Raw genomic sequence first — 57,671 nt, forward strand, 5'->3', positions numbered from 1 at the left:
CCTAAGCCGGCAATCACTCCTTCGGTAAGCATATCCACTAAAGGACCCTCAAAGTTCTCCTGAATCAGGCTATTGAGGTTGGCAATGCCAAGATCAATAAGATCCATGGGATAACTTGCCCACGCAAAAATGGCTTGGAAGATAAGGAACAGGATGACAAAGAAGATCAGGTACCCAAATACCTTATGCGTCAGCACCTGGTCCAGCCGGTTACTGAACTTCTCATCTTTTACTGCCTTCTCTACACGCACCACATCCAACAGCAGTTCGTTGATGCGAACATACCTGGCTATGGTTTCATTAGCCTGTAAAGTATTTGATTTGAAGCCCTCTGAATCCAGCTGCTCATCCAGCCAGACACCATCCTCTTCCGGCAAAAATCTTAGATTCTTGTACTGATGGGCATAGTGCAGCGCCAGGTACTCTGTGCTAAGGCCAAAGCGGGCCTTTATATTTTGCAGCAACGGCACCAGCCCCTCCGGTATCTCATAGAAAGAAACAGGGGTGGGCTCCAATTGCTGCGTCATAACTATCTTAAGCGCTGCAACACCGACACCCTTACGTGCATTCATGGGTATTACGGGTACCCCTAGCTCACGCTGAAGAGCATCCACATCTATTTTAACGCCTTCCTGTTCAGCTACGTCCACCATGTTAAGTGCCAGCACCGCCGGAATACGCAAGTCGGCCAGCTGCGTGAACAGCAGCAGGTTACGCTTCAGGTTAGAAGCGTCAGCAGTAACAATAACCAGGTCAGGGTAATGTTTGGAAGCGGGATCATAAAGCAGGTCTATAATTACCCGCTCATCCAGGGACTTAGGGTATAGGCTGTAAGTACCGGGTAAATCTATGATTTCCGCTCTTAACGCAGGGGTAAGCTGGCTGTAGCCTATTTTCTTATCTACTGTAACACCCGGAAAGTTGCCGACCTTCTGGTTTAGCCCGGTAAGCTGATTAAAAAGAGAAGTTTTTCCTGAATTTGGATTACCTATTAAAGCAATTCTTGCCTCTGTCTTGCGTACAAGGGGCTGCTCTACTTTAACTTTTTCAGGCTGGGTAACTACAGTCATGCAAATGAATTACTATTTAAGCAAAATAGTCTCGGCTTCGTCTAATCGTAAAGAGAGGGTGTAATCATTCACGATGATGGTGATGGGATCTCCAAAGGGGGCACGGCTGTTTAGCTTAACCTCTGTGCCTGGAATGCATCCCATCTCAAGCAGCTTTAATCCCATTTCTGGATCCTGAAGGCAACAAATTACGCCGCTCTCCCCTATATTCAGGTCACGTACACTCTTGCGCCCCTGCTGCTCTTCTGTCGTATTTCGCACCTCTGTTTGTTTTTATTTAGACTGTTTATAAACAACTGCAAGTTACAAGGTGTTCAACACTAAAGCAAAAGATTTATAGATTTGGAGCTTACTCTGAATAAAATACCCGCTTCACCCGGGAGCTAACGTTAGTCAGCAGTTCATAAGGAATAGTGCCAATGCTCTTTGCCAGCTCTACGAGCGTTAAAGCCGGCCCGAACAAGATAGCTTCATCTCCTGCAGTAACAGGCAAACCAGTAACATCAATCATACACATATCCATGCAGACGTTGCCGATAACAGGACATCTTCTGCCATGTATAATTGCATGCCCCACACCATTGCTGAAGCGGCGGTCGTAACCGTCAGCATACCCAATAGCAATGGTGGCAATCTTCTTGTCCTGATCTGCTGTTCCCTTGCGGCTATACCCCACCGTCTGCCCTTTCTTGATAGCTTTAACCTGGGAAACAGTGGTCTTTAAAACACTAACAGGCCTGAGTGCCTCCTGTTCTACCCCTGTGGCCTCCACCCCATACAGGCCTATTCCCAACCGTACCATGTCCATCTGGTGCTCCGGGAAACGCACGATACCTGCAGAATTCAGGATGTGCTTCGTGACCTGGTAACCAAGCCTTGCCTCCACCTCAGCGGCCATACTTTTGAAATTAGCGATCTGCAGCTGCGAATAATCGTTATGCAAGGCTTCGTCAGCACCGGCCAGGTGGCTAAAAGCGCTTACGACCTGCACCTGTGGATACTGTTGCAGTAAACTAAAGAGCGCATCAAAGTCTTCTGGTAAAAAGCCGAGCCGGTGCATACCTGTATCTAGTTTCAGGTGAATTCTATAAGAAGAGGTAGCCACTACAGATTTCAGTAAAGCTTCCAGCAGCTCCAGCGAGTATATCTCCGGCTCCAGGTTATAGTGCTTAATCTTAGAAAAACTATCTGTAGAAGGATTCATAACCATGATCGGCAAGGTTATACCATGCTCCCGCAGCAGCACGCCCTCATCGGCGTAGGCCACGGTAAGGTAATCCACCCTGTGAAACTGTAGCAGGTTAGCCACTTCAAAACTTCCACTTCCATAGGCAAAGGCTTTAACCATTACCATCAGCTTTGTGTCCGGGGCGAGCTTGGAGCGGTAGTAGTTCAGGTTATGCACCAGAGCGTCCAGGTTTACCTCCAGTACCGTACCGTGTACTTTCTGCTGAAAAGCGTGCACAATCCTTTCAAAACCAAAAACCCGCGCACCCTTCACCAGGATCACCTCATCCCGGAAGCTGCCTGCATCAAACTGAGAAAGAAAACTTTCAGTGGCTGTGTAAAATTCAGCAGGCACTTTGAACAGGCTTCTGTACTTACTGATAGTGGGCCCTATAGCTATCAACCGTTCTACCCCCCGTGCCTGCACCAGTTCTGCTACTTTTGTATAAAGCTTTTCCTCTGCCAACCCTGACTCCAGCAGGTCAGACAGTATAACGCTATGTTTACCCCGCTGCGGCTGATTTACCAACAGGTCCAGTGCAATGGCCAGTCCTGCTAAGTCATTGTTGTATGTATCATCAATGAGGTAGCAGCCGTTGATAGCCTCCTTCATCTCAAGGCGCATTGCTACAGGTTGCAACCGGTCAAGCCGGTCCTGTATCTCAGAAATAGAGAGATTGCGGTATAACAGCACAGCCAGACAATGAAGAACATTTTCAATGGAAGCTTCATCAGTGAACGGTACAGCCAGCCGCTGCTTCTCACCATGGTAACTGAAGACGATGATGGTTCGGTGCCCTGCAGTAGTAACTGCTTTTATTGAAAGGTCTGCCTCCTCCTTTCTTGACCAGGTAAACGAGTGGATCTGTCGGGCCTGCACAGCCTGGTGTAAATCTTCGTAGTCAGCGCAATAGAAAAGCAGTTCAACATTCTTAAACAACTTGAGCTTCTCCTCAATCTTTTGCTGCCGGGAAGAAAAGCCTTCATCGTGGGCGCTGCCAACATTGGTAAAGATGCCCATGGTGGGCTGAATGATATGCTGCAGCTTCTCCATCTCGCCGGGCTGCGATATGCCTGCTTCGAAGATGCCTACCGTGTGATTTGGCTCCAGTTGCCACACACTCAGCGGCACTCCCAGCTGTGAATTGTAACTGCGTGGGCTTTTCACAACCAGTTCATCCGGACTAAGCAGCTGTGCCAGCCACTCCTTTACGATGGTTTTGCCATTGCTACCGGTTATGCCAATTACGGGAATGTGAAACTGCGCCCGATGCCATGTCGCAAGCTCCTGCAGTGCTTCCAGGCTGTTCTCCACCTGAAGGATGTTTGCTTCAGGGTATAGCCGCGACAGCTCCCTTTGCTCCCCCTGTTCTACCACAAAAGCCCGAACTCCCTGGCTATAAAGCTGCTGCAGGTATTTATGCCCGTCATTAAACTTGCCTTTGATTGCGAAAAAGACTGACCCTGCAGGCTGGGATAGTTTGCGGCTATCTGTAAGAAGATGCGCGACAGGAGACTGTTGTACATGTTGCACAACCTTACCACCAACAATAGAAGTGATCTGCTGAAAAGTGAGCATAGGATTGGGTATTACGTACATCAAAGATACGTTTTAGTAGTTAAGAGACGAAAGCGAAGCCCTATGAGTTAAAGAAAACCTCCGCGGCTACGTTTGGTTGACCACACCCAGTCTGGTGACAACAACAAAAACAGTGTAGCAACACATAAACAGAATTGGCTTTGATTACCTTTGCAAAATTTCATTCCCAGAGATTACTTGGATACTTCGAATAAAAAACCATATTATGCAGCAGGGCTTGCTGCTTTTATAATTTGGGGATTCATCCCTTTTCCGCTCAAGGCCTTGGCAGCTTACCCAAGCGGACAAATATTATATTTCAGAGTAGCTTTGTCAGTTGCTCTGCTGTTGGTGATTTCAGGTCTGTTCCGACGAAAGCGCATAAAAGAAACGTTTAGGCAAGTAAAGCAAAGCCTCCCTCAGGAGAAGCGGAAGTTTATACTTTTCACCACCCTTGGGGCGATCTTACTTACTGTAAACTGGCTGCTGTTTATATATGTAATAAATCATATTAATATTCAGACCGGGTCATTCTCTTACCTGCTTTGCCCGATCATTACAGCAGTACTGGGCTTCCTGCTTTTAAAAGAAGAGTTGCGATCAAACCAGTGGGTTGCCATTGGGTTAAGTGCCATTAGCTGTGCGCTTATAGGTTCCGGCGAAATAAAAAGCTTACTATTCAGCCTGATGATCGCCCTGACTTACGCCTTTTACCTGATCTCGCAGCGCATTCTGAAAGAGTATGATAAGATTGTGCTACTGACGCTCCAACTCCTGCTCTCTTTTGCACTAATAGGTCCCTTCTACAGCTTCTTTAATGAAGGCCCTGCAACGGATCTGACCACACACTTCTTCCTGAATGTTGCTGTTCTGAGCGCTGTGTTTACAGTGCTGCCCTTGTTCCTGAACCTTTATGCACTGAAAGAGCTTACCTCGGGTACAATTGGCATTCTGATGTACATCAACCCAATCCTGAACTTCCTGATGGCGTTTCTGTACTTCAACGAGAAAGCCTCTTTGCTACAGGTCCTTGCTTACCTGATCATTTTTGTCTCTGTGATCATCTACAATATTAACCTGAAAGGCCGGAAAAAGAGAGGAGATGGCCTGGTGATACCACCTGTTGGCACCACCGCTGTGGTAAAATAAAAATTGCCCCACCAGTAGCTCTTACTGGTGGGGCAATTCAGTTAAAGGTCAACTTATTGGTTTTGTCGTCTCTTCCGCTCGTCAAGTTTTTCCATGGCTCTGGCGGCAGAATCCTGGTTAGGACTCATTTCTCCAAATCTGTTAGCCTGCTGAGCTGTTTCAGACGTATCTCCTATTGGAGCAGGACGCGGTTCATTCAGGTTAGCCGCTGCTGGATTACCTTCAACTATAGCTTCGGCTGTGCCGGTGTCTTCGTCAATGTCGGTATCCTGCTGGCCGCAGCCAAAGCTTACAACAGCAAGAAAAGCTATTGCAGTACTTGTTTTAAATATATTCTTTAAGGTCTTCATGTCGGTTCTGATAATTAGTTCTTAAGGTATTTTTAACGTCTGCAACGGTAATAAGTTATCTGACAGCCTTCTATGGCGGTCACAGCAGAAGCAAGACTCCATATTAAAAGCCACGCCAGCAGGGTTATTAAAATCCTAATCCAACTGTTATTCCTGTCTTCGCTTTATTCCCCTCCTGAAAAGAAGTGACAAAGTCTACCCGTAGCACTTTAAAGATGTGTTCAATGCCAAGGCCAAGCTCCAGGTAATGTTTTGATTCGCGGGTATTCAGGTAGTTTAGGCTAAACACCTCCTGCCATTTAAGTCTACGGAAAAGGGGTATCTTGTTAAACAGAAAGCCATTGAAATGATGCTCGTAATGCGCCTCCAGGTACCTGTTGTTAGTACTGTAGCGGTAGTAGTCCAGCAGTTGAAAACCGGAATAAACACCTGCCAGGAGTGTCCTGTTACCATTAAAATGCTTGTAATCCAGCAGGCGCATGTCTTCTTTTCCCCAGAAAATGGCTCCCAATACGCTATACTCACTCGTCCCAAACAGGCCCATACCCACATTATCGCTGATGTGTAGGCCTGCCGTATTATACTGCACATCTCCTCCCAATGCCTTTAGTCCGCCACGGTAGCTCAGTGTAAACCTCGGGTACTTAGAACCCAGGTTTATTTTGTCATCCGGACGGGTGATGTATTTCTGCCCTGGCTTATAGCTGATGCCAATCATCAGTGTTAGTGCTTCGTGCGGAGCAAAAGAAGCATCTGCAAGCTCTGCATTCACAGGCACATTTGAAGTAAACTGGCTTTCCTGATCATCTTTACCCCTGAACGTAAAATCTGCCGTATTCTGCAGCGGCATACGGTGAGCATAGTTGATAAAGGTGTTAACTCCCACACCGTTCCATATCTCACTGCGATACGCGATTTGGGCAAAGTCCCGCTGGTACAGCTTCATGTAATTACGCTCCGCAAACAAAGTATACAGTGTGTTCACAAAAGGGGAAATGGGCTCTAGGCTATTGATCTGGTTAACATAGCGCCCACCCTCCAACGAAATGGTGCTGTTCTTAAACTGATCATACCTATAGCTTAAGAGCAGCTTCGCGTTTAGCTTTTCATTTGAGAACCCATAACGCACTGCAGGCTCAATGGTATAAAAGCGCCGGTCCTCAAAAGTTTTCCGGTACTCAAGGCGGACATCAGCTACTATACCCTCTACTGTATTGTATTGCAATAAACTCGGGCCGCCCAACAAATCTACAAGGGGAGTAAAGCGATAATACTTTTTCTGGTAGGTGTTGGAGTAAGTGTAGCCCCCTAAGAAGAAGTTGCCTATTGAAGGGACATTCCTGATACGGTCAACAGAATCCTGGTAAGCCTGGGAGTTTTTAATTACCTCCATGCTATCCTTCTTCACATAATCCTGCACCTCCTCCTGCGTCAGGGGCACTGGCCTTACAGAAGCCCAATAAGCTGAGTCACGCACATTAGCATCCTCTTCCACCAGTAACACTTCCTTACTAAACAACTCCTCATCCTGCAGAGGTTGCTGTTCCTCAGGTGCAATCTCTTCGGGCTTAATGAGTTTTACTTTTGGCTTCTTTGCTGGTCTTGCTTCCGCAACAATAACCTCTTCTTCAGGCTCTACTTCTTTGAGCACTGGTGGCTTACTGTAAGCAGGCTTTACCTTATACTTTGAATAAACTCCTGTTGCATATCCTCCCCCCTTAAAACCAAGCCCTGCGGCCTCAAAGCTGAACTTCTGAGAAACTGGCATCCATACCTGCTCAGCCACAGGAGCATACACCTGCCGCACACGGATGAAGTCAACGAACTCTATTCCGGCATTTTTAGTGAGCTTGAGATCGGTACTGTGTATGCGCCAACTGCCATCTACAATGTAGATATTACCTGAGAAAACCGGGTCATTTTTCCGGCGCGGGATTACTTTAATTTTATTGATTGTGCGGCCATTTTCCTGAAAAGCACCGAGGTACTCAAAGCGGTAGAAGAACAGTGCATTGTTGGCCAGGGGCGAGACAAAACCCCGTTCACTTAACCCCTGCACCTTCAACAGCGGATCATAAAAGCTGATGTTCATCTCGGAGGCCTGGTTAAAGCTAAAGCCTTTCTTCTGGCCACTAACTTTGCTCGAGATCATCCGCTCATGGATCTTGTTCGGCTTCTTAAAGTTCAGGATAGAGACAGACTCCGAAAGGTATACTATACCCGTATCCACATCCACTACTTTTATACCCAAAACCTTCGGTGGCACTTTGTCCAGCCTGTAAACACCTTTCATGTATACCTGTGCCTGCCAGGCATTCACTTCATTCTGATGATATTTGCGCAGCCGGATAGCGTTGCGCATGATGCCATAAGCAGGGTCTTCATCTGCTGCCCGCACCACAACCTCCTTCAGATTCAGCACTTCCGGCAACAATTGCACATTTAACTCCTGTGTGCCTTCCCCTATTGTTACTGTTTCACTCTTTGCCCGATACCCTACATACTTAAACTCCAGTGTATAGGTGCCGGCTGGCAGCTGCAACTGGTAAAAGCCTTGGTCATTAGACGCAGTGCCACTGGCTGTCTCTTTTATGTAAATACTGGCAAAGGGCAGGCCTTGCCCGTTCTCATCAGTGATACGTCCGCGCAGGGTACCGGCATAGGTTAAAACCGGCAACAACAAGATAAATAGAAAAAGCTGTAGGCAGAAAGGGCGCATGCATTATGTGGTTTAGGCAAGTACTATACGAACACGAAGTAGCAGCTTCACTATAAAGAATAAGCAATTTACAGTTACTGCCTTTACTCTACGATACAGATGCGAATAAGTGATGTATAGGTTGCCTGCAGAAGGCAACAACTTTATACGATGCAGATCTATTTTATTTAAACGAAGAAAAGTCTGTTAATATTTCACCTGACCTGGCACCTGAGCTTCTGCTTAAGAGCTCTACCTATTAATCTTTTCTGACGGCATCGTTGCCAGAGCCTCTTGTTTCGTAATGCGGCTCTTGTAGCGGATATTCAGAACCACCCCTACCAGTACCAGTGCCATTCCAACATAAGACCAAACACTGAAAAGCTCACCAAAGAACACAAAGCCGAAGATCAAAGCATAGATGATACCAATATAGTTAAGGTTTGCCACCTTCGATAGCTCTTCCGATTGGTAAGACATCGTCATGTAATATTGTGCCAACTGCGTGAGCACCCCTATCGCAATAAGCATAACCCAATCCCAGCCAACAGGCTGCACCCAGTTGAAGAGCGAATACAAACCAGTGACAGGCAAGGCTACCAACGGGAAGTAAAAGACGATCACCAACGGGTGCTCCCGTGTATTCAGCCTTCTGATCATGTTATAAGCTATTCCTGCAAAAAGGGCACTCCCCAGGCCCAACGCCAGGTAGAGGGGTGAAATGCGGGCATCTACGCCTTCTATAACCAGAATCCCGCTAAACGATATCAGGAAAAAGACCCATTGCCACGGCTTCACCTTTTCCTTCACAATGAATACACCCAGAATAGTGGTGAAAATCGGAGATAGGTATTGAATAGTGACGGCTGTGGCTAGTGGTATATTCTGAAGTGTGATAAAGAACAGAATTAGCGCCATTGCCCCTGTAACGCCACGTGTAATCAACAAACCATGATGGGTACCCCAAACACTCACATTTTGCCGCTTCAGCATTACCCAACTCATCACCAATGACACTCCTGACCTGAAAAGAATAACCTCCACGGCCGGTATATGCGATACCTGCTTGACAAGCACATTCATCATTGAAAAGAAGAACGTGGCCAGCAGCATGTATCGGACTCCTTTTGATAGCATACCTCAACTTTTATCACTACAAAAGTCCGGGATTTAATCTTTGAATGCTAATAGTTGACTACTGAATGATTAAATTGCTACCTCCCCTGACAGTTGTAACAGGACAAAGTCTCCACAGCGAACCATGAACAGCAGCTGCATGTTTTAGAATTACAACTTATAACACCATTTTGGAGCGACAGAAGAAACAGAAAACCTACACCCCAAAGGAAGCCCTTATCAAGGCAGCAGCCTACTGTGCCTACCAGGACCGTACCCAGCAGGAAGTGCGTGACAAGCTGTACTCTTATGGTTTAGAGCCAGACGATGTGGAGGAATTGATCATCAGGCTTAGCCAGGAAAAGATGATTGATGAGGAGCGTTATGCGCAAAGCTATGTGCGTGGCAAGTATGGCCTGAAGAGATGGGGCCGTCGCAAAATTATGCAGGGCCTGAAGAGCAAGGGCATCTCTGACTATTGTATCAAGCAAGGTATGAAAGAAATAGATCCGGAGATATATGAGCAGAACCTGCTGCACTTACTGGAGAAGAAGAATGCCACTGAAAAAGAGAAGAACCCTTTCCAGCGCCGACAGAAACTTACTTATTTTTTAGTGAGCAAAGGATATGAAAACGACCTGGTGCAGGATGCTATAAAAGGGCTGGAAGACTAGCCTTACCAATCACTATCTCTTAGGCGGCAATTTTGGATTTTGTATCCTGCGTTGCGGCACCAGTACCACTTGACGACCGGTTACTTCCTCCAGTATCGGTTTCAAGATTTTTTCTGCGTTTACCTTCGTCTGGCGGAGTATGCCTGAGTTCAGTGCTGCCTTCTTTACGTTCTGCTCTGCATACTTATAGCTTTCCTGAACCAGGTCCGCATCCTGAAAATAAGTGTTTTCCTTGCTAAACACTTTCGATTTGCTGTGGTCTACTTTATAATAGCAGATTTCAGGCTCAGGTATGGCAATTTGCACCAGTGTGTCACCCTGGAACTGAATATCAGCCTGCGTTATTTTCGTAAAATCAACACAGCCAACAGCCTCTCCGGATACAATCAAGACTACTTTTGAATTGGGCACCCATCGCGATACATTCTTCTCATATTCCACCACATCCTTAAAATTATAGCGCACCAGCTCCATCTTTCCCAGGTCTTCCACAGAAGTAAGCACGGTATTGAAGTTTACCACAACTTCAGGTTCTTTCTTCTCTTCAGATTCAGAGAAGTACTCTTTTACCATACGCCACAAGAAGATGCCGGCTACGAGTACAATGATCCAGGGGATAAGCTTGATAAGAAGACGGAGTAAAGGCATGGGTGCTGTTATGTGCCGTTGACAGAGAATTTACTTATATGACTACAAAACTGCTAACCTCCCTAATAAGTTGCACAAACAGCGGTACCGGCCTTTTCTCCAGGAATCTTACAGCTCCAGCTACACTACAATACCCAAACGCTCTCTAAAGCCAGCGTTACCCTGCAACCCTCCTGTGTGCACTGCTACTATCCTGCTGCCCCTCGGAAAATAGTTCTGCCTGATCAGGTCAAACACGCCATACATCATTTTGCCGGTATAAATCGGCTCCAGCGGCACCTGGTGCTGCTCCTGAAAAGCCTTAATAAAGTCCACCAGCTCCGGCTTTACCTTGGCATAGCCTCCAAAGTGATAATCGGTGATGAGCTGCCAATTCCTGTACATCTGTCCGTTGTAGCTTGTAATTAGCTGTTCTATCTCCTGCTGCAGAAACTCACCTCCTTTCAGCGCTGGAAACCCTAATATTTTTTTATTTCCGGCTAAGCCTGCTATGATACCTGCCGTAGTACCCCCTGTTCCTGAGGCGCAGCAGACATAGTCGTAATCAATGGCAATGTCCTCTATAATCTCAGTACATCCTTTTACAGCCAATGCATTTGTGCCTCCTTCGGGAATGATGTAAGGCTGTCCGAATTGCTCTTTCAGTTCCTGCAGGAAAGCAGGTTCTTGCTTTTTTCTGTATTCTTCCCGTGAGATATAGTGCAGTTCCATTCCACAAGAGGCTGCAAAGCTAAGAGTAGGATTAAGCGGCAGATGTTCTTCTCCGCGTATGATACCAGTAGTGCTAAAGCCATACTCCTTGCCGGCTGCTGCCGTGGCAGCAATGTGGTTAGAGTAAGCACCTCCAAAAGTAAGCAGCGCTGTCTTCTGCTGCTCTCGGGCAACCTGCAAGTTGTACTTCAGCTTACGCCACTTATTACCCGATATGTGAGGGTGCAACAAATCCTCCCGCTTTACCCAAAGCGACAACTGATGCTCCTCCAGAAGCGGATCTTTTATTTGTTGAAGGGGTGCCTCCATAAGTTAAAAAGAAGCCCCAGCAGTTAGCTGAGGCTCCTAAAAAAGCATTATTCTAGATTAGAACTGGGCTCAGCACTCGCTTTCGCTTTTATACTTTAGCTACAATCGGCTCTTCGGTTGGTTTCTTTCTGACACCATAGGCTATTGCTCCAACCACAACAATAAGTAGCAGGATAGAGGAAATGAGCGATATAGTATTACCAAGAGTATAAGCTTTAGGAGCAAACCTGAACTCAATAGTGTGTTTTCCGGCTGGCACCTGCATCGCGCGCAATATATAATTGGCACGGATGTGATCCACAGGCTCTCCATCCAGATAAGCCTGCCATCCGTCGGCATAGTATACTTCAGAAAACACCACTAGCCCCTCCTGCTCTGCCTGGTATTCATATTTCAGGTAATTTGGCTGATATGCGACCAGCTCAATGTTCGCATTATCTGCTGTGTATTCCTTTTTCTCAACCGGGAATTTGGTAACATCTATAACTGCCGTTGTTCCAGCATCGAACATTGTCAGGGCCTCCAGTTCTTCATCCGGTGATTGTACTGGCTTAACCTCCTCCACAAACCAGGCGTTGCCCAATGCACCAGGCACACGCTGCACCGGCTGCTGCGGATTGCCTGTAATCGCGTAGCGGGTATTCAGCATGCGGTACACCTCCAGGTTATTCTGGGAAATATGACGATCAATTACGTCCTGGTAACGGCGAAGCTTTGCTCCGTGGTATCCGCCAATAGACTTGTGGAAGTAAGAAGTACGGGCGTCGTTAAAAGGGTTTGGCAAATAAATAACCCTGTAGCTTAAGTCTTTGTCCTGAAGGATAATCTGATCTGCCTGCGTAGGCTGGAAGTATGTAGTTAATACATCACGCTTAAAATCAGACTCGCTCAGGTAACGCTTGTCCACAGCCCAAAGATCAACCAGCATCAAAACACCCACTCCGGCAATAGCTACTGTCGCAGAGACTTTATTCTTCACATACACATACAGCAGACCACCTGCTAACAATATAAACACCAGCGAACGGAAAGCATCAGAGCGCATCATGCTCTCACGGTCAGCACGAATGGCATCTATTGGGAACTGCGCCTGGATCAACTGCTGATCGGTGCCAGAAGCGAAACTGAAGGTACCCGCAAAGAGCCACACCAGCAAGCAAATGCCGCCCGTGATACCTCCGGACAGGAGCAGCTTCTTATCAAGATCTTTAATCAGTTCACGCTCTCGCAGTAGTTTCCAAAGGGCCAGTATTGCCAGGAATGGCATCGTAATCTGAGCAATAACCAAAGCAGAAGACACTGCACGGAACTTGTTGTAAAGCGGGAAGTAGTCGAACATGAAGTAGTTGAAAGCTTCAAAGTTCTTACCCCACGCCAGCACAATAGATAGAATGGTACCCGCCACCAACCAGCTTGTCCAACGGCGATCTACAATAAATAGCCCAAGCACAAACAGAAAAACGACAATGGCACCTACATAAACAGGTCCGCTCGTCATTGGCTGTGGGCCCCAGTACATTGGCAGTCCCTGCTTTACCAGTTGCTCCGCCTGCACAGGAGGCGCTCCCATTTTAATAAAAGCATTGTACGTCTCAGAATCTGTATCCAGCGGGGCGCTGCTGCTTCCACCATAGAAGTCAGGTATGAGCAAAGTCAGGGTTTCACTTACGCCGTAGCTCCAGTTAAAGGCATACTCTCTGTCCAAGCCGCTGCCAACATCATCGCCACTGTTTGGTTGCGTTAGCTCAGACTTGCCACGAATGCTGTGCTCACTGTACTCTGCTGTTGTATACAGTCTTCCAAAGTTTACGCCCACAGCCAGAACGGCAGCTACGCCTAACAGCAGCCCTCGCTTCAAAAGCTCTCCGATCGTACCATGCTTCACAGCGTAAAAAATCTCCACTACTGCAAATATCAGTACCAGCAAAAGCATGTAGTATGTCATTTGCAGGTGATTGAAGTGCAGGTTCAGGGTTAAGCCTACAGCAAACAGCGCGGCACCAATCCAGAAATTCTTACGCAGCGCATAAATAAGCCCAGCCAGTACCATCGGTATATAGGCTATAGTAAGGGACTTTGTGTTATGCCCCGCCTCCAGTATAATAAGGTTATAGGAGGTAAAAGAAAAAGCAACTGCGCCTACTATGGAAAGCCAGGAACTCATGCCCATCGCCACAAAAAGTATGTAGCCGCAGAGCAGGGTAATAAATATGTTGCCTGCCAATGGAGGCAGGTTTAAGGTAAGTACTTTATGAAGGTAGATAGACCAGTCGCCAGGAAACTGTGTCTGGATAAGGTAAGCAGGCATCCCGCTGAACATAGAGTTTGTCCAGAGCGCCTCTTCTCCGGTTGTTTCACGGAAATCAAGCACCTCCTGGGCACCGCCTCTGAACTGCAGCATGTCATGCTGGGCAAGACCTTTATCGTCAAATAAAACCGGCGAGAAATATGCTGCCGTCAGGATAAGAAAAACTAGTACAGCAATGATGTGAGGAAGCACATCACGCTTGAAGTTGAAGGGTGTTGTCATATCTTTCAAAAACCTCAGAATAGAGGTTGAAAGATAATAGTTTTATTTCACTTCTTCATAATCCACATACTCGCCGCCTTTGAAATCCTTCCGGTCAGGTTGGTCTGGCACGTAGTCTATCTTCACGTTGCCTTTCGCCTTACCGTTGCTCTGGCTGTTGTTCTGATGAAAATCCTGGTACTGACGCTGTTGCTGCTTCATGTTGCTGTAGAAGAACGTGCCATTGCGTATGCTCTTCTTTACAAAAAATGCCAACAGCCACCTGAACAGAACAGGAGCCACCATACGGATAAAGAAAATAATAAGTAGGGTAACGAATATGAATTTGATCATGACAATGCTTTCTTAAAAGGAAGTACTTTCTAAACAGTACCTTTTCTTTTATACAATTCCTTTGCCAAAACTATTTACAACTGTCGTTTTGACTTGCTGCTGCAAAGATAAGAAGTATACTTGTTTAATGCTTTGAAGTATAGCTTAGTTCCTTTGGAATTTTATACCCTGAACAAAGGCAGTCTTTCATTTAGATTAAGCTCTCGGCCTCTGCGTTCATAAGTTCATCAAAGCCGTAGCTCACCCACCGGCATTAAAACATTTTACAGGACAAGGTGCTCATTTAAGAGCAAAAGCCCTCTCCAAATATCCAGAGAGGGCTTAAGTAAATCGTATCGTCTTTTATTTTCCTTTCCCGAAGCTTGCCTGAAGGCCAATAGACGGAATAAGCGTGAGACCTGAATAGCTGTAAACGGCCTTGTTCAGAAGTTTATAATCGCCGTAGTTCTGGTAGTAAACAGTTAAAGCAGGTACAATGTACACATACTTAAAGCCGAACCTGGCATTAACAAAGAGACCATAAGAACCGAAATCGTTCTTTTCCATAAGCGGGTTGATTTCTTCTACCTCGCTTCCATACTTTTTAAACAGCTTACCCGGCTCAAAACCATACTTTATGAACGTGTGGTTATAAACGGCACCAAAGGCTATACTTCCCTTCTCTTCTTCCGGGCCAAAGGACTTACTGAAGATAATTGGAATTGTAACATCTTTTCGCTTGGCGGTAAACTGTAATACCGGCTGTAGTTTATCAAGGAAAAGCCTGTCAACCCATTCGGAACTCTGCCCTGCATATTGTAAACCAATGCTGCCGTACCAATCACCCTGGCCCGGAGCCTCAGGTGTGCCAGTAGGGCCTAAGAATTGGTACTGGGTATCGAATACGTGTACTCCAGAAGCATACTTATAGCCCACATCCACGCGAGGGGCAACCCCGTAGCGTATATAAAAATCAAAGGTGGGCCCAACAGGATCAAGAGCATAAGCAACAAGAGCCTTTGTAGCCGCCTCTACTTCGGCATCATAAAAAACAGTGTCTTTCTTAGCAATAGCATCAACAGCAGCCTTGGTGATATCATCTAACTGACTGATTGGCTCTGAAGCAATGTTGCCACCAAAGTTAACTCCAGCTTTAAATTTACCATGAGGCGTTACCTTGCCAGAGTTAATGACTGCACGCGGAGCAGTACAGCCCGCCAAAACGACAATTACCAGAACAAAAAGCCATGTAGCTTTTTGAGTTGCAGCTATTTTCCTGCGCATACTATTCTCCTTTAGAATGTGGATTAACAAATAAAAAGCAAAGACTACCTTTAGGCTAAAAGCAACTGGGGCACAAGACACAAAGCTAATTAAAGAGCCTCAGACTGCACAAGCTGTTCACATAAATCAGCTACATTTTTTATACCAGCCTCAATAATCAATCGATAAAAGTCAGTACAAAAAAGGAGCGGCCCCTTCTATCCTAAGAAGGGGCCGCTCCTTTTTTGTACTGTCACCTTACTTACTCAAGTATAAATTACGCTCTGAGTAAATTTTAGTAAAGTAGTCATCCTGTAAGTCATCAATGAAGTAAATTGCCTCACCAGTAGACTTCATCTCCGGACCAAGCTCCTTGTTCACTTCAGGAAACTTATTATAAGAGAATACCGGCACCTTGATGGCATATCCATGCTTGTATGGATTAAAGGTAAAGTCCTTCACCTTCTTCTCGCCTAACATGATCTTAGTAGCATAGTTGATGTATGGCTCACGGTAAGCTTTAGCGATGAACGGGAAGGTACGAGATGCTCTTGGGTTCGCCTCAATTATATAAACCGTTTCATTCTTGATCGCAAACTGTATATTGATCACACCAACTGTTCGGAGAGCCACTGCAATCTTTTTGGTATGCTCCTCAATCTGCCTCATTACATTTTCACTCAGGTCGAATGGAGGGAGTACAGCGTAAGAGTCACCGGAGTGGATACCTGCCGGCTCAATGTGCTCCATAATACCACAGATATGCACATCTTCCCCATCACATATTGCATCTGCTTCAGCTTCGATGGCATTGTCCAGGAAATGGTCCAGAAGCACCTTGTTACCCGGGTGGTCTTTTAACAGATCAATTACGTGAGCCTCCAGCTCTTTTTCATTGATCACGATCTTCATATTCTGACCACCCAACACGTAACTAGGACGTACCAAAAGCGGGAATTTAAGCTCCTTGCTTAGTTCCAGCGCCTCTTCTGCCGTTTCGATAACAGCAAATGGAGGATACGGGATGCTCAGGTCTCGAAGCAGCGATGAGAAAGAGCCACGGTCCTCGGCAAGGTCAAGCGCCTGGTAGCTTGTACCAAAGATCTTTATTCCGTAACGGTCAAGCTTCTCGGCTAATTTAAGAGCTGTCTGGCCGCCAAGCTGCACTATCACGCCCTCTGGCTTCTCGTGCAGAATGATCTCATAAATATGCTCCCAAAACACCGGTTCAAAGTATAGTTTGTCCGAGATGTCGAAGTCTGTAGATACAGTCTCAGGGTTACAGTTGATCATGATGGTTTCAAAGCCACACTCTCGTGCAGCTAGCACCCCATGCACGCAGCTGTAATCAAATTCGATACCCTGACCAATACGGTTAGGACCAGAACCCAGCACTACCACTTTCCTTTTGTCTGTAACTATGCTTTCGTTCTCCCCATCAAATGTACTGTAGTAATACGGTGTGGTCGCCTCAAATTCGGCCGCGCAGGTATCTACCATTTTGTACACACGCTTTATACCCAGCTCCTGGCGTACGTTAAACACCTCGCTCTCCAGGCAGCGCAGCAGGTGCGCGATCTGGCGGTCAGCGTAGCCTTTTATTTTGGCCTCACGCAGCAGCTCCGTCGGAATGGTAGATAAGCTATACTTCTCGATCTCCTTCTCCATTCCATCCAGCTCTTCTATCTGAGCCAGGAACCAAGGGTCGATCTTAGTCAGTTTCTGAATGGTACTAGTTGGGATACCAATACGCATGGCGTCTTTAATGCTGAACAGGCGGTTCCAGCTAGGATTAGACAAGCTGTGAATCAGCTTATCGTAGTCAGTCATCTCCTTGCCATCTGCCCCTATTCCGTTGCGCTTGATCTCAAGACTTTGACAGGCTTTCTGCAATGCCTCCTGGAAGGTACGGCCAATACCCATTACCTCACCCACTGATTTCATCTGCAGCCCCAGCGTACGGTTTACTCCCGGGAACTTGTCAAAGTTCCAGCGAGGTATTTTCACGATCACGTAGTCCAGCGCCGGTTCAAAATATGCTGATGTTGTTTTCGTGATGGCATTTTTCAGTTCATCCAGGTTATAGCCAATGGCAAGCTTGGCCGCAACTTTGGCTATAGGGTAGCCCGTTGCCTTAGAAGCCAGTGCCGAAGAACGGGAGACACGAGGATTGATTTCAATGGCGATGATCATATCATCTTCCGGGTTAACAGAGAACTGTACATTACAGCCGCCTGCAAACTGACCAATGCCATTCATCATCTTAATAGCCAGGTCACGCATTTGCTGATAAATTGTATCGGGCAAGGTCATGGCTGGCGCTACTGTAATGGAGTCGCCGGTGTGCACTCCCATCGGGTCAAAGTTTTCTATGGAGCAAATGATGATGATGTTGCCCGCATTATCCCGGAGCAGCTCCAGTTCATATTCTTTCCAGCCCACTATACTTTGCTCTACCAACACCTCGTGTGTTGGCGAAGCGTGTAAACCTCTGGTTAGGGCTGCGTCAAATTCCTCAGGGGTATTAACAAAACCGCCCCCCGTACCACCAAGAGTAAACGAAGGGCGAATCACCAATGGGAAGCCTATTTCCTGGGCTATCTCCTTACCTTCCAGGAAGGAAGTGGCTGTCTCACCCTTACAGACATTAATACCGAGTTCGATCATTTTTAGCCGGAACTCCTCCCGGTCTTCTGTCGTCTCGATAGCTTTAATATCTACCCCGATCATACGAACACCGTATTTTTTCCAGATCCCTGCCTTGTCGCAATCGATAGCCAGGTTAAGAGCAGTCTGGCCACCCATGGTTGGCAATACGGCGTCGATCTGGTGCTTTTCTAGAATTTCTATAATATACTTTTTCTCAAGCGGCTTCAGGTACACATGATCTGCCGTTACAGGGTCAGTCATGATAGTAGCCGGATTAGAGTTGATAAGAATTACCTCAATCCCCTCTTCTCGTAACGAGCGGGCGGCCTGAGAGCCGGAGTAATCAAATTCGCAGGCCTGGCCAATGACAATGGGACCGGAGCCGATGATCAGAACAGATTTAATACTGGTATCTTTAGGCATGGTGTGGTATGTATAAATTGCCCAAAGTTAAGGCAAAATATTGGGGCAGGCAAAAGTAAAAGCTACAACTTCTAAAACTTATTGAGTAAAATGTGCTTTAAACCACAGATTTGCCTAAAATATTTTCCAATAAGTTCCACTCAGATTTTCCTCAGTTACCTTTCATACTAGAGCAAACATTCAAGCTAGCTTGCGTAAACTATAAGTGTAGACTAATGAATAAAAGACATGGAAACACCTAAAGATGATGACTTCATCACCAATGCTGATGAGAGTAAGCGCTTGCCTGATGAAAATCCTGAGCCACTTACCGGAGTTAAGAAAAAAGAAGTTGATATAATGGACAGTGAGTATGAGGGGAAAGAGGAGGCTGGAAATGTAGCCGCTAAAAAAGAAGAAGACACCCGCAAGCTGGATGGCAGCAACGCGAATAACCTCCGTACTAAATAGGACTAATTTATCTCTTATAAAACAAAAACTTACTGCCCTATCTGCATTATGGCTCTGCAGGTGGGGCAGCTTTATTAGAGCACCTGTATAACCTGCTTTATTCCAAATGTTGCTCTCCGGCACATACCTCCTATGTTAATTAGCCCTACGGCTAAAACGTAATTTTACTTAGTTAAAACTTTGATTCTTAATGAAATAATTTTTATCATTACTAAATGTAAGCAGTACCCAAAACCGACCCTTTTATGATATGTTTCGACTCCGAGTACTTACATGTTGAACTTTATGAGGAACCTAATGTGCTGGTAACACAATGGTATGGCAAATGCACCAGCGACCAATACCGTGAGGCGCTTATCAGGTTCAATTCACTTGTAAGGTTGTATGATGTGCATTTTGCCATTGCAGACCGGCGTTTACTACCGGCTCTTTCTAAAGAAGATCTGATCTGGACAGTAAAAGAGTTTTTGCCTTTGTTCTGTAATCTTCCCCTTAAACGCTTTGCAGTTCTTAACTCTTTCGATGAGATTGCCGAAGAACTTTTACCACAATTCCTTAAAAACACCAACTATCCTATTCCTTTCGAAAGTCAGGCTTTTGATGACTTAACCTCTGCCTATGACTGGCTTACTTCTGTGAAGGCAGAATAATTACTTACTACTCTCCACTAGCTTTAGCCCGGAAGACTAACATATAGGTGCTTCTGTAGCTTTGTTGTCTTTTACACTAATCTCTAACCATAACCGCTCCAAACAGCTTTCTCCCAAAGCACGGGTTCTACCAGATAAACTCTTACACCAAAAGTGGTATATTGGCTTTTTCTTCAACCATAAATCGCTTTTACTAAGTGCTCATGCTTTACGCACTGCTTAAGTTCATATACAAGGCTGGCCTGTGGGTGTTCTTCAGGAAATTTGAGGTTAGTAATCGCCACCTGATTCCTGATCAGGGGCCCTTGCTGGTGGTGTCTAATCACCCAAACACTTTTATGGATCCTATTGTAACAGCTTCGCTATTACGACAACCTGTTTTTTTCATTGCCAAGAGTACCGTGTTCGGGTCAAGCTTTCAGAACTGGATGCTCCGCCAGATGCACCTCATCCCCATACACCGAAAAGAAGACAAGCCCGATCAGGTTGTTAGCAATGAAGAGGCTTTTGCCGCCAGCTTTCAGGCGTTGGAACAGGGCAGAACGCTACTTATTTTTCCGGAAGGGAACAGCTTTAACCAAAGAAGATTACGGAAGATTAAAACAGGCACCGCACGAATAGCATTAGGTGCAGAGGCCGCACAACCACAGCCAATTGGAGTTAAGATCTTACCCGTAGGATTAAATTATTCTGATGCCACTCGCTTCCGAAGCGATATTTTAGTAAACATAGGTGAGCCCATTGCAGTTGCTGATTACCTTAATGCTTATAAGCAGGATAACCAAGAGGCAGTAATTGCACTGACGGAAGAGATCAGGAGCCGAATGGAGCGCCTGATCATACATACCCTCACCGACGAAGAAGACACGCTGGCACGGCAGGTAGAAACGCTATACAAAGGCAAACTGGCCGCAGTTGCCCCGGCAAGCGCTTCTGCACACGAGCATGACTTTATACTCACCAAAGCAATTGTAAAAAGCATCACCCACTTCAGCCAGACAGCACCGGACCGTGTAGCCACATTAAAAAGAGCCATCAGTGATTACATGCTACAGCTAGAGCGCCTTCGGCTGCAGGATGCTGTTTTAGGCAAAAGCCGCGACACTATAGTCAGGAAGAGCGTACTAGGCCTGCTTTACCTGGTGCTGGGAATGCCGGTTTACTTGTATGGCCTCATTCATAATTACATTCCGTACATCATCCCATCTAAGGTAGCCAGAGCTGTTACTAAAGAAGAGGAGTGGTATGCCCCCATCATGCTGACAGTTGGCATTTTTTCTTTCCCGCTGTTTTATGCGCTGGAGGGCTGGCTGGTATGGAAACTATTTACTCCGGATTTCCTTTTATTCATGCTATACTTGCTTAGCCTGCCTGTCAGTGGCTTTTTCACGCTACGGTATTGGATCAAAGCACTACATACACAAGAGCATTGGCTCCTTCTGAAGCTGTTTTTCAAAAGACAAGACGTAGTAGAGCAGTTACAACAAAAAAGGGAGTTGATCATTGCAGAGCTAGAGCAGGCCAGACAGGATTATTTGCATGAACGAGAGCAAACCCCTCAGTAAGAGCATGAAAAACATTATCTAATTTCGGGTAGGTTCGTAAAAAAGTATTTAACAACAAAGTTGATTATTATGAAAAGAACATATGCATTTCTCTTATCAGGAGCTTTACTTCTAAGTGTGGGTTTGTACAGCTGCGGTACTGAAAACACTACAGGTGTAGACACTGAGACAACCGAGAACGAAGTTGATGGCCGTTTGAACGATACTGAAGATGATGGGATGATGAGAGAAGAAGACGAAAATTTAACAAAAGACAATATCAGTCCTTTAGATACAGCTGACAGCCCTGGTGCTACGGAAGAAGAGGATGTTCCGGGTGGTACTGGAGGAGGAAACCAATAACCATAAAAAGCAGCAGGGGCGGGTAGATATCTATCCGCCCCTGCTGCTTTTTATGGTTACCTATTGGTCTTCATCATCTGACAAAGCATAACCGACCGCAGCAGCCACTAAGCCGCCCAGTAAATAATATCCCACTGTCATGGCCTGCGTCTTTGTTGTTTTATTACTTGGTTCCTCTCCCAATCCCAAAGGCCCTGGCAACAATACGGCTCCGGCCCCTGCTGCTGCACCAAGAAGCGCCCCGCGCCACCAGGCATCTTTACCACTACCAGCCAGGCTGTAGTACAAAGAATTAGACACCACGTCACCCGCCAGTGCCCAGTTGTGAAGTTCTTCTTTGTCTCTTGGTGGCTCCTCTCCTGCCTTCTGCATCAGCGTGGAGATGGATCGCATACCTAGCACATCCATTCGTGGCGCATCAGGCACAAACCGTCTAACGGTTTCATGTACTAAGGTTAAAACACAGGCGCCTGCAAAGCCACCTGCCATTGCTTTTATCATGTCATTCATAGTTCTATCTTTTGGTGTTCTGTTGTATCTGTCAGTCCTTTTAACCTAACCCTTCAGCTAAGGTTACAGCACAAGCTATTCCACCACCTTTACAACATCTGCCTGCACTGCGTCCTCACCTATTTTTCTCTTATCTGTCGGGCTGTCAAAAACTACCAGCACGTGCTTCTCATCATATACAGCAAGGCCTTCAGCTTTATCTTTACCGGACTCTTCTCCATACCCATGCGGTACCTCACGCACCCTGTCCAGTTCATTATTATGCACTATCTGCTCTCCCCCCTGTTTCATAGCATCTCGCCACCGGTAGATCGCAATAACGCCGTCCAGATCCATGGTCGGGCCGGCCAGAATGTAAATATCATTGCCAAAAACGCGTAGCTCCCGGATGCCTTTTCCGCGCAGGTTCAGGAAATGCTTTTTGTAGGAACGGTTGTTCTCAAGTGTTTTCAGGTGCAGTTTTCCGGATTTATCCTCCTGTGGCTCTACCTCCAGCACAATCGCCCATCCTCTCAGTACTGGTCCGCGCAACCCGATAAACAGACGATTACCATGTACAGCCAAACCTTCTATATCAAACCCATTGTCCTTACCCGGAATGTTCATAAATGGCCCTATGTGCTCATCCTCTAACAGCGCATCCGTCAGGATGCTGCTGGTCTTGTTGCCATGCAGTTGTGCCGCCCTTAGCTTATGTTCCTCTTTTTCCGGGTCCTCTACTTCTTTATAAAGGTTATAATGGCCTGTATCCTCATCCAACAGCACGGGCACTCTTGCCAGTACATACCGGTTTGGATCGTTTTCCACATTCGCCAGTCGTTTAATTTGCTTTTCAACACTCTGATGCCGCTTCGGCTTCTTGCGCTTCAGACTATGTGAGCCTATCAGCCACAGATACCCATTCGCCATTCCCATGCCTTCTATGTCTATTTCACTTTTGTCTTTCGATGGCAAATCCAGGTAATCACCCAACTCAAATGAAGCGTGTTCTCCAAAGGACCCGTCTTCCTGTAATGTTATTCGTTCTATGGTCGTGCGTTCATCACAGCTCAGCCACAAATCTTTTCCGGTAAGGAAAGCCGTGGAGAGGCCATCGCGGACATGCTTGCCACCAGGGCTCAAACTTAACTCACGATCAAACTGAAGTATGACTTTCTTTTCCATTCTGTTTCTACGAGGGGTATATGAAAATTACATGTAAATTAGGTACGGGTATACAGGGTAAGGAGGCTAACAGAAATGTCAGGTAGCTGCAAATAAAAAGCCGGACATTGCTGCCCGGCTTTTATACAATATAGCTGCTCTAGCTTATTTTACTCGTGCATCTATTCTTGAAGATCCTGAGTTACTCTTGCTTGAGTTTGAAGAGCTAGGATTATTCTGCTTAGACTGCATTTGATTCTTCACAGTGGAAGCTGCAGAGCTTAATTCACTTTTAATTTTGTTCTTGTTCCGCTGGCTAAGAGCCATCCAACCGGCACCCAACGCCAGAACTGCACCACCCACCATTGCTTTCTGCTTCGTGGTCATGTGGTTAAACTTGTCGGCTGCTGTGCTACCGTACTGCATCAGTTTACCCTGAAAATCTTTCAGCCCTCCTTTACCAGAAGTACCCTGTTGGTTGCTACGGCCTTGCGTATTCTTATCAGCAGAGCTGCTGCTTTGCATGTTAGAATTCTGCTTGTTTGAATTGCTCGAAGAATTTTGTGAGCTAGAACTATTACTGTTAGAACTATTTGAACTAGAAGAATTCTGCGGATTTGAATTAGTATTACCTTGTGATTGTGAGTTTCTATTATTCTGATTATTTTCCATAGTTTATATACGTTTATATGTTTAAATCTTAACCTCTCGCAATTGATTTAATATATTCACTTGCAAAAGGTACTAGGTTTATTTTATCGAGAAAAGGGAGTGCAGGGTTGCGATTAATCTACTATTTCTAAGAATAAAGCACACTAAATTTTGTTATATTTATATATAGCACAAGATTCATTTACATATATTCCTGCTTCACTGCAGAAAAAAATAGTGCAAAACTTAGAAGTACGTCTCCTACAGCTGCAGTGCCTTCAACTTATCAAGAGCCTCCTTTTCTTTCTTTTGCTCCCCCTCATCAATTTCCTTGTCATAGATTGCGGATCTGCCATCTGTGTAAAACTGAAGAAGATTTTGCCGCAGGTCAGGCAACACATGTTTAAAATCAGAGTCAGCCAGCTTGATTACCAGTTTTGCATAGGCTTCATCTGTTAGCTTATACTCCCCTGAAGCAGTAGGCTTCCCTGTGTCGAGTTGCAGGTTCTTAAGGTTTTTCTGTCCGTTACCACGCAACCGTTTTATATCACTTTGGTAATGATTTACAGTTTCGTTGAAGCTTTCCATAAACACCTTCTCCGCCTCAGGTGTGGGAGGAACAAAAGCCAAAGGCCTTAAAGGACCAATCTTTGGCAGCAGCCTTATGAGCCCGGCAGTAAAGCGGGCAAAGACATTCGGTTTATCTAAACAAGTACCCCATTTCTTTTTATACTCAGCTTTGCTCATGTGGTAGACAAACTTTCGCTGTGTAATTCCAGGTCTCTCCTTCATAATATCCTTTTTCTTTGCCTGCCAGGCAGCTTTTGTCAGGTCAGGCATCAGTCCTCTGATGGTATAGCGGTAAGTACCGATGGCCAGTGGCAGACTTATAAATACATCTTTCAGTTCCAGCCCGTATGTCTTCAGAAAGGCTCTCTCCAGCACTTCCGGCGCCACTTCAAAGCCGATGAAGTCTCTGTAAGCCTCCGGCGCGTAATTTCCACGGGCTATCTGCAGCACATCAAAGCCAAACTCAGTTTTAATATGCGACACCGGATCATCAGCATAGGTTACCATGTTTCCATGCTCCTGTTTTACCTTGGGATATACCAGCGGCACAGCACGGTTAGTACCTAAGGGATGGCCATAAACATCGGCATTATAATGCGCTAAGGCACCCAATGCAAAGGCAAATTCATCCATTGTTTCCGAAGAGGCAATGAGGTTCTCCACAAAGTCCCCGCTCCGTACATAGTGCAGCAAGTCTGTGAAGAAGACGCTGCCAAACGGAAAATAGCCCATGTCCTGCACAATAGAGCCCCCATAGGCATAAGCGTGTGCTTTCTGAAGCTCCTCTTTAGTAGCATTAGGAAAGCGCTTTCTTAACAGAGGCTGCAGGCCTTCTTCCCATGCGGCATCTACTACCGCCTGATGAGAAAGTACACCATAGCCGGCGGCCGGGAGGGTAGCAATCAGCCAAACAAAGAACACAAGGCTAAGGCTGCAAAAGAAACGGTGGGGTTTTATATACATAACACAGGAAATACGAAATGAAACTTAAAAAGTAGATTTACTTCCCATTATTAAAGGGCTGCTTGTTTTTTCGGAACATCATCACTTCCACCAGGCTCACGCCAACTAACAGCCACAACAGCCCCAACAGGTAGCCTGCTAGTACATCAGACAAGAAGTGAACGCCCAGGTAAATTCTACTGAAGCCTATTAAAAGGATGAGTACAGCGGCTATCCACACTGCCAAGCTTTGGTATTGGCTTCTTCTATGGTAGTGCCTGTACAGAAAGTAAGCCAGTAAACCGTAAAGTGCCAGAGAGGTGGTAGCATGCCCGCTCGGGAAGGAAAAATGCTCAACCTCATAATAGGCTACATCTGAAGGCCGGGCGCGGCTAATAAAAGTTTTACCGTACCTCACAGAGGCACCTACGCCTGCCATGGCAAGCCAGAAGGCAGTGAGAGCAAGGTACCGCTTACGAAACAGAAAGATAACAGACACAAAAGCCCCAACTATAAACACTGCCTGCTGATCTGCTAATTGGGTAACAGCAAAAAGAAACTTACTTAGCCAAGGCGACCTGATATTGTATAATGAAGTCGTAAACTCCTTATCTGCCATCACAATCCAGGCAGCATCCATCACACTTTCTGTAAGTTCTGATAGTAAGGCTACGTTTATGGTGGCCACTACCACTACCAATGTAAGTGGTAAACCCACAAACGCCTTGGGGTGAAATCTATCGCTTATGAAGGATGCCACATGGGGAAACCTTTGCTGAAAGCGTTGCACAGCCGAATGGTTTAGAAACCAGCGCTTTGATTTTCGTACGTGATGTGAGAGCAGGTTTTTCATAGCAGGTCTTACTGATGCAAGTATACGCAGGCAATGGTGTTTGTTTACTGTGTTGCCCTCTTGCCTGTTTTATTCCCCCTTTACACCCTGAAAACCACCCTATAGCACAACAAACCTTATCTAACTAAAGTACATTATTAGTATGAAGGGTACAGATCATGTGTTTGATAAGATAATGCTTGCGATAGGGGTACTTTTGCTTACGCTTTTCTGGATGCAGTTTCCTGCTGCACCTTTAGCAGACCAACAGCACTACGCCTCCTATGCATCCCCTTATGAAGAGACAAACTCCACTTCTAAATGGACTTATTTAAAGCCTGACAAAACACTTAACCCTCGTGAAGTGATTAGAATACAGTTAAAAGCATTGCAACAAAATGACCGCCGTGACAGCGGAATCATTACTGTATTCAATTTCTCCTCTCCGAGAAACAGGATGCACATCGGGCCTATAAACCACTTTAGAATTTTGGTGCGAAACCCTGCCTATAGTCCTATGCTAAACTTTAAAAGTTACAAAATGGGACAACTTGTTGTAACAGGTAACACAGCATACCAGTTAGCAGTTATTACTGGTAACGATGGCCGCGAAGAAGTATACTTGTTTATACTGGCAAAGCAGCGCAAAGGCAAATACAAAGGTTGCTGGATGACAGAGGGAATTGCACGCATGGAGTCTGTCAGGCAAACGAGCCTGACGTAGTCAGATTAAGAGCATTATCTCCAATTGACATGCTATAAAACAGCATGAACATCATAATTGCGTCCATGCTTATCTGCCTCTATACATTCATCTCCATTTTTATATCTGCTCTCTGATAAATGCTTGGTGGCATAGGCACCTCTTCAAATCCTAAGCGGCGATAAAGATTTAAAGCTGTTTCGAGGCGTCTGTTAGATACCAGGTATACCTTTTTTGCCCCAATACGGCGTGCTCTTTCAATGGCAGCCTCACCAAGCATTTTACCAATTTTCATCCCCTGCATCTTAGGGGCAACAGCCATTTTAGCTAACTCAAAAACATCTTCCTCCTCCTTTAACAAAGCACAGGTGCCTACTGGCTCTCCATTGAACAATGCTATCAGGATATGTCCACCTTTATTGAGGATGTATCCTTGCGGGTCGCTTAGTGATTTTATGTCGGCATCTTCCATTATAAAGTATTTTGAAATCCACTCGTGATTGAGGTCATAAAAAGCTTTTGCGTAGAAGAGGTTGAAATCTACAATTTGTATTGCAGAAGGAGTATTGAAATGTTGTGCCATGTAATGACTAAGAATTGAATGGCTGCAAATTTATAACACAATTTCATTCCTAAAAAAGTATTGTGCTTTCAACTTATGTCCGAATATAAGTCACTTGTATTCCACTATACTGTATCTATAATATTGCTTTCAGAGTATGCTCCCTTAAACGATAACACCATGGACTCCGTAGTTCCGCTCTGGCTCCCGGTAGCTTACACCCTGTTTTTACTTGTGCTTATACCTGTTTACTGGAAGCATTATGGGCCCGCCAACTTTCTTTGGTTCTCAGACATAGCACTCTTTGCAATTGGAATTGCGCTTTGGACAGGAAGTCAGTTGTTGGTAAGTATGATTGCAGTGGGAGTATTGGGACTGGAACTTGTATGGAACATTGACTACTTCGGAAGGCTTATCAGGGGTAAACCTCTTTTAGGTCTGAGCGACTATATGTTTGATAAGAGAAAAACGCTCTTCCTGCGTGGGCTCTCGCTTTTTCATGTTTTTTTGCCAGTTATGGTTTTGTGGTTGCTTGTAGAATGGGGGTATGATTCGGATGCGGTTTACTGGCAAACCCTTTTAACCTGGATTGTGCTACCACTTGTTTATCTTTTTACAGATCCAAAGGAGAACATAAACTGGGTATTTGGCCCCGGGAACGAACCTCAACAGCGCATACCAAAGATTCAGTATTTTTGGTTGATGATGTTATTCTTCCCAGCTTGCATCTTCCTGCCTTCTCATTTCTTGTTAAAGTGGCTTTTTAACTGAGCGCCTTCAGGTCAAACATGCTATTCCGTAGTCAAACTCCAGTAGCCCTTTAGCTATGCGTCCGAACTGGTAGGCGTAGTAATAAAAAACAAAAAGGCAGGCTCTCACCCACCTTTTTGCTCCATCTTTAATTTTTTAGATTTGAGCTATTGTAGCATCTGGCACTTTTATCTTTTCCTTTTTATTTAGCCCGGAAATTATTTCAATATTTATACCATCCGAAAGGCCGGTCTTTACCAGGCGCTTCTCAAATACCTGAGGAGACTTCTCAACTTCCACATAAGGTTGTTCCTTCTCAAACTTTAACATGCTCTCCTTTATCGCCAGCACATTCTCCCGCTTATCCAGCACTATATCAGCATTGGCGCTGTAGCCAGCCCTGATAAAGTCTTTATCATCTAACAGTACCTGCGCACGAATAGGGAACTTGATAGAGCCCTCTTCCAGCACTCCCTTTGGTGCAATGTACTCCAGTTTGGCGCTAAATACTTTACCTTCGATGGCACCAATAGTCAGGAGTAGATCCATATTTTCTTTCAGCTTACCTACTTCCGACTCATCAATCTTCCCTTCGAATATCAGGCTACGCATGTCTGCCACTGTGGCTATGGTAGTGCCCTCGTTAAAGTTATTGCGCTCTATGATAGAAGTACCCACTTTTACCGGCACATCCAGCAACATGCCATCTATGGTAGAATATACCAGGTTAGAGGACTGCCCACTTTTACGGGAGGCTCCCTCTCGTACCAGCAACAGGTTGCTTTCTGCTGCCTGCAAGGCTTCACGCTTCAGGTCATAATCTGATTTATACTTTCGATATTCCTGCTCCGGTATTACCTTCTGCTCATACAATTGCTCGTAGCGAGCCAGTTCACGCTTCGCCTCATTAAAATTGATCCTGGCAGTTTGCAATTGCGTTTCTGCATTATTCACACTTACCATATTAGGTACAATCCTGATTTTCGCCAGCAACTGTCCTTTCTTTACAACCTGACCGGCTTCTACATGCAGCTCCTCAACAATTCCCGACACCTGCGATTTCACCTGCACTTCTTTACGCGGTACAATAGAACCAGTGGCTACCGTCTTTTTCACAATATCAGCCTCAAAGGGAGCCTCTGTATTATACACCACAGGATCAGTGTTCGATTTCTTGTAAAAATAGTAGCCCAGCCAGGCAGAAAGTCCCAGAAAAACCACAATGAACAAGCCTAATAAAACCTTTTTCATGATTGAAGTATAGTTTAAGTCTTTTGTATTTTCGTTCTGTATTATTCGTCCCGTAAGGCTACTACCGGATTCACCCGCGCTGCCTTTGTGGCAGGTATGAGCCCGGCCAGGGCTCCGGTTAACACTAGTAAAATTGTGGCAGAAAGTGCGATTCCCAGGTTTACTTCAGGAATACCAAAGTATCCGGCCTGCACATCAAATTTGCGCATAAAGTATTCTATGGTAGCAATTATGCCCGTACCTGCCAGTAAACCTGTGTAGCCGGCCAGGCCAGTTATTACAACAGACTCCTGAATGATCAGGCTGATAATAGACCAGGGGGTAGCGCCTAATGCTTTTCGTACACCAATCTCTTTCGTCCGTTCCTTTACCACGATCAGCATAATATTACCCACCCCAATGATGCCTGCGAAAATGGTACCTATGCTAACCAGCCAACTAAAGCCGGCAATACCAGTGAACAGCCCTTGAATGTCCTGAAACTCCTGCTCAATATTTGCAGACCCAAAAGCCTTGATGTCCTCTGGCGCCACATGATGCCGCTTCATTAATAAGGTCTTAACTTTATCTTCAATAACCGCGGCAGGGACACCTGCGCTGGGTGTTAATGCAAGGGAACCCACTTTGTTAACCTGGTTAAAGGTTTGCTGTAGTGCCGTAATTGGCAGGTATATAATTTTTGAATCTTCTACGATGTCCTCGCCTTTACCTATAGGTTCAAAAGCACCAACCACCAAAAAGTAGCTGCCCTTGATATTTATGTACTTACCAATGGGATCTATATCTTTAAAAAGCAACTCAAGCGTCCGTGGCCCCACGATGGCAACCTTTCTGCGCTCCATAATATCTTTTTGATTGATGAACCTGCCTGAGCTAATTTTGATTGGCCTTACCTGCAACATTTCCGGTGTTTCGCCACGCACTGTAAAAGCCGCGCTCTTGGTTTCGTGATGTACCGCAAAGTCACCGTTTAACTGATTGTTTGGAGCAATAACCGCTACCTCAGGCACATTGGCACGAATTGCCGCCACATCATCATTCGTTAGTTGAATGAAACGTCCGGCCTTCAGACCCATGTATGGTACACTGGTGCGCTGGGTCCAAACAAAGACGGCATTTTTAGCGATATTGAACTCACCCACTATACCATTTTCCAGCCCCTTACCGGCACCTAACAATACCACCAGCATAAATATGCCCCAGAAAACTCCAAAAGCCGTAAGCGCTGTACGGAGCTTATGCTTCTTTACAGTATTGTAGATTTCGGTCCATTTATCTATATCTATCATAGCTTTCAGGGTTAATCAGCGCGTAAAGCTTCTATAGGTTTAATGCGGGCCGCCTTAAGAGCTGGCATTAAACCGGCAAGGGCCCCAGAAACTACCAGCACCAGCGTTGCAGACAAAGCTACTCCGGGGTCTACCTCCGGATTGGCAAAGAAAGGCATCTCCGCCCCCGACGACTCCATCAGATACTCCAGCAGCGCCAGCAGGCCTGTACCGGCCAGCAGACCCATATAGCCGGACAAAGCTGTAATCACCACCGATTCCTGAAGGATTAGACTTACAATAGAGAAAGGTGTAGCACCCAAAGCTTTTCGAACACCAATCTCACGGGTCCGCTCTTTCACGATAATGAGCATGATATTACTTACACCCACTATACCCGCTATCAATGTTCCAATCCCGACAATCCAGACGAAGATGCGGATACCACTAAACAGCCCCATCACCTTGTTAAATTCTGCTTCAGTGTTTTCTATGCCCAGTGCCATATCATCATCTTCGGCGAACTTGTGGCGCTGTGCCAGCAGGACGCGAAGCTTGTCTTCCATCTCTTTTGCAGGCACACCATTCTGCGCTGTCAGGATCATCATCTGCACCTGGTTTGGCTGATTAAATGTGCTCTGTATAGTAGCGAAAGGTATGTAGGCGCGTTCTTCCCGGCGGGCGCCATTATTACCTCCCACCTTAAAAGTCCCCACCACTTTAAAATGGATGCCTCTGATATTTACGTATTCCCCTATAGGATCCTGCTCACCAAAAAGCACTTTCGCTGCCTGTTCTCCAATAACCACTACCTTCCGTTTCTCTGCTTCATCATTCTCATTCAACAGACGCCCGCGAAAGGCTATTTCACCGTTCATCACCATAAAGTCCGGCTCAGCGCCAAAGACCTGGAAGGAACCATTTTGCTTCTTATAATTAATCGTATACTCACCCATTACCCGGTTTCGCGGGGCCATCATGTTCAGGTTTTCAACTTCTCTGTCAATAGCTTTTAAGTCTTCGTTCGTTAGCTTGACCTCCCGGCCAGGACTCATTCCTTTATGTGCCAGCGCGGTTTTACCACTCCATATGTAAATGCTGTTCTTGGCCCCATGGCCAAAACGGTTTATCACACCATTTTCCAGCCCTTTACCCGCACCCAGTAGCAAGACCAGCATGAAGATACCCCAAAACACGCCAAAGGCGGTCAGGAACGTGCGCAGTTTGTTCTTCTGCATCGTTGCCAGTATCTCCTGCCACTTATCTAGGTCAAACATCTATTTGCTGATTATTAAGTTGTGGTTCTGTAGATTGATGTAACTATCGTACTGTTAAGGATGATGTTCCTGCAACAGCCGCTTCGGGTACGTTATGATCATCATTCATGATCAGGCCATCCTTTAGCCGGATAATGCGGTGTGTCTGGTCGGCTATATCATTTTCGTGCGTTACAATCACTACTGTCATGCCTTTGTTGTTCACCTCCTTAAAGATGTCCATCACTTCATAAGAAGTCTGCGTATCCAGGGCTCCCGTTGGCTCATCGGCAAGTATGAGCTTAGGCTGGGAGATGAGCGCGCGGGCTATGGCTACACGTTGCTTTTGCCCACCAGACATTTCGTTAGGAGAATGCTCTGCCCAATCCTTCAGGCCTACCATATCCAGATACTCCAGGGCCAGTTTGTTTCGCTCCTTGCGGCCCACCTTCTGGTAATAAAGCGGCAGGGCTACGTTTTCCATGGCGTTTTTAAACGACAACAGGTTGAACGACTGAAAAACAAATCCTAAAAACTTATTCCGGTAGTAAGCAGCTTTGGTAGCTGATAAATTTTTGATGGAGGTACCTGCCAAAGTATACTCTCCTTTATCATAGTCATCGAGAATACCCAGTATGTTCAGCAGCGTAGATTTACCAGAGCCTGATGAGCCCATAATCGATACAAACTCCCCTTCGCGCACGTGCATGTCTATGCCCTTCAGCACATGAAGCTTATTCTGCCCCATTGCATAGTATTTGTGGATATTAGTTAGCTTTATCATAGTTTCTGCTTTGCCGGGACTGTAACTGTAATACTATTTACGGTAGTTTGCTATGCAAGGTACTGTACACAAACAAATTTAGCCATAACTTTATACTTACAACGTCTTTCTATCGACCTACATTACCTGTCCGTCTACCAATCAGGTTAACAACAGGACTACTTAGTTAATGGATATGCAGCGCAAGTGAGACGGAAGCTGCTCCTGCCTGGCCCAAGTAACTGTTCATACCAAAGATGTGAAATGCGTGGGTAGGGTTGCCTGAGATGAAATAAATAGCTGCAAAAGCACATATCTTCAAAACAAATTAACCAAAACACCCCACCTGAACCTTAAGTAAAAGCAAGTAAGTTGAAAGGACACTAAGTATGTTTTCATCAGAACTACCCAAACCTATTCTCTTCCATCCGCTGAAGCACCACTTGGGCTATATAATACAATATATCAGGCGCAATACTAAAAGTACGGCCAGTGAGATCAGAAAAGATCTGCTTACACTGGGCACATCGCAACTGGACCTTTATTGTGGTGCGCTCTCGCCGCAGCAGGTAGCGCAGGAGGTGAGTACGCACCTAAAGGAACAAGAACTGCTTCAGCCTGAGATATTCAGAGATTATTTAAAAGAGGCAGAAAAGGACTATCGCTGTATTACCCTTTCTGATACTACCGATTGGGTATTGAGGTGGGGAGTGATAGAGGGAAGATACGTACACTTACACCCCGCGCGATATGCAGTGTATACCATAAGAGTAAAGGCCGCAGCTCTGAAAACAGCTATAGCTGTAGTTATAGCCACACAGCGCTACATGGCATCGGAAACAGATCTGAGTCTGATTAATAAGGTTCGGAAGGAGTGGCTTGATCTGGCACCTGTGAAGTCTTTCAGAAGCACAGAGGGGGCTGGCAAAATGCTTGAGTTACTGCTAAAACATAACTAAAAAAGCAGCACCACCAGATGGGTGATGCTGCTCTCTGCGTGGGTGCTTTATATTTTAACGGTTCATCTCCTGCAGGCTTGAAAGAGACACCTGCTTGTTATTAAGCTTAGTATACTTAAAGTCGTTTCCACCTTTGAAATTAGCTCCTTTTATATTGAAGTTATCGGATATCTTGGCGTATTTAAAATTCGCCGTACCATCAAATGTAGCTTTCTGAAAATTAACCCCTTCCTGGAATTGAGCATACTTAAAGTTCGCCTCCTCGTTGAAAGTGGCACCTGTAAAGCTAACTTTCACCGGGAATTTAACATACTTAAAATTAGCTTCTTCTCTGAAGTTTGCGCTGCTGAAGTTTGCCGCATCCTTAAATTTACTGTACTTAAACAGCGCCTCTTCCTCAAAGCGGCTGTTGATAAACGAAGCTCCCTCACTAAACACAGAGTACTTAAAAGCACTAGCCTCCTTAAAGATGCAACCCTCGAATCGTACCTCCTTCTCAAAGTTTGTATTATATACCTCGTTGCTGGAATTTTTAGTAATGTTCACTCCATTGTCAGGATTGAAATAAGCAAGCACATCACCTTCGAAGGTACAGTTAACAAAGGTTAGAGGTACGGTAACAGTACTGATATATTCCTTTGAGTCATATTTATTTTTGTTTTCTTCTTTCAGCTTCATGTTCTGCAGCTTAGTCATGTCAAGATCACCAACAATCCTCGCATTTTTGTAAGACACAGCCTCACCACGGTTTATTTTTGAAATGATTTCTGAAGCATTTACCTGGGTTTGAGCCCAGGTTAAAAGTGGAAGCATCAATAGAATCAATAGTACCTGTACTTTTCTCATCATAGTTATTTCTTTAAATGAACGGTTTTCTTTCTTACTGTATATACCAAAGATGCAGTACCTATGCTAAAGGTTGCCTGTTGCGAATTTTTTAAAAGAAAAGCCCACACCTGCAGGTGTGGGCTTTTCTTTTAAAAAATTCTACTCTGATACGTTAGGGGCCTCCGGTGCCGGTGGAGGAGCCACTACCTCCGTTTTTTCCCCTCCCGGCTCAGCGTACATTTTAGCAACTCCTAGTAAAACAGTTATGCTTGCCAGGACTAGGATCAGAAGGCCTAGCAAAAGTTTATTACTTATTTTCATGTTAATGCGCTTAAACGGTGATAATTAATTAACACTTGGATCTGAGTACTTTGCAGCGTAAGCCTTCAAGTCTTCTAGCGAGAGCCCCAGAAGCTGCATTGTTCTGAAGAAAACAGGTAGCTCCTCTTCCAGAAACTGCTCTTTTTTAAGAGCAATAGTTCTCTCAAATCCGTCGTCGGCCAAAAAGTAGCCCACACCGCGCTTGTTATAGATAACTCCTTTGTCCTGTAGGTAATTAAAGGTGCGCATAGTGGTGTTCGGATTTACTTCAAACTCTACTGCCATATCTCTGATAGATGGTATTTTGTCTCCGGCAGCCCACTCTTTTTTGAGGATGTTCTCGAAAAAGCGGTTTGCGATCTGTAGATATATTGCTTGATTCTCTTTAAACTCCATCGTTACACCTGCCTTTCTTTAAGTTTGAAATATGATACTACCAGCAAAAACGGTCCCAGCACATACCAGAACAGAAACGGTACTACATCTTTGAAAATAAATTCAGCCGTATCTTTAAACTCACTGGCTGTGCCTGCTCCCATATTAAATTCTCCTCCTCCGAACAACAGATATCCTAATCCTGCACTGTATCCTCCTATGACAATTGCAATCACAAAAAGGGCTAGCAGCGTCTTCAGGAAATTGTTACCTCTGAAAGCAACAGCACCCAGAAAGAAGAATGTCTGTGTTACAAGAAAAACCCCGATAGGATAAATAAATTCTGTGCTTGTCAGACCCGGTATCAACATAGGTTGCCCAGCCACTAAGCCACTGGTAAAGGATAATATAAGTATGCCTGCTAAAGCTATTATTAAGTAAACAGGCACCACAATAAGCAATGCTCCTATCAACTTTTCCGCTGTGGATACAGGCAGCGTCAGGAAAGCATAAGATTTCTGGGGAGAGTGCATTTCGCTAAAGATTTTGCTGGTAAAAATATACCCCCCTACATATAGCACTAACAGGTACAGCGGCACCAGGTTTTGAATTTTAGTTGGGCTGTTAACAGCTGTCAGGCCAGATATGACCAGCAGCACCCCCACAATTGCCACGATAGCAATCCACATTGTGCTAACGTTCATGTAAAGCTGCCGCTTTATGAAATAGCCAATTCTTGTTATATTTAATTCAGTACTCATAGTTTTATCTTGTACAAATGGTCATCAATAATGGCGTTATCAGCAATAACACCTTTTAAAAAAACTTCAAGTGGATAAGTGAAATTCACCTCCTCCGTCTCCATCAGGTAGGCACATCCAAAAGCTGCCAGGCCAACCCAGAAGGAATGAAGGCTTATCTGCATCTGCTGCTTTATTGTGCTACCTCTCGCTTTCTTTTTGAGATCAATATTCATACTTCATACTTGTAAAGCTTTCATTGATTGTTGTTGCATTTTTCACGATTCCGTTAAACAGCAACTCCAGATCCACGCGGCTGTCTACGCCGGCAATGTTCTTCACAATGCCCGCTTTTCTTCCATGAAGTTCTTCTGCATACAGAATTTCTCCTTCTGGTATGCCAACCAGGTTATATTCAAAGGCAAGGCGTTCTGAGATATCTGCTATGCTCTGGTTAAAGACAATAGTACCTTTCTCCAGCACTACAATATTGTCTATTAGGTTCTCCAGGTCGCGCACCTGGTGAGTAGAAATGATGATGATTTTATCTTCATCCAGCGCCGCCGCCATTATTTTCCTGAACTGGCTTTTAGAAGGAATGTCCAATCCGTTTGTTGGCTCATCCAGAATAAGCACACGAGCATTTGTCGCAAGTCCAAAAGCGATCAGAAACTTCTTCTTCTGCCCATAAGACAAGGTAGAGAGTTTTGCATCGTCAGACAGTTCAAATTCTGCCATATAGGCATTAAACTGGTTCTGGCTAAACTTAGGATAGAAAACCGCATGAACCTTTACGAATGAGGAAAGGCTGATAGGCGGAAGGTTGAACTCCTCTGGTATCAGGTAAATATCCTGCAGCATTTCAGGCTTTCGAGCCGAAGCATCTAAGCCAAACACGCTGCTATTACCCCTGTCAGCGTAGAGCAAGCCGGAGATAAGCTTCAGCAGCGAAGATTTACCGGCACCGTTTTTACCTAGTAAGCCATAAATAAAACCAGGCTGCAAGGTAAGGTTCAGGTTCTCGAAGAGCGGTTTCTTCTTTTTATACCTGAAGTTAATGTCTGAAAGTTTTATCATAGTTTTATTGGTATAGTGCATTAGACAACTAGTACACTACAAAGGTAAAGAAGGTTTTATGATTTGCAAATGAATTATAAAATATTTTTTTGAGCAGAATGTATTGTAGCAAAATAAGGTCTGTACCAGCTCTTCTTCCTTCTTTTGTGCCCCAACACCCGCATACTTTATTTAACCCAGCCACCTGATTACACGAAGCAGCTGTAATGTTTTACAGTCCGTGTCGTCTCTGTTTATGTATCAGCCTACCTTTTCCAACTTTACTGTAAAGCTATCAGCCATTACCACTATGAAAAATGTAAGTATTATCCGGTGCACAGCTGCTTTTATCCTGATGCTGCCAATTGTGCTCTGTGCCTTGCCGGCCCAATCGCAAGCTTTAACGACAGAGCAATGGAGAAATGACCTTGCTTTCCTGGCAAAGGAACTGCCAAAGCAACACAGGGCACCTTTCCACAAAATATCTCCGCAAGCCTTCGACAGTGCAGTGGCAGCATTAAACTCCCGCATCCCCACGTTAAAGGACTATGAGGTGGTAGTTGGCCTGACAAAGCTTGTTGCCATGATTGGTGATGGGCACACGAGACTGACACTGCCCCAGGACCAGACCATTGCCTACAGTCGCGCTCATACAACCACACCACCTCCATCGGACTCCAGTCTTTTTCTGAATCATTTACCTGTTAAGCTTGCACTCTTTGACGATGGCCTTTTTATACAGGCCACCACGCCAGCGTTCAAGCACTTGATAGGTGCACAGGTACTTCAGATAGGTGCCGCCTCTGCTGCCGATGCTGCTATAGAGAAAGTACGCCCTGTAGTGCATTATGACAATGAGATGGGGTTTAAACTACTTGCCCCTACATTTCTGGTAGTGCCGGAGTTTTTAGCTGCACTGGGCCTCACGGATAATGCACAGCAGGCTTTCCTAAAAGTAAAGACGCAACAGGGGGCTGTTCAGGAGGTTGTGCTGGCACCTGTACCACTGTTTAAGGCTCCCGATTTTGTAGATGCTTATGAAGTTTTAGGCACGAAAGCACCATTGAGTCAGCGTAACCGAAAGGAGAAGTACTGGATGGAATTCTTGCCTGAGACAAAGACACTTTATGTACAGGTAAATGAAGTTTATAATAAAGAAGATGAGTCAATAGCTGCTTTCTCCGCCAGGATAGAAAAATTTATAGCTGCGCATCCTACTTCCCGCCTTGTGCTGGACCTGCGCTACAATCCTGGTGGAAACAACAGACTTTCCCGTCCTCTTTTGCTCGCATTAATCCGAAACGAACAGGTAAACCAGTTTGGTCGCTTATATATGCTAATAGGGCGAGAGACATTTTCTGCCGCCCAAATGCTGGCTAACGAGATGGAGTACTACACCAACACAATTTTTGCAGGAGAACCTTCTGGCTCTTCTCCAAGTGCATATGGAGACTCCCGAAAACTTTACCTGCCCAACAGCAATCTTACCATCAGAGCTTCTACTATTTACTGGAGGGACTGGCACATAAATGAAAAGAGGCCTTGGACAGAGCCAGACATAATTGTTGGCTACACCTCTGAAGACTACCTGAAAGGCCGGGATCCTGCATTAGAGGCTGTACTAAAGCTACCTGCGGACAGCGATATTTCCACTATTATGCAGCAGATATATGATCAGAACGGGATTATGTCGGCAGCCTGGGCTTATTCGCGTTTCATTTTAGACGCGCGCACCAGTCAGCCCCAAATAGAAAAAGCGGAAAAGGACTTCGGGCAATATCTTCTCCAGAAAGAGAAGGGCAAAGATGCGGCTATCTGGTACGGTGAAATGAGCAGCCTGCGAAAGGGAACTATATGGCCCCTGCACGGCCTGGCCCAGGCACACCTGCTTAATAAAGAGACACAAAAAGCCGAAGCTGTACTCGAAAAAATCCTGACACTGGACCCAAATAACAAGCAGGCAAAGAACTTGCTCAGCTCCATTAGGAAAAAGAAGGCGCAGGGATAAAGAGAATTACTTATAAATTTTGATACTTTCCTGTAATGTTTTCACAACCTGATCGTCTCTCTTATTGAATGGATCTACAAGAGTTTAAAAGCAAGGTTCTTCCTGCAAAGCACAAGCTGTACCGGCTGGCAGTCTTTATGCTTCGAGATAAAGAGGAAGCGGAAGACCTGTTGCAGGACGTGTTCCTTAAGCTCTGGACCAATAAGCATAAGCTGCACGCTTACACTAGCGTAGAAGCTTTTGCCATGACTGTTACAAAAAACCTGTGCCTGGACAGGCTGAAGACAAGTAAGCGAAAGCGGCAGGTAGATATTACCGGGATGGAGCTAGGTTCTGAGGACGCAACACCTTACCAACATTCTGAACTAAAGGACAGTGCGGGTAAGATAAAGGGCCTGCTGGCAGAGCTGCCTGAGCAGCAAAAGCTTGTCCTGCATCTGCGTGATGTAGAAGGCTGCTCTTTCGAGGAGATCGAGCAGATAACAAACCTGACAGTAAACAATATCCGGGTCATACTTTCAAGGGCCCGCAAAAGTGTACGAGACGGTTTTCTAAAACTGGAGAATTATGAAGTGGGATAACATAGCCATAGAAGAACTACTGCAAAAGTATTACGAGGGAGAAACGTCGGTAGCCGAAGAAAAACAGCTACAGGAGTTCTTTAACAGCACACACCTGCTACCAGATAGCCTGAAACCCCATGCTGCACAGTTCCAATTTTACACCAAGCAGCAGGAGGAGGGGTTGAGCAAGTTCTTAGCAGATGACTGGCTGTTTGAAAAAGTGGAAGAACAGACAGCATTAGTCCAGGGGAAGCAGCTTTCCTTTCCGGTACAAAAGGCCGTTTCCTTCTGGTACGTGGCAGCAAGTGTGTTACTGATTATCGGTGCATTCTGGGCGGGTAGCCAGTACAGGCAGGAACCTGCCACAGTACAGCATCCCGAAATAGCAGCGTTGCAGCAGGAAGTACAGGAGATGAAAGAGATACTGACCTCTGGAGCATCAGCAGGGTATACAGCCAGTGACCGCATTCAGGTGGTGAGCCAGGAGTTTAAAGCTGCGTCTGCCGGTGGTGAGGTAATCAACCTGCTCGTTAATACCATGAATACGGATCCCAATGTGAATGTGCGGATTGCCGCCTGTGAAGCCCTCTACCAATACAAGGACAAAGAGCAGGTGCGGATTGCTTACATAAAATCACTTCCCGCTCAGACAGACCCACTCATGCAGCTCACCCTTATTGATGTTCTGGTAAGCCTTCAGGAGAAGAAAGCTGTGGAACAACTTCAGAAGCTTGCTGAAAAGAAGGACCTATTACCAATAGTTAAAAATAAAGCTGAGGAAGGAATCGGCATCTTGATATAAAATCAATTTCATCAAATGAGTAAATCGAATAACATGAAAAAAATAATGTTACTGGCATCGGTATGCCTGATGCTAAACAGTTTCCCTTTGCTTGCCCAGACTTCCAGGAGTGGGGTCAAAGTCAGAACCGAGACAGAAAAGAAGGAGCCGCGCGTTTACAAGGCCAAGCTGGATAACAGCAAGAACAGTCGCATTATTATTACCATGTATAACAGCGGGGTACAGGTAGTAGGGCATAACGCGGATGAAGTGGTTGTGGAAAGCAGTTCTTATACCCAGCCCCCTGCCCGCGCTGCAGGCCTTAAGCCGCTGTACAACCAAGCCGTTGATAATACAGGCTTAGGACTGGCAATCACGAAAGAAAATAATACTATGAAGATAGATAAAGCTTCACGACAAGATGGTAACTATATTATACGGGTGCCAAAGAATGCCTCTGTGGTGTACACAGAAACAAACTGGACTGGTGATGATGTTTCTATGTCTGACCTAAACGGGGAAATAGAGTTAAAGCTTAACAACTCCAATGCTAACCTGACAAACATTACCGGACCACTGGTAGCTAACACCACCAGCAGCGACATGGTTATTAAGTTTGCTAATCTCAACCAGTCTAAACCTAGTGCCATTTCCTCCGTGGCTGGCACAGTCGATATTACCCTTCCTGCTAACACCAAAGCTGATTTTAAGCTCAAATCTATTCAGGGTGAGATCTATTCAGATTTTGACTTGAACACGAAAAATAATTCGAAGAATGGGTTAACCAAAGTTGCTGGAGGTAACACGATTGAAGGCGCCATAAATGGCGGCGGAGCAGAGATGACCTTGTACACCATCAGTGGTGACATGTTTATCCGCAAGAACAAATAAAGCAAATCTCATTAACCACATATAGAACATGAAAAAGACATTTTTAGCAGCCATACTTTGGCTCATTATTGCTACAAACATCCAGGCTCAAACTAAAACAGTAGAGAAGACACTGATCCTACCAGCCAATAAGAAAATTGATCTGCAACTGAAGTTTGGCAACAACATCAAGATTACGGCTTGGGATAAAAAGGAAGCCTCTGTTAAGGTAACTTATGAGATTAACAACGGAAAATTAAATGATGCGCTACTATTAGATTTTACCTCTGATAATGAAAGTGCACGTGTAAATGTGGACCTGGACAAGGAACTGATGAAAACCGGCAGGGCCGAAGACTGCCCAGAAAGTAACCGGGGCCACACTGTAATTAACAATGGCGAAAGCAGCTTTACCTGCACTAACATCGATTATGAAATATTTGTACCCCGCGACGCTGATTTGAAAGTGGAAACGATCAATGGCGACATAGAATTACGTGGATTAGCCGGACCTGTTGATGCCAAATCCATCAGCGGTTTTGTGGACATGAACTGGTCTAAAAAAAAAGGGGCGGTAGTATCTTTGAAAACGATAACTGGTGAGGTATACTCTGACCTGAATATTGATTATACTAATAAGAAAGATACTGCGCCTATGGTAGGGTATGAGCTTAAAGGCAAAGTTAATGGGGGTGGTGCTCCTATTACACTGGAAAGCATTAGCAACGACATCTATCTAAGAGAACAAGACTAACTTCTCTGCTTCTAAAGTCTGTTTTGCAGCTTTAAGGCTTAGCTCTGGTATTGTTGCGATTCAGATGGTTGAAATCAACAAGCGCCACCCCATGGGGTGGCGCTTGTTGATTTCATTCTGGTAATCAGAAAGCTTCTATATGTGAATAGCGCGGTTTTCGGTAGCTGCCAAACAAGCCTCCTTCATCGCCTCCGCGTATGTCGGGTGCGCATGGCTCATACGTGCCACGTCCTCGGCAGAAGCACGGAATTCCATCGCGGTTACGGCCTCAGCAATCAGGTCAGCAATACGCGGACCGATCATGTGCACACCCAAGATCTCGTCTGTTTCCTTGTCAGCCAACACCTTTACAAAACCATCTGTATCACCGGATGCCTTCGCACGGCCGGAAGCTTTGAACGGGAATGAACCTGACTTATAAGCACGTCCCTGCTCTTTCAGTTGCTCCTCGGTGAAGCCTACACCTGCCACCTCTGGCCAGGTATACACCACACCCGGAATCAGGTTATAGTTGATATGCGGCTTCTGACCAACAATTTGCTCAGCTACCAATACGCCTTCTTCCTCGGCTTTGTGTGCCAGCATCGCGCCACGCACCACATCGCCAATGGCATAAATACCTGGCACGTTTGTCTCCAGGTGGTCGTTCACGGCGATCATGCCACGCTCACCCATCTGCACACCAGCATTCTCCAGACCAAGACCTTCTGTGTAAGGCTTACGGCCAACAGATACCAACACGTAATCGCCTTCAAAGGTAACCTCCTCTCCTTTCGGATTCTCAGCAGTTACTTTAACGGTTTTTCCTTTAGTAGTAGCGCCGGTTACCTTGTGGCTCATGAAGAACTCAAAGCCAAGCGTTTTCTTCAGTACGCGCTGCAGCTCTTTACCTAGTGAGCGGTCCATGGTCGGGATAATAGCATCCATGTACTCGATCACCTGCACTTTAGCACCAAGGCGCGCATACACAGAACCAAGCTCCAGGCCGATTACACCACCACCGATGATGATTAGGTTCTTTGGCACTTCCTTCAGCTCTAAAGCCTCGGTAGACGTAATTACACGCTTCTTATCGATTGGCAGGAACGGCAAAGTAGTCGGCTTAGAACCAGTCGCGATGATGGTTTTATCCGTCTCGATCTGCTGCTCTTTACCTTCTGCGTCTGTAATTTTGATAGTGTTCTTGTTTACAAAAGAGCCAAGGCCGAAGTACGTATCGATCTTGTTCTTCTTCATCAGATAGGTGATACCGTCGTTATTTGCCTTTACCACACCTGCCTTGCGCTTGATCATCTGCTGCAGGTTCACCTTCAGGTTATCCAGCTCAATACCATGCTCTTCGAACGCGTGTGCCGCGTTATGGTAATGCTCAGAAGAGTCAAGTAAGGCTTTTGAAGGGATACAGCCTACGTTAAGGCAAGTACCACCTAACACGTTATATTTCTCTATGATCGCGGTTTTCAGACCAACCTGCGCGCAACGGATCGCCGCCACGTACCCGCCAGGACCTGAACCGATAACTACTACGTCGTATTGCATCTTTTAAATTAGAAATTAAAAATTAGAAATTATAAGTTTGATTTCATCGTGATGAGGATCTTGCTGATGATCTTTCGCAACTGCATGCAATCCTCATGAATAGAATCAAACGCCTTTTCAGGAATGTACTGGCTGTCCTTTAGCAGGCGCAGCCAGTATGAAGTTTCCCGTGCCTCCTTTGCGGCAATATTTAGCTTATGAATGAAATCAGCTTTAGAACTTGCAGCGATCGCCTCCTCTACATTTGCTCCGACAGAGGTGCCACTCCGTAACAACTGCTTTGCTAGCACAAACTCCTTTTGCTCTCCTGTTAAGAATTTATAGAGTTTTATTATCCGAAGCGCAAAAGCGTAGCTCTTGTCGCAAATGACATTCTCTTTCTTTTCCTCCCCCACAATTTCTAATTTCTAATTTCTAATTCATAATTGCTGCCTATACTCCTAAAAGAAGTCTCATCGGATCTTCCAGCAGCTCCTTTACGCGTACCAGGAAGCTTACAGACTCACGGCCGTCGATGATGCGGTGATCGTAAGAAAGCGCCAGGTACATCATTGGGCGAATTTCTACCTGCCCATCTATAGCCACAGGGCGCTGCACGATGTTGTGCATACCAAGTATAGCCGACTGTGGCGCATTGATAATCGGTGTGGACATCATGGAACCGAACACACCACCGTTGGTGATGGTAAAGGTACCACCTGTCATTTCCTCAATTGAAAGTTTGCCATCGCGGGCTTTCTTTGCCAGACGAATAACTTCTTTCTCGATGCCATCCAGCGTCAGGTTATCCGCGTTACGGATAACCGGCACCACAAGACCTTTAGGAGAAGAAACAGCGATCGAAACATCCACGAAATCACTGAATACCATCTCGTTGCCATCAATTTGGGCATTTACCGCAGGCCACTCCTTCAGGGCAACCGTACAAGCCTTCGTGAAGAACGACATGAAGCCCAAGCCTACCTCGTGCACTTCTTTGAACTTGTCTTTATACTTGGCACGGATGTCCATGATCGGCTTCATGTCTACTTCATTGAAAGTAGTCAGCATGGCCGTTTCATTTTTCACCTGCACCAGGCGGCGAGCAACCGTTTTACGCAGTGAGCTCATTTTCTCACGACGCTGGTTACGGTCACCGCTTGCAGCCGGAGCCTCCGTAGCAGCAGTAGCCTCTTGCTTTGGAGCAGGAGCAGCGGCTGGCTTAGTAGCAGCCTGCTGTGCATTTTGTGCATCCTCTTTTGTAATACGGCCATCACGACCAGAACCCTGTACATCTGCCGGATTGATGCCTTTCTCGGAAAGAATTTTTCCGGCAGCCGGAGATGGCGTGCCAGAAGCATATGTTTGTGCGCCAGAAGGAGCGGCAGCCGCTGGTTGTGCAGATACCTTTTTATCTGCTTCTTCCTGTTTGGTTGTAGCCTGTGCATTCGCCTTAGCAGCACCAGCACCAGGCACAATGCGGCAAAGCAAACCACCGATCTCTACTGTATCACCTTCTTTTGCCACAATTTCTAATGTACCTGCAGCCTCAGCTGGCAGTTCAAAAGTCGCTTTATCAGATTCCAGCTCAGCGATAACCTCGTCCATCTCCACATGGTCACCATCGTTTTTCAGCCAGCTGGCAATAGTTACCTCAGAAATAGATTCGCCTACAGTTGGCACTTTCATTTCTACAGCCTCTCCGGCACCACCAGTTGTAGCCGGTGCAGATTCCTGTGAAGCAGGAGCAGCTTTTTCTTCAGCAGCAGGTGCTGATGGAGCAGATGCAGCTGCACCATCCTGATCAATCTTACAGATAACGGCTCCTACATCTATTGTGTCGCCCTCTTGTGCTACAATGCGTAAAATGCCTGCGGCTTCGGCTGGCAATTCGAATGTGGCCTTGTCAGATTCCAGCTCAGCAATCACCTCATCCATTTCCACACGGTCGCCATCTTTCTTAAGCCACTGGGCTATGGTTACCTCAGTGATTGACTCACCTACGGCAGGCACTTTAACTTCTAAGCTCATATTATTCTTCTTATTATGAATTACGAATTTTGACTTACGAATGAAATATGGTTAATGACCACAAGTTGTTTTAAATAAAACCTCATGGTCATTAACCTACTTCAGTTATTAGATTGAAAAGGCACGGTCTACCAGGTCCTGCTGCTCTTTTACGTGCACCTTCATATAACCTGTAGCAGGCGACGCACTAGCTTTACGAGCAACCACATCCTCTACCTGGCTACGCATGATGCGCAGGATATACGTCCAGGCACCCATGTTCTCAGGCTCTTCCTGTACCCAGTAAAGTTTAGCGTTTTTATACTTCTTAAGCTCAGCCTCCAACTGCACTTTCGGGAACGGTGCCAGCTGCTCCATACGGATAATGGCTACATCCTTACGCTTGTTCTTCTGCTGCTCTTCCAGCAGGTCGAAGTACACTTTACCAGAGCAAAGAAGTACTTTCTTCACCGACTTGGCTGTAGCATATGTATCGCCGATAACCTCTCTGAAGCTGCCAGACGTGAAGTCCTCAACAGGAGAAACTACCATCGGGTGACGCAGCAACGACTTAGGCGACATGTTTACAGCCGGCTTGCGGAATGGCAATGCCAACTGGCGGCGCATGAAGTGGAACAGGTTAGCAGGCGTGGTAATATAGGTAACGAACATGTTATTCTCAGCAGACAGCTGCAGGAAACGTTCCGGACGAGCATTAGAGTGCTCTGGTCCCTGCCCCTCGTAACCGTGCGGCAGCAGCATCACCAGACCGTTCATACGTTGCCACTTAGACTCAGTGGAAGAAATAAACTGGTCGATCATTACCTGTGCACCGTTTGCAAAGTCACCAAACTGAGCCTCCCAGATTACCAGTGCATTCGGGTTAGCCATGGCGTAACCAAACTCAAAGCCGAGAACACCATACTCCGAAAGAAGCGAGTTGTAGATCTCGAAAGAGCCCTGCTTCTCGGCCATGTGGTTCAGGTTGTTGTATGGTGCGCTGGTTACCGCGTCATGCAATACGGCGTGGCGGTGCGAGAAAGTACCCCGCTGCACATCCTGACCAGAAAAACGAACAATGCGACCATCTAACAGGATAGAGCCGTAAGCCAACAATTCACCTGCCGCCCAGTTCAGCTGCTTTGTTTCAAAGAACATCTCTTTACGCTCCTTGATCAGCTTCTCGATCTGCTTCAGCGGCTTAAAGCCCTGCGGCAAAGTAGTAAGTGCTTTTCCAACAGTTTCAACTGCCTCAGCAGAAATGCCTGTCTCCGGTGACTGGTTAAAGTCTTCCGGCTTAGAGCGGCGCAGCTCCTGCCAGTCAAGTTCCATCGACTGGTAGTTGTACGGCAATGGCTTTTGTTTTACCATGTCCAGGCGATCCTGCAGCATCTGCCGGAACTCCTTATCCATACTTTTGGCCAGATCTGCGTCTACCTCACCCCGGCTGATAAGTTCTTTATTATACTTTTCACGCGGGTTAGCGTGCTTTGAGATAATGTTGTAAAGCTGCGGCTGCGTGAACTTTGGCTCATCAGATTCATTATGGCCATGGCGGCGGTAGCACACCATGTCAATAAAGATATCGTTGTTCACCTTCTGGCGGTACTCCATGGCAAAACGCATGGCAAATACCACAGCCTCCGGATCGTCACCGTTTACGTGCAGCACCGGCGCATCCAGGATCTTGGCCACGTCGGTACAGTAGATAGAAGAACGGGCATCCTCAAAATCAGTCGTGAAACCTACTTGGTTGTTGATCACGAAGTGGATTGTACCACCTGTATTGTAACCTTCCAGGTTCGCCATCTGCGTTACCTCGTACACAATGCCCTGGCCAGCTACGGCCGCATCACCGTGGATCAGGATCGGCAGGATCTTATCGGCGTCATTATTATATAAGGTGTCAATTTTAGCACGCACAAAGCCTTCCACTACCGGGTTCACCGCCTCCAAGTGCGATGGGTTCGGAGCAAGCTTCAGGTTCACTTTGTTACCAGATGGTGTAACTACCTCAGAAGAGTAGCCCATGTGATATTTTACGTCACCGTCACCCATCGTCAAATCCGGAACGGCAGTACCTTCAAACTCAGAGAAGATCTGCTCATAGGTTTTGCCCATGATGTTGGCCAGCACGTTCAGGCGACCACGGTGAGCCATACCGATCACGACCTCTTCCACCCCAAGTTCAGAACCTCTGTCGATGATCGCGTCAAGCGCAGGAATTGTTGTTTCGCCTCCTTCCAGAGAAAAGCGCTTCTGGCCCAAGAACTTCGTGTGCAAGAAGTTCTCAAATACCACGGCCTCGTTCAGTTTGGAAAGGATGCGCTTTTTGAAATCGATAGACGGATTGAAGTTCAAAGACTCCTTCTCTACCTTCTCCTTGAACCACTCCAGCACTTCCGGATCACGGATGTACATGTACTCAAAGCCGATGGAGCCTTCATATATCTTTTTCAGAGCAGCCTCAATATCGCGCAGGGTAGCCGGGCCGATACCGATGATCTCACCAACCTGGAACACAGTATCCAGGTCAGCCTCTGTCAGTCCAAAGTCAGCTAAATCCAGGCGAGCTTTGCGGTCTTTGCGGGCACGTACCGGGTTGGTAGTAGAGCGCAAATGACCACGCGTGCGGTAAGCATGGATCAGGTTACGCACGGCAACCTCTTTCTCTGACTCTCCGGCAGTAGCAGCACCCTTTGCAGGAGCAGCAGCTACACCTTCAGCAGTTTCGTGCCCGTTCTCGCCGTAAGCGGTTGCAAACTCAAAACCTTCAAAAAATTTGCGCCATCCAGCGTCAACTGACTCTGGGTCCTGCTGATAAGCCTTGTACAGCCCATCAATGTAGTCGCCGTGCGCGTTGGCGATATAAGTATATTTATCCATAGTTAAAACTACTGCATGTATAAAGGCAAAGTTAACAGTATTATCGAAAAATCAAATTACGTTAATTCGCATTAGCAAATATTGCTTATAAACAATAAGATACATAACAGCCATAGTAGGCTTCAGCGTAACTCAACCTCATCTTTTACATGAGAGCTTGAAGGAATAATAAAAAAAGCAGCAATGGCTGCTCCAAAAGCCAAGGCTGCACAGGCAAAAAGCACCAGCTCATAAGCCTCCACAAATGCCGTATCAAATACTTTACGTAGCACCTCTTTCTGCGCTGCGCCAACGTTTTTCGGAACAGTTGCAGCGCCTAGGTTTTCAGTCTCTTTTAATACTTCTACTTGTACAGCAGCAGAAAGTGCCATGTTGTGGATGCTCTCTTTTACTTCATTAGTAAAAGAAGCAACAGCCACTGCACCCAATATAGCTATGCTTAAAACTCCGGCAGCCCTGCTAACGGCATTGTTAACTCCGGAAGCTGTTCCAACAAACCGGTCTTCTACAGAACTCATTACAGCTGTGGTTAACGGAGCTACTGTTACGGCCATACCTATGCCCAATACTAGCACTCCGGGGAGATAGGAAGTCCAATACCTCTCAAATCCAAGTGCCATGTCAACCATTCCAAGAAGTATAAAGCTTATTCCCGCTAAGAAAGACCCTGCCACCAAAAACCACTTAGGACCATACCTGGCAGCCAGGGCTCCCATCTTGCGTGAAAACAATATCAGCATCAAGCCAAAGGGTAGCGTTGCCAATCCGGCCTGCAACTGGCTGTATTCCTGCACCTGCACTAAATTCAACACCAGCAGGAATAAAGCCATGTTCAAAGCTCCGTACAGCAAAAGCGTAATTAGGTTCGCGCCCGTGAAGGTTCTGTTACGGAACAGCTTCAGAGGCACCATCGGGTATTGCAGTCTTTTCTCTACCCATACAAAGAACACCAAACAAGTTATACCTGTAAGCAAGGTTGCAAGCACTATACTGCTTTTCCACCCATATTCAGGCGCAGAGATGAAAGCAAATGTTATACTTCCTAAACCCACAACAATCAAGGCCGCACCAGTCCAGTCGATACTCTTATTTGCTTCCTCATCCTTGCTCTCAGGCACTTTATAATACAGCGAGAGTAATGAGAGTAAGCCCAGCGGCAGGTTCAGGAAGAAGATAGCACGCCACCACCCTAAATCTGCCAAAAAACCTCCAAGCGCAGGTCCGATTACAGTTACCATGGTAGTGACAGCTGACCAGGTTCCAATAGCCTTTCCACGTTCCTCTTTCTGAAAATAAGCCGAAATAACAGACAAGCTTCCCGGCACCATCAGAGCACCACCTATCCCTTGCGCTCCCCGAGATACAATCAGCCATGTAGCCGAAGGGGCCAGGCCACAACTAAGCGATGCGAGAACGAACAGACTGATGCCCCACATAAATACTTTCTTACGCCCAATTCTATCACCAAGAGTCCCTCCCGGAAGTATAAGTGCTGCAAGAAAGAGCAGGTAAGCATTTATGATCCAAAGCAGATCTGTAGCTGTTGCGCCTAAATCTTTTTGCAAAGAGGGTAATACTACGTTCAGGGCAGAGCCGTCTATGAACGCCATTGCCGAAGCTGTTGTTGCCGACACCAGCACCCATTTACCTGTCATCCGGCGCTGATCAGAAGCTGTAGTTCCCATTTAAAGGTATACAAGCGCTAACAGCAGAAAAGTTATGTGCTTTATCTAATTCTTTAACTATTACCACAAGCAGGCTCATGTTACTATATAAGTTTTAAGATATAAAAGTTTACCTAATTAACTTGAAATGGGGCTGTTAAAAAGACAACACATTGTTTAAACATGCACAAAACCGATGTTACTTTACATACTAATCTTTCCTGTTTATAACAGCATGATAATTATACTTTTAGCAAGTACAGTTACATCGTAAAGACATGCTATAGCACCCAAGTGCACCTCTTCCAAGCTTTGAAAATCTGAACAAACTAGTTATGTGCAGCTATCTGTTAGACGAACTATCAAGAACTATCGGAGCAAGATTACTAATCATGTTTCACTACGATGGCCATACATATGTTTTAGAGCCCCATCTCCTGGGTCGGAATCAGCAAATGCAAGACTGCCTGCTTGCCTGGGTAACAAGCTGCCACTCCCTTCCTTCCTCGGAAAATGCCTGGAACACCTTCCTGCTAAACAAAATTGAGCAGCTGAAAGCAACTGATGACAGGTTCACTAAGCACAGGCCTGGCTATGACCCATACGATAATTCTATGAGCCGCATTTATTACAGGCTATAGCTCTGGCTAAGGCACTTTCAACACGACCCTATTGTTATTGAGGCACTGTGTCTTAATAAAAGTATAGCATTGGCAAAGAAGAGAAGAAAGTATAAAAAAGAGCCTTTACAACCTCCCTTAACCGCAAATGAGAAAATAAGCCGCTACATGCGCGGCAATAAGTCAAGAGACACAAAGCCAGAATTAAAGCTTCGCAAAGCGCTTTGGAAATCGGGTTTGCGTGGTTATAGAATTCATTGGCCTAAGGCTCCCGGGAAGCCGGACATTTGTTACCCTGGCAGAAAACTTGCAATCTTTATCCATGGTTGCTTCTGGCACCGCTGCCCTTACTGCCAGCCACAAACTCCCAAAACCAACGTAACTTTTTGGCAGGAAAAGTTTGATAACAACATTTTAAGAGACGCCAAGTATAAGCAGCAGTACCGAGAGGCTGGCTGGGACAGAGTCATCATCTGGGAATGCCAGTTACAACAGCACCTGCATGGTTGCCTTCACATGATAAAAGAACTCCATCGTGGGGTACCGGCAAGCTGGGAGGTAGCTGCTTAATACTATATGCACCTTTCAGGTAAAGGCATTTTGTGAAAAAAGCGTATCTTAATCAGGTCAAAACCATACTTACAAATCTATGAGAAAGCACTTTCCGCTAATGGCCATGATTGGCTTATTGGCTTTGAGCTGTAACGAGAGCTCCCGAGAAGTTGACCAAATTGAAGATGAGACGGCAGCCGTCACCGCAGCTGAGGATAGCGTGAACTTACAGCCTGCTCTTCAGAGTATAACCGCTGAGGATTTACTACGCCGAACGACCGTTCTTGCTTCGGATGCTTTCGAAGGCAGAAGCCCTGCTACGCCGGGTGAAGATTCGACCGTAAATTACCTTACCCGCCAGTTTAAGCAAATAGGATTGAAACCTGGTAATCCGGACGGCACCTATGTACAGGAGGTACCCATGTTCGGATACACGCCTCAGCCTACTGCTACCATTAAAGCCGGAGGAAAGAACGTCAAGCTTAATTTCCCCTCAGACTACGTTGCCGTTACACGCCAGTACGTGCCCAACATCGACATAAATAACTCTGAAATGGTTTTTGTAGGCTATGGTATTGTCGCTCCTGAATATGGCTGGGATGATTACAAAGGGGTAGATGTAAAAGGCAAAACCATTGTTATGCTGGTAAATGATCCGCCTATTCCAGACCCATCCGATACGCAACAGCTAGACAGTACCATGTTTGGAGGCAAAGCGATGACATACTATGGTCGTTGGACTTATAAGTATGAGATCGCAGCTGAAAAAGGAGCTGCTGCAGCTATCATCATCCATGAGACAGGACCTGCAGGATACCCTTATGAAGTAATTTCCGGTAGCCACAGCCGTGAGGGTTTTGAAATCATTGCGCCTAATAAAAACATGGATCGCGCCAAGGTAGAGGCATGGATTACAGAAGGGAAAGCCAGGGAAATATTTTCTGCCACAGGGAAAAGCCTTGAGCAAATGAAACAGGCTGCCATGAAAAAAGACTTCAAACCTGTACCTCTTGACGCTACTGCTTCATTTAGCATCAAGAACAAGTTGAGAGAAGTAAAGTCTAAAAACGTAATTGCCAAGCTAGAAGGGGCAGATCCAAAACTGAAGGATGAGTATGTTGTTTACACTGCGCATTGGGACCACCTTGGCAAAGATCCAGGCTTAGAGGGAGACCAAATATTTAATGGGGCTCTGGATAACGCCACTGGTACAGCAGGCTTATTGGAGATTGCTGAGGCCTTTAACAAAATGAAAAATAAACCTAAGCGCTCCATTCTGTTTCTGGCTGTAACAGCAGAAGAGAAAGGCTTGCTTGGCTCTAAATATTATGCTACAAACCCACTGTACCCTCTCGAGAAAACAGTAGCCAACATAAACATGGATGTTCTGAATGCCTACGGCCCTACCGAGGATGTAGTGGTTATTGGTTATGGCAATTCTACGCTAGAGGAAGTTTTAGCAGATGCCGCAGCAAAACAGAACCGACGCATAGTACCGGAAGCATCACCAGAGAAAGGTTCTTTCTACCGCTCAGACCATTTTGAATTTGCTAAACAGGGAGTACCGGCTCTTTACGCTAAATCAGGTGTTGTAGCCCGAAACCAACCTGCTGATTATGTTAAGACATGGCAGGAAAGGTATACAGCTGAGGATTACCACAAGCTTTCTGATGAAGTGAGGGAGGATTGGAACTTGGAAGGTGCTGTAGAAGACCTTCAGCTCTTCCTGAGGGTAGGAAACAAAGTAGCCAACACTGAGAAATATCCGGTGTGGAAAGCTGGAACAGAATTTAAGGCTCGTCGTGAGGCAATGTTAGACGAACCTGCTGATAGTGTAAAAGCTAAATATCAATAGCACTAAGGATGATAAAACAAAAAGGGCTCCTGCATTTAACAGGAGCCCTTTTTGTTTGCAAATCGCTCTTTACTGCGCTTTTCTATAAACCAGATCGCTGAGAGACACCTTGTAGGCACTTTGCTTTCCATCATGCTCAATAGTATAAGTCTGAGGATGATAGCCGCTCATTTGTACATGCTTCGGCTGCGGCACAGGTGTTACTACAGGTTCATTGAGAATAAGCTCTTGCAAGTAAGCCAAAGTGATCATTGGCTCATGGAAAGTTACCTTATTGTTATAAGATCCATAGATAAACGTCTTCGTAAAGGCTTTGCCATGCAATTCGGGGGAAAGAGCATCAATCCAGTGTACACCCATAGCCGGTATAGCTTCGCCCATATTTGCAAGACCAGCACCTGTTACATGATCTGCTGGAACATAGTTAGCCTCGAATTCAGGGGTATGCGCATGTAAGCCACTAGGAATGTTTAACACATCTCCCTCTTCTGCCATGTAGAAGTGAAAGTCGAAATGAGGGCTTGCATAAAAATGATCAGGGGCATGCCCCGCAGGATTCCAATCCAGCATAACAAAATTGTACAGGACTGACTTGATATTCTTAGGCATCTGCAGCATGTAAACTGTAACTTCGTGCGGTAAAGTTGCTGCAGCTTTATCAGATAAATTTACACCAACAGCTAAAGGCTCCCCTTTTTCATTTGTCTCTACCCACGTTCTGGCAGTTCCTTTTCCTACTGGTGTAGCCGGTCCATAATAAATAGTTGTCTTTCTAGCCTTAGCCTCTCCTACAGATAATGCTTTTAGCTGATCAGGCACTATGTCTTCTTGCTTATCGCAGCCTGTGAAAACACCTGTTATTATAATTAACAGGCAAAGAGCCAGTCTTGTCTTATAACTATGCTTCATTTCGTGCATGTTTAATTTTAGGCACACTTAATCGTTTCTCTGTTTTACTCCTGGAGCTTTCTTCTACTTACTAACATAGATAGAACGCATTCAGAATATGCCACAAATCTAATACAAAAAAAATCATATAAAATAACTTGTGGGTTCACTTTTGGCTTCGGTTAGCCATTTACCTTTACCTTCTTCCCCTATGCCTTTACCCACTTCTCGTAACCCTTCACTTTAAATTGTTCATTATTTATAAGCCTGCTAGGTTACCCTTTATTAGATGTCGTATAAATAAGTACAAAATCAATTTGTAAAGATTATGAAACAGACATGGAAATTAGCATTTGCCGCTTTCGCACTTTTCGCTTTTACGGCATGTGGTAACGAAGATAATTCAGTTACAGAATCAGAGAACATTGAAACTACTGATGAACTGGAAACTGAAATGGAAATTGAAACAGAGGTTCAAGAAGACACCGTTATGGTAGAGGATAATACTGTAGAAGATGGTGTAGCTGATGAAATTGAGGAGGAACAGCCTCCTATTGAATAAGTAGTAAATTGTAAATTATAGCAAAAAGTCCCTGCTTTCTGAGCAGGGACTTTTTGCTTTTCACCCCTTTGGTAAAAGAAAGAAATCAGAAGATATGGATATGCTGTAAACCTTTTTAACTTTAGGAATGGAAAATACACCTCTAATGCACGATGGCGTTACCATTAAGCTGATTGAGACGGACAAACAACTAGCACAGACAATAACAAAACTGAGCAAGAGCAAGGAACTAGCAGTAGACCTGGAGTTTGATCAGCACCGGTTTACCTATGGCTTTAACCTGTGTCTCATACAAATAGCAGATGAAAGCAACTCCTGCTGTATCATCGATCCTTTCGGCATTGATGATATGCAACCTGTTTATCAATTATTTGAAGATGAACGAATCACAAAGATCATACACCACGCGAATAATGATATCCTTCTGTTAAACAAGCTAGGGTGTAATATAAAGTCAGTACTTGATACAGATGTTGCTGCCAAATTACTCAACTATGAGCGATCTTCACTGGCAACGGTATTAAAAGGAGAGTTTGATAAAGAAATTGATAAGTCGCAGCAATCAAGTAACTGGAATAACCGCCCCCTAACAGAAGCGCAGCTAAGGTATGCTGCCATAGATGTTATTTATCTTCATCGTATCAAGGATAAATTAGTTGGTGAGGTAGAACAGTTAGGGCGACTAAACTGGTTACAGGAAGAGAATCTTTTACTGGAGTCACTTCAGTATACTGAACCTGAGAACCCACACCTTAAGTTAAAGAATGCCTTTAGACTTAACTTCTTTCAACAGTATGTTTTAAAAGGGCTTTTTGCCTTCAGAGATGAAATGGGAAGAGAATTTAACAAACCGGCTCCTTACGTGATCCCCAATGAGGCCCTTGTTGACCTTGCACAAAACTACCAGACAGATGTTCATGAATGGCTTAATCATACAAAAGGGATTCATGGTGGTATGAAAAAGCCAAAAAATGAAAAGCTTTTAAAAGATGCACTGGTGAAGGCTATTCAGAGCGCTAAGAACAACAACATCAGTCAGGATTATCCTGAAAGTCGTTGGCAACGTCCTGCACGGACTCCACAAACTGAACAGCGCAAGGAGGATCTGACACAGGTACAGAAGAGTATAATTAACAAGTATGGAGAGTATACCTCCCGGCTAATTATTACTCAAAGTATTATTAATGAGTACAGCCAGACAGGTAAACTTGTTTGCCTGAAGCAGTACGCAACAAATATTGTTTTAGAAACTGCAAATGAGTTAGGTATAAATTTACCAGAGCCAACTCTAAAAGAGACTTCTAAATAAATTTTATCAAACTCAACCATACTTCACATAGGCAACAAAATGAGTGATTTTAGATTAGAGCATGATTTCCTGGGCGAACAGGAAATTCCTAATGAACTTTACTATGGTATTCAGACTGCGCGTGCGCTAGATAATTTTAATATTACTGGCATTCCTATTTCTAAAGAGCCTCTTTTCATTCAGGCTTTTGGCTATGTAAAAAAAGCCGCCGCCATGGCAAATAAAGATTGTGGTGTGCTTAAACCTGAAATAGCTGAGGCCATTGGAAAAGCTTGTGATAGATTAATTGCTGGTGAGTACCTGGATCAGTTTGTAACAGATATGATTCAAGGTGGTGCAGGCACTTCTGTTAACATGAATGTTAATGAGGTTATAGCCAACGTAGCTCTTGAGCTATTAGGTCATAAAAAAGGCGAATACGACGTTGTTCACCCGAACAACCATGTTAACTTTTCCCAATCTACGAATGATGCCTATCCTACAGCATTCAGATTAGCTCTTTATAAGAAGATCACTAGTTTCGTTGAAAGCTTAGAGGTGTTACAGCAGTCTTTCGCACGTAAGGCAGAGGAGTTTAAAGACGTGCTTAAAATGGGACGTACACAGCTTCAGGATGCTGTACCAATGACTTTGGGAGCAGAATTCCATGGGTTTTCCACTACCATCAAAGAAGATATTCAGCGCCTCAATGAGGCAAAGATGCTTATTTGTGAAATAAATATGGGGGCAACAGCCATTGGTACTTCTATCAATGCTCCGGAAGGATACCCTCAGCTTGTTACGGACCACTTAAGAGACATTACCGGAATACCTGTAGTTCTGGCAGAGGATCTTATTGAGGCTACTTGTGATACTGGTGCTTATGTGCAGATTTCTGGAGTATTGAAACGCAGTGCAGTAAAAATTTCTAAAATCTGTAATGACCTCCGCCTTTTATCATCGGGTCCAAGAGCTGGTATCAATGAAATTAATTTACCTCGCATGCAGCCAGGTTCCTCTATAATGCCTGGTAAAGTGAATCCTGTTATACCGGAAGTAGTAAATCAAACCGCTTATTATGTTATTGGGTCTGACGTAACAATTACTATGGCTGCTGAGGCAGGCCAGTTACAATTAAATGTGATGGAGCCTGTGATAGCTTTTAGCTTGTTCAGCTCCCTTACCTATTTGGAAAACGCCTGCTATACCTTGAAAACCAAATGTATCGATGGTATTACGGCGAATGAGGAGATATGTAAGAACATGGTGATGAACAGTATTGGGATTGTCACCTCACTAAATCCCATCCTTGGCTATGAAGTTGCCTCTTCTATTGCAAAAGAAGCTTTGACAACAGGAAAGTCTATCCACGATATAACTGTTGTAGAGCGTAAGCTAATAACCCAGGCAAAGTGGGATGAGATTTTCTCTATAGAGAACCTAATCAATCCAAAGTTTATCAACAGCTAGTCTTCGTATCTGGTCTTCACAAAAGTAAAAGAAGCCCCGGCTACACCGGGGCTTCTTTTATTGATCATTTGTCATCAGCTGCCTTGGTACTCTATCAGCTGAATTGGCTCCTGCGCTTTACATGTTTGTCGGCGGTGTTGGGGGGATGGGAATGAAAAAGGGGCAGCCTCCGTTTTGGATGCTGCCC

At 45.3% G+C, this 57,671-nt stretch carries 54 protein-coding genes (1 of these 54 only partly in view); 20 read left to right on the forward strand and 34 right to left on the reverse strand.

Features of this window, described 5'->3' with window-relative positions:
* The 3 genes from feoB to ACFSRY_RS02730 all read right to left on the reverse strand — a co-directional run.
* On the reverse strand, window positions 1-1,070 hold the start of the coding sequence (feoB, locus tag ACFSRY_RS02720) for a ferrous iron transport protein B (RefSeq protein WP_377503219.1). Its footprint begins 1,084 nt before the window's first position; only the first 1,070 of its 2,154 coding nucleotides appear in the window; it begins with the start codon at window positions 1,068-1,070; the stop codon falls past the left edge of the window.
* 12 nt (window positions 1,071-1,082) lie between these two features.
* Window positions 1,083-1,331 carry a FeoA family protein gene (locus ACFSRY_RS02725; RefSeq protein ID WP_377503221.1) on the reverse strand — a complete coding sequence of 83 codons (249 nt, stop codon included), beginning with the start codon at window positions 1,329-1,331 and terminating at the stop codon, window positions 1,083-1,085.
* An 88-nt stretch (window positions 1,332-1,419) separates the two neighbouring features.
* A complete protein-coding gene (locus ACFSRY_RS02730) occupies window positions 1,420-3,876 on the reverse strand; it encodes a bifunctional UDP-N-acetylmuramoyl-tripeptide:D-alanyl-D-alanine ligase/alanine racemase (RefSeq protein WP_377503286.1) in 2,457 nt (818 codons plus the stop codon).
* Between the two features lie 198 nt (window positions 3,877-4,074).
* Here ACFSRY_RS02730 and ACFSRY_RS02735 point away from each other — a divergent pair, with 198 nt between their 5' ends.
* The gene (locus ACFSRY_RS02735) at window positions 4,075-5,025 is read left to right on the forward strand and encodes an EamA family transporter (RefSeq protein ID WP_377503287.1); all 951 of its coding nucleotides are present in this window, start codon (window positions 4,075-4,077) and stop codon (window positions 5,023-5,025) included.
* Window positions 5,026-5,078: 53 nt separating this feature from the next.
* Here ACFSRY_RS02735 and ACFSRY_RS02740 read toward each other — a convergent pair whose 3' ends face one another.
* From ACFSRY_RS02740 to ACFSRY_RS02750, 3 genes are all read right to left on the reverse strand, one after another.
* Window positions 5,079-5,375 (reverse strand): hypothetical protein, encoded by a 297-nt coding sequence (locus ACFSRY_RS02740; RefSeq protein ID WP_377503223.1) that lies wholly within the window; start codon window positions 5,373-5,375, stop codon window positions 5,079-5,081.
* Window positions 5,376-5,502: 127 nt separating this feature from the next.
* Window positions 5,503-8,094 (reverse strand): DUF5686 and carboxypeptidase regulatory-like domain-containing protein, encoded by a 2,592-nt coding sequence (locus ACFSRY_RS02745; RefSeq protein ID WP_377503225.1) that lies wholly within the window; start codon window positions 8,092-8,094, stop codon window positions 5,503-5,505.
* Between the two features lie 231 nt (window positions 8,095-8,325).
* Complete coding sequence (locus ACFSRY_RS02750; protein WP_377503227.1) at window positions 8,326-9,210, reverse strand: DMT family transporter; 885 nt, start codon at window positions 9,208-9,210, stop codon at window positions 8,326-8,328.
* Between the two features lie 170 nt (window positions 9,211-9,380).
* On the opposite strand from ACFSRY_RS02750, the gene ACFSRY_RS02755 reads away from it, so the two are divergent.
* Window positions 9,381-9,863, forward strand: a complete 483-nt coding sequence (locus tag ACFSRY_RS02755) for a regulatory protein RecX (protein ID WP_377503229.1) — start codon at window positions 9,381-9,383, stop codon at window positions 9,861-9,863.
* 12 nt (window positions 9,864-9,875) lie between these two features.
* Here the strand turns inward: ACFSRY_RS02755 and ACFSRY_RS02760 are convergent, their stop codons facing one another.
* The 6 genes from ACFSRY_RS02760 to carB all read right to left on the reverse strand — a co-directional run bounded on the left by ACFSRY_RS02760 (window position 9,876) and on the right by carB (window position 18,708).
* Entirely contained in the window at window positions 9,876-10,511 is a 636-nt protein-coding gene (locus tag ACFSRY_RS02760; RefSeq protein WP_377503231.1) for a DUF4230 domain-containing protein, read from the reverse strand.
* A gap of 120 nt (window positions 10,512-10,631) precedes the next feature.
* Entirely contained in the window at window positions 10,632-11,531 is a 900-nt protein-coding gene (locus ACFSRY_RS02765) for a 1-aminocyclopropane-1-carboxylate deaminase/D-cysteine desulfhydrase (protein WP_377503233.1), read from the reverse strand.
* A gap of 88 nt (window positions 11,532-11,619) precedes the next feature.
* Window positions 11,620-14,061: a YfhO family protein gene (locus ACFSRY_RS02770; protein WP_377503235.1), complete on the reverse strand. Its 2,442-nt coding sequence runs from the start codon at window positions 14,059-14,061 to the stop codon at window positions 11,620-11,622.
* A gap of 42 nt (window positions 14,062-14,103) precedes the next feature.
* Window positions 14,104-14,394, reverse strand: a complete 291-nt coding sequence (locus ACFSRY_RS02775) for a DUF4834 family protein (protein ID WP_377503237.1) — start codon at window positions 14,392-14,394, stop codon at window positions 14,104-14,106.
* Window positions 14,395-14,736: 342 nt separating this feature from the next.
* Window positions 14,737-15,657: a hypothetical protein gene (locus tag ACFSRY_RS02780; RefSeq protein WP_377503239.1), complete on the reverse strand. Its 921-nt coding sequence runs from the start codon at window positions 15,655-15,657 to the stop codon at window positions 14,737-14,739.
* Window positions 15,658-15,894: 237 nt separating this feature from the next.
* Window positions 15,895-18,708: a carbamoyl-phosphate synthase large subunit gene (gene carB / locus ACFSRY_RS02785; protein ID WP_377503241.1), complete on the reverse strand. Its 2,814-nt coding sequence runs from the start codon at window positions 18,706-18,708 to the stop codon at window positions 15,895-15,897.
* A 228-nt stretch (window positions 18,709-18,936) separates the two neighbouring features.
* Here carB and ACFSRY_RS02790 point away from each other — a divergent pair, with 228 nt between their 5' ends.
* The 4 genes from ACFSRY_RS02790 (at window position 18,937) to ACFSRY_RS02805 (ending at window position 21,715) form a co-directional block, all read left to right on the forward strand.
* Window positions 18,937-19,158 (forward strand): hypothetical protein, encoded by a 222-nt coding sequence (locus tag ACFSRY_RS02790; RefSeq protein WP_377503244.1) that lies wholly within the window; start codon window positions 18,937-18,939, stop codon window positions 19,156-19,158.
* A gap of 245 nt (window positions 19,159-19,403) precedes the next feature.
* Complete coding sequence (locus tag ACFSRY_RS02795; protein ID WP_377503246.1) at window positions 19,404-19,808, forward strand: hypothetical protein; 405 nt, start codon at window positions 19,404-19,406, stop codon at window positions 19,806-19,808.
* A 203-nt stretch (window positions 19,809-20,011) separates the two neighbouring features.
* The gene (locus ACFSRY_RS02800) at window positions 20,012-21,373 is read left to right on the forward strand and encodes a lysophospholipid acyltransferase family protein (RefSeq protein WP_377503248.1); all 1,362 of its coding nucleotides are present in this window, start codon (window positions 20,012-20,014) and stop codon (window positions 21,371-21,373) included.
* Between the two features lie 69 nt (window positions 21,374-21,442).
* Entirely contained in the window at window positions 21,443-21,715 is a 273-nt protein-coding gene (locus ACFSRY_RS02805) for a hypothetical protein (RefSeq protein ID WP_377503249.1), read from the forward strand.
* A gap of 60 nt (window positions 21,716-21,775) precedes the next feature.
* On the opposite strand, the gene ACFSRY_RS02810 is transcribed toward ACFSRY_RS02805, so the two are convergent.
* The 5 genes from ACFSRY_RS02810 to ACFSRY_RS02830 form a co-directional block, all read right to left on the reverse strand.
* Window positions 21,776-22,225: a hypothetical protein gene (locus ACFSRY_RS02810; RefSeq protein ID WP_377503250.1), complete on the reverse strand. Its 450-nt coding sequence runs from the start codon at window positions 22,223-22,225 to the stop codon at window positions 21,776-21,778.
* 75 nt (window positions 22,226-22,300) lie between these two features.
* Window positions 22,301-23,389 (reverse strand): DUF3616 domain-containing protein, encoded by a 1,089-nt coding sequence (locus tag ACFSRY_RS02815; protein WP_377503251.1) that lies wholly within the window; start codon window positions 23,387-23,389, stop codon window positions 22,301-22,303.
* A 144-nt stretch (window positions 23,390-23,533) separates the two neighbouring features.
* Window positions 23,534-23,893 carry a hypothetical protein gene (locus ACFSRY_RS02820; RefSeq protein WP_377503252.1) on the reverse strand — a complete coding sequence of 120 codons (360 nt, stop codon included), beginning with the start codon at window positions 23,891-23,893 and terminating at the stop codon, window positions 23,534-23,536.
* A gap of 387 nt (window positions 23,894-24,280) precedes the next feature.
* Window positions 24,281-25,552 (reverse strand): zinc dependent phospholipase C family protein, encoded by a 1,272-nt coding sequence (locus ACFSRY_RS02825; protein WP_377503253.1) that lies wholly within the window; start codon window positions 25,550-25,552, stop codon window positions 24,281-24,283.
* 37 nt (window positions 25,553-25,589) lie between these two features.
* Entirely contained in the window at window positions 25,590-26,384 is a 795-nt protein-coding gene (locus ACFSRY_RS02830) for a phosphatase PAP2 family protein (RefSeq protein WP_377503254.1), read from the reverse strand.
* A 142-nt stretch (window positions 26,385-26,526) separates the two neighbouring features.
* Here ACFSRY_RS02830 and ACFSRY_RS02835 point away from each other — a divergent pair, with 142 nt between their 5' ends.
* Window positions 26,527-27,087, forward strand: coding sequence for a DUF4864 domain-containing protein (locus ACFSRY_RS02835; protein WP_377503255.1), 561 nt, complete (start codon window positions 26,527-26,529; stop codon window positions 27,085-27,087).
* Window positions 27,088-27,166: 79 nt separating this feature from the next.
* Here ACFSRY_RS02835 and ACFSRY_RS02840 read toward each other — a convergent pair whose 3' ends face one another.
* Window positions 27,167-27,649: a GNAT family N-acetyltransferase gene (locus ACFSRY_RS02840; protein WP_377503256.1), complete on the reverse strand. Its 483-nt coding sequence runs from the start codon at window positions 27,647-27,649 to the stop codon at window positions 27,167-27,169.
* Window positions 27,650-27,724: 75 nt separating this feature from the next.
* Between ACFSRY_RS02840 and ACFSRY_RS02845 the strand changes: the two genes are divergently transcribed.
* On the forward strand, window positions 27,725-28,399 hold the full coding sequence (locus tag ACFSRY_RS02845) for a membrane-associated protein (RefSeq protein WP_377503257.1): 675 nt from the start codon (window positions 27,725-27,727) through the stop codon (window positions 28,397-28,399).
* A 135-nt stretch (window positions 28,400-28,534) separates the two neighbouring features.
* Here the strand turns inward: ACFSRY_RS02845 and ACFSRY_RS02850 are convergent, their stop codons facing one another.
* From ACFSRY_RS02850 to ACFSRY_RS02865, 4 genes are read right to left on the reverse strand one after another with little or no spacing between them, the layout of a single operon-like run.
* Window positions 28,535-29,629, reverse strand: coding sequence for an efflux RND transporter periplasmic adaptor subunit (locus tag ACFSRY_RS02850; RefSeq protein ID WP_377503258.1), 1,095 nt, complete (start codon window positions 29,627-29,629; stop codon window positions 28,535-28,537).
* 41 nt (window positions 29,630-29,670) lie between these two features.
* Window positions 29,671-30,918, reverse strand: a complete 1,248-nt coding sequence (locus tag ACFSRY_RS02855) for an ABC transporter permease (RefSeq protein WP_377503259.1) — start codon at window positions 30,916-30,918, stop codon at window positions 29,671-29,673.
* 11 nt (window positions 30,919-30,929) lie between these two features.
* Window positions 30,930-32,174, reverse strand: a complete 1,245-nt coding sequence (locus ACFSRY_RS02860) for an ABC transporter permease (protein WP_377503260.1) — start codon at window positions 32,172-32,174, stop codon at window positions 30,930-30,932.
* A gap of 43 nt (window positions 32,175-32,217) precedes the next feature.
* Window positions 32,218-32,937 (reverse strand): ABC transporter ATP-binding protein, encoded by a 720-nt coding sequence (locus ACFSRY_RS02865; RefSeq protein ID WP_377503261.1) that lies wholly within the window; start codon window positions 32,935-32,937, stop codon window positions 32,218-32,220.
* Window positions 32,938-33,305: 368 nt separating this feature from the next.
* Here ACFSRY_RS02865 and ACFSRY_RS02870 point away from each other — a divergent pair, with 368 nt between their 5' ends.
* Window positions 33,306-33,875: a hypothetical protein gene (locus ACFSRY_RS02870; RefSeq protein WP_377503262.1), complete on the forward strand. Its 570-nt coding sequence runs from the start codon at window positions 33,306-33,308 to the stop codon at window positions 33,873-33,875.
* A gap of 54 nt (window positions 33,876-33,929) precedes the next feature.
* On the opposite strand, the gene ACFSRY_RS02875 is transcribed toward ACFSRY_RS02870, so the two are convergent.
* The 6 genes from ACFSRY_RS02875 to ACFSRY_RS02900 all read right to left on the reverse strand — a co-directional run bounded on the left by ACFSRY_RS02875 (window position 33,930) and on the right by ACFSRY_RS02900 (window position 37,216).
* Complete coding sequence (locus tag ACFSRY_RS02875) at window positions 33,930-34,724, reverse strand: pentapeptide repeat-containing protein (protein WP_377503263.1); 795 nt, start codon at window positions 34,722-34,724, stop codon at window positions 33,930-33,932.
* Window positions 34,725-34,862: 138 nt separating this feature from the next.
* Window positions 34,863-35,024 carry a hypothetical protein gene (locus ACFSRY_RS02880; RefSeq protein WP_377503264.1) on the reverse strand — a complete coding sequence of 54 codons (162 nt, stop codon included), beginning with the start codon at window positions 35,022-35,024 and terminating at the stop codon, window positions 34,863-34,865.
* Between the two features lie 24 nt (window positions 35,025-35,048).
* The gene (locus tag ACFSRY_RS02885; RefSeq protein WP_377503265.1) at window positions 35,049-35,420 is read right to left on the reverse strand and encodes a GntR family transcriptional regulator; all 372 of its coding nucleotides are present in this window, start codon (window positions 35,418-35,420) and stop codon (window positions 35,049-35,051) included.
* Window positions 35,421-35,422: 2 nt separating this feature from the next.
* Entirely contained in the window at window positions 35,423-36,160 is a 738-nt protein-coding gene (locus ACFSRY_RS02890) for a hypothetical protein (protein WP_377503266.1), read from the reverse strand.
* Window positions 36,157-36,375, reverse strand: a complete 219-nt coding sequence (locus ACFSRY_RS02895) for a hypothetical protein (protein ID WP_377503267.1) — start codon at window positions 36,373-36,375, stop codon at window positions 36,157-36,159. Before ACFSRY_RS02895 ends, ACFSRY_RS02890 begins: the two co-directional genes overlap by 4 nt.
* Entirely contained in the window at window positions 36,365-37,216 is an 852-nt protein-coding gene (locus ACFSRY_RS02900) for an ABC transporter ATP-binding protein (RefSeq protein WP_377503268.1), read from the reverse strand. Before ACFSRY_RS02900 ends, ACFSRY_RS02895 begins: the two co-directional genes overlap by 11 nt.
* Window positions 37,217-37,505: 289 nt before the next feature.
* Between ACFSRY_RS02900 and ACFSRY_RS02905 the strand changes: the two genes are divergently transcribed.
* The 5 genes from ACFSRY_RS02905 (at window position 37,506) to ACFSRY_RS02925 (ending at window position 42,171) form a co-directional block, all read left to right on the forward strand.
* Window positions 37,506-39,203, forward strand: coding sequence for a hypothetical protein (locus ACFSRY_RS02905; protein WP_377503269.1), 1,698 nt, complete (start codon window positions 37,506-37,508; stop codon window positions 39,201-39,203).
* Between the two features lie 68 nt (window positions 39,204-39,271).
* Complete coding sequence (locus ACFSRY_RS02910; protein ID WP_377503270.1) at window positions 39,272-39,784, forward strand: RNA polymerase sigma factor; 513 nt, start codon at window positions 39,272-39,274, stop codon at window positions 39,782-39,784.
* Window positions 39,771-40,568 (forward strand): HEAT repeat domain-containing protein, encoded by a 798-nt coding sequence (locus ACFSRY_RS02915; RefSeq protein WP_377503271.1) that lies wholly within the window; start codon window positions 39,771-39,773, stop codon window positions 40,566-40,568. Before ACFSRY_RS02910 ends, ACFSRY_RS02915 begins: the two co-directional genes overlap by 14 nt.
* A 33-nt stretch (window positions 40,569-40,601) precedes the next feature.
* Window positions 40,602-41,438, forward strand: a complete 837-nt coding sequence (locus ACFSRY_RS02920) for a DUF4097 family beta strand repeat-containing protein (protein ID WP_377503272.1) — start codon at window positions 40,602-40,604, stop codon at window positions 41,436-41,438.
* A gap of 28 nt (window positions 41,439-41,466) precedes the next feature.
* Complete coding sequence (locus tag ACFSRY_RS02925; RefSeq protein WP_377503273.1) at window positions 41,467-42,171, forward strand: hypothetical protein; 705 nt, start codon at window positions 41,467-41,469, stop codon at window positions 42,169-42,171.
* 135 nt (window positions 42,172-42,306) lie between these two features.
* Here the strand turns inward: ACFSRY_RS02925 and lpdA are convergent, their stop codons facing one another.
* The 5 genes from lpdA to ACFSRY_RS02950 all read right to left on the reverse strand — a co-directional run bounded on the left by lpdA (window position 42,307) and on the right by ACFSRY_RS02950 (window position 50,270).
* On the reverse strand, window positions 42,307-43,710 hold the full coding sequence (gene lpdA / locus ACFSRY_RS02930; protein WP_377503274.1) for a dihydrolipoyl dehydrogenase: 1,404 nt from the start codon (window positions 43,708-43,710) through the stop codon (window positions 42,307-42,309).
* A 29-nt stretch (window positions 43,711-43,739) separates the two neighbouring features.
* Complete coding sequence (locus ACFSRY_RS02935) at window positions 43,740-44,105, reverse strand: four helix bundle protein (RefSeq protein WP_377503275.1); 366 nt, start codon at window positions 44,103-44,105, stop codon at window positions 43,740-43,742.
* A gap of 37 nt (window positions 44,106-44,142) precedes the next feature.
* Complete coding sequence (gene odhB, locus ACFSRY_RS02940) at window positions 44,143-45,720, reverse strand: 2-oxoglutarate dehydrogenase complex dihydrolipoyllysine-residue succinyltransferase (protein WP_377503276.1); 1,578 nt, start codon at window positions 45,718-45,720, stop codon at window positions 44,143-44,145.
* Window positions 45,721-45,828: 108 nt separating this feature from the next.
* The gene (locus ACFSRY_RS02945; protein WP_377503277.1) at window positions 45,829-48,585 is read right to left on the reverse strand and encodes a 2-oxoglutarate dehydrogenase E1 component; all 2,757 of its coding nucleotides are present in this window, start codon (window positions 48,583-48,585) and stop codon (window positions 45,829-45,831) included.
* Between the two features lie 122 nt (window positions 48,586-48,707).
* Window positions 48,708-50,270, reverse strand: a complete 1,563-nt coding sequence (locus tag ACFSRY_RS02950) for an MFS transporter (RefSeq protein WP_377503278.1) — start codon at window positions 50,268-50,270, stop codon at window positions 48,708-48,710.
* A 314-nt stretch (window positions 50,271-50,584) separates the two neighbouring features.
* On the opposite strand from ACFSRY_RS02950, the gene ACFSRY_RS02955 reads away from it, so the two are divergent.
* The 3 genes from ACFSRY_RS02955 to ACFSRY_RS02965 all read left to right on the forward strand — a co-directional run bounded on the left by ACFSRY_RS02955 (window position 50,585) and on the right by ACFSRY_RS02965 (window position 53,276).
* Complete coding sequence (locus ACFSRY_RS02955; RefSeq protein ID WP_377503279.1) at window positions 50,585-50,890, forward strand: hypothetical protein; 306 nt, start codon at window positions 50,585-50,587, stop codon at window positions 50,888-50,890.
* Window positions 50,891-50,959: 69 nt separating this feature from the next.
* Window positions 50,960-51,439: a very short patch repair endonuclease gene (locus ACFSRY_RS02960; protein WP_377503280.1), complete on the forward strand. Its 480-nt coding sequence runs from the start codon at window positions 50,960-50,962 to the stop codon at window positions 51,437-51,439.
* A gap of 79 nt (window positions 51,440-51,518) precedes the next feature.
* The gene (locus tag ACFSRY_RS02965) at window positions 51,519-53,276 is read left to right on the forward strand and encodes a M28 family metallopeptidase (protein ID WP_377503281.1); all 1,758 of its coding nucleotides are present in this window, start codon (window positions 51,519-51,521) and stop codon (window positions 53,274-53,276) included.
* A 69-nt stretch (window positions 53,277-53,345) separates the two neighbouring features.
* On the opposite strand, the gene ACFSRY_RS02970 is transcribed toward ACFSRY_RS02965, so the two are convergent.
* Window positions 53,346-54,185, reverse strand: coding sequence for a hypothetical protein (locus ACFSRY_RS02970; protein WP_377503282.1), 840 nt, complete (start codon window positions 54,183-54,185; stop codon window positions 53,346-53,348).
* A gap of 307 nt (window positions 54,186-54,492) precedes the next feature.
* Between ACFSRY_RS02970 and ACFSRY_RS02975 the strand changes: the two genes are divergently transcribed.
* From ACFSRY_RS02975 to aspA, 3 genes are all read left to right on the forward strand, one after another.
* Complete coding sequence (locus ACFSRY_RS02975; protein WP_377503283.1) at window positions 54,493-54,726, forward strand: hypothetical protein; 234 nt, start codon at window positions 54,493-54,495, stop codon at window positions 54,724-54,726.
* A 127-nt stretch (window positions 54,727-54,853) separates the two neighbouring features.
* Window positions 54,854-56,035, forward strand: a complete 1,182-nt coding sequence (locus ACFSRY_RS02980; RefSeq protein ID WP_377503284.1) for a ribonuclease D — start codon at window positions 54,854-54,856, stop codon at window positions 56,033-56,035.
* A gap of 39 nt (window positions 56,036-56,074) precedes the next feature.
* Entirely contained in the window at window positions 56,075-57,484 is a 1,410-nt protein-coding gene (aspA, locus tag ACFSRY_RS02985; RefSeq protein WP_377503285.1) for an aspartate ammonia-lyase, read from the forward strand.
* Window positions 57,485-57,671 lie beyond the last annotated feature (187 nt).

The sequence above is a fragment of the Pontibacter locisalis genome (assembly GCF_042684605.1).
Lineage (GTDB): Bacteria > Bacteroidota > Bacteroidia > Cytophagales > Hymenobacteraceae > Pontibacter > Pontibacter locisalis.

Coding starts and splice junctions, on each gene's coding strand:
- ACFSRY_RS02730 (WP_377503286.1), bottom strand. CDS start 3,876: ATGCTCACTTTTCAGCAGATCACTTCTATTGTTGGTGGTAAGGTTGTG.
- ACFSRY_RS02740 (WP_377503223.1), bottom strand. CDS start 5,375: ATGAAGACCTTAAAGAATATATTTAAAACAAGTACTGCAATAGCTTTT.
- ACFSRY_RS02745 (WP_377503225.1), bottom strand. CDS start 8,094: ATGCGCCCTTTCTGCCTACAGCTTTTTCTATTTATCTTGTTGTTGCCG.
- ACFSRY_RS02750 (WP_377503227.1), bottom strand. CDS start 9,210: ATGCTATCAAAAGGAGTCCGATACATGCTGCTGGCCACGTTCTTCTTT.
- ACFSRY_RS02760 (WP_377503231.1), bottom strand. CDS start 10,511: ATGCCTTTACTCCGTCTTCTTATCAAGCTTATCCCCTGGATCATTGTA.
- ACFSRY_RS02765 (WP_377503233.1), bottom strand. CDS start 11,531: ATGGAGGCACCCCTTCAACAAATAAAAGATCCGCTTCTGGAGGAGCAT.
- ACFSRY_RS02770 (WP_377503235.1), bottom strand. CDS start 14,061: ATGACAACACCCTTCAACTTCAAGCGTGATGTGCTTCCTCACATCATT.
- ACFSRY_RS02775 (WP_377503237.1), bottom strand. CDS start 14,394: ATGATCAAATTCATATTCGTTACCCTACTTATTATTTTCTTTATCCGT.
- ACFSRY_RS02780 (WP_377503239.1), bottom strand. CDS start 15,657: ATGCGCAGGAAAATAGCTGCAACTCAAAAAGCTACATGGCTTTTTGTT.
- carB (WP_377503241.1), bottom strand. CDS start 18,708: ATGCCTAAAGATACCAGTATTAAATCTGTTCTGATCATCGGCTCCGGT.
- ACFSRY_RS02790 (WP_377503244.1), top strand. CDS start 18,937: ATGGAAACACCTAAAGATGATGACTTCATCACCAATGCTGATGAGAGT.
- ACFSRY_RS02795 (WP_377503246.1), top strand. CDS start 19,404: ATGATATGTTTCGACTCCGAGTACTTACATGTTGAACTTTATGAGGAA.
- ACFSRY_RS02800 (WP_377503248.1), top strand. CDS start 20,012: ATGCTTTACGCACTGCTTAAGTTCATATACAAGGCTGGCCTGTGGGTG.
- ACFSRY_RS02805 (WP_377503249.1), top strand. CDS start 21,443: ATGAAAAGAACATATGCATTTCTCTTATCAGGAGCTTTACTTCTAAGT.
- ACFSRY_RS02810 (WP_377503250.1), bottom strand. CDS start 22,225: ATGAATGACATGATAAAAGCAATGGCAGGTGGCTTTGCAGGCGCCTGT.
- ACFSRY_RS02815 (WP_377503251.1), bottom strand. CDS start 23,389: ATGGAAAAGAAAGTCATACTTCAGTTTGATCGTGAGTTAAGTTTGAGC.
- ACFSRY_RS02820 (WP_377503252.1), bottom strand. CDS start 23,893: ATGCAAAGCAGCAGCTCTGCTGATAAGAATACGCAAGGCCGTAGCAAC.
- ACFSRY_RS02825 (WP_377503253.1), bottom strand. CDS start 25,552: ATGTATATAAAACCCCACCGTTTCTTTTGCAGCCTTAGCCTTGTGTTC.
- ACFSRY_RS02830 (WP_377503254.1), bottom strand. CDS start 26,384: ATGAAAAACCTGCTCTCACATCACGTACGAAAATCAAAGCGCTGGTTT.
- ACFSRY_RS02835 (WP_377503255.1), top strand. CDS start 26,527: ATGAAGGGTACAGATCATGTGTTTGATAAGATAATGCTTGCGATAGGG.
- ACFSRY_RS02840 (WP_377503256.1), bottom strand. CDS start 27,649: ATGGCACAACATTTCAATACTCCTTCTGCAATACAAATTGTAGATTTC.
- ACFSRY_RS02845 (WP_377503257.1), top strand. CDS start 27,725: ATGTCCGAATATAAGTCACTTGTATTCCACTATACTGTATCTATAATA.
- ACFSRY_RS02850 (WP_377503258.1), bottom strand. CDS start 29,629: ATGAAAAAGGTTTTATTAGGCTTGTTCATTGTGGTTTTTCTGGGACTT.
- ACFSRY_RS02855 (WP_377503259.1), bottom strand. CDS start 30,918: ATGATAGATATAGATAAATGGACCGAAATCTACAATACTGTAAAGAAG.
- ACFSRY_RS02860 (WP_377503260.1), bottom strand. CDS start 32,174: ATGTTTGACCTAGATAAGTGGCAGGAGATACTGGCAACGATGCAGAAG.
- ACFSRY_RS02865 (WP_377503261.1), bottom strand. CDS start 32,937: ATGATAAAGCTAACTAATATCCACAAATACTATGCAATGGGGCAGAAT.
- ACFSRY_RS02870 (WP_377503262.1), top strand. CDS start 33,306: ATGTTTTCATCAGAACTACCCAAACCTATTCTCTTCCATCCGCTGAAG.
- ACFSRY_RS02875 (WP_377503263.1), bottom strand. CDS start 34,724: ATGATGAGAAAAGTACAGGTACTATTGATTCTATTGATGCTTCCACTT.
- ACFSRY_RS02880 (WP_377503264.1), bottom strand. CDS start 35,024: ATGAAAATAAGTAATAAACTTTTGCTAGGCCTTCTGATCCTAGTCCTG.
- ACFSRY_RS02885 (WP_377503265.1), bottom strand. CDS start 35,420: ATGGAGTTTAAAGAGAATCAAGCAATATATCTACAGATCGCAAACCGC.
- ACFSRY_RS02890 (WP_377503266.1), bottom strand. CDS start 36,160: ATGAGTACTGAATTAAATATAACAAGAATTGGCTATTTCATAAAGCGG.
- ACFSRY_RS02895 (WP_377503267.1), bottom strand. CDS start 36,375: ATGAATATTGATCTCAAAAAGAAAGCGAGAGGTAGCACAATAAAGCAG.
- ACFSRY_RS02900 (WP_377503268.1), bottom strand. CDS start 37,216: ATGATAAAACTTTCAGACATTAACTTCAGGTATAAAAAGAAGAAACCG.
- ACFSRY_RS02905 (WP_377503269.1), top strand. CDS start 37,506: ATGAAAAATGTAAGTATTATCCGGTGCACAGCTGCTTTTATCCTGATG.
- ACFSRY_RS02910 (WP_377503270.1), top strand. CDS start 39,272: ATGGATCTACAAGAGTTTAAAAGCAAGGTTCTTCCTGCAAAGCACAAG.
- ACFSRY_RS02915 (WP_377503271.1), top strand. CDS start 39,771: ATGAAGTGGGATAACATAGCCATAGAAGAACTACTGCAAAAGTATTAC.
- ACFSRY_RS02920 (WP_377503272.1), top strand. CDS start 40,602: ATGAAAAAAATAATGTTACTGGCATCGGTATGCCTGATGCTAAACAGT.
- ACFSRY_RS02925 (WP_377503273.1), top strand. CDS start 41,467: ATGAAAAAGACATTTTTAGCAGCCATACTTTGGCTCATTATTGCTACA.
- lpdA (WP_377503274.1), bottom strand. CDS start 43,710: ATGCAATACGACGTAGTAGTTATCGGTTCAGGTCCTGGCGGGTACGTG.
- odhB (WP_377503276.1), bottom strand. CDS start 45,720: ATGAGCTTAGAAGTTAAAGTGCCTGCCGTAGGTGAGTCAATCACTGAG.
- ACFSRY_RS02945 (WP_377503277.1), bottom strand. CDS start 48,585: ATGGATAAATATACTTATATCGCCAACGCGCACGGCGACTACATTGAT.
- ACFSRY_RS02950 (WP_377503278.1), bottom strand. CDS start 50,270: ATGGGAACTACAGCTTCTGATCAGCGCCGGATGACAGGTAAATGGGTG.
- ACFSRY_RS02955 (WP_377503279.1), top strand. CDS start 50,585: ATGTGCAGCTATCTGTTAGACGAACTATCAAGAACTATCGGAGCAAGA.
- ACFSRY_RS02965 (WP_377503281.1), top strand. CDS start 51,519: ATGAGAAAGCACTTTCCGCTAATGGCCATGATTGGCTTATTGGCTTTG.
- ACFSRY_RS02970 (WP_377503282.1), bottom strand. CDS start 54,185: ATGAAGCATAGTTATAAGACAAGACTGGCTCTTTGCCTGTTAATTATA.
- ACFSRY_RS02975 (WP_377503283.1), top strand. CDS start 54,493: ATGAAACAGACATGGAAATTAGCATTTGCCGCTTTCGCACTTTTCGCT.
- ACFSRY_RS02980 (WP_377503284.1), top strand. CDS start 54,854: ATGGAAAATACACCTCTAATGCACGATGGCGTTACCATTAAGCTGATT.
- aspA (WP_377503285.1), top strand. CDS start 56,075: ATGAGTGATTTTAGATTAGAGCATGATTTCCTGGGCGAACAGGAAATT.